Genomic DNA, 57,671 nt, shown 5'->3' with positions numbered 1-57,671 from the left:
CCGCTGAGGATTTCGCCTTATGTTTGTACGTAAAACCCTGCTAGCCGCCCTGTGCGCCACCGCGTTGCTGCCGTTGAGCGCGGCGTATGCCGTCGATAGCCAACAGTTCCCCACTGAGCAAGGCAGCATCACCGCCACGCCGGTCGCCAAGGGCCTGGACCATCCATGGGCGCTGGCGTTTTTGCCGGACCAGCAAGGTTTCCTGGTGACCGAGTTACCTGGGCACCTGCGGTTTGTCAGCCCGGACGGCAAGCTGTCTGCGCCCTTGAAGGGCGTGCCGCAGGTATGGGCCAAAGGGCAGGGCGGGTTGCTGGATGTGGTGCTGTCGCCAGACTTCAAGCAGGACCGCCTGGTGTACCTGTCGTACGCCGAAGGCGGTGGCGAGGGTGGCAAGGCCGGCACAGCCGTAGGGCGTGGGCGCTTGGCCGCTGACTTGAGCGGCTTGGAGGACTTCAAGGTGATCCTGCGCCAGGAGCCCAAGCTGTCTACCGGCAACCACTTCGGCTCGCGCCTGGCCTTCGACCGTGATGGCTACCTGTTCGTGACTCTTGGGGAGAACAACGACCGCCCCACGGCCCAGGATTTGGACAAGTTGCAAGGCAAAGTGGTGCGCATCTACCCGGATGGGCGCGTGCCGGATGACAACCCTTTCGTCGGTCAACCCGGCGTGCGTCCCGAGATCTGGTCCTATGGGCAGCGTAACCCGCAAGGGCTGGCCTTGAATCCCTGGAGCGGCACGATCTGGGAAAATGAACACGGGCCCCGTGGCGGTGATGAAGTCAATATCATCGAGCGCGGCAAGAACTACGGCTGGCCGTTGGCAACCCATGGCATCAACTATTCCCTGCTGCCGATTCCCGAAGCCAAGGGCAAAACGGCAGAGGGCACAGTGGCGCCCCACCATGTGTGGGAGAAGTCGCCGGGTGTCAGTGGCATGGCGTTCTATGACGGCGACCGGTTCAAGGCATGGCAGCACAACCTGTTTGTCGGTGCGCTGGTGAGTCAGGAGCTGATTCGGTTGCAGTTCGAGGGTGACAAAGTGGTCCACGAGGAACGCTTGTTGGGCGAATTGAAAGCGCGGATCCGCGATGTGCGACAGGGGCCGGATGGCTTTCTGTATGTGCTGACCGATGAGGATGATGGTGTGTTGTATCGCGTTGGGCTGAATCAGGACTAAACGTGTGGGAGGGGGCTGGCAGCAGACGCAGATCCAATTGATGCCCCGCGATCCAAGTGTGGGAGCTGGCTTGCCTGCGAAGGCGGTGTGTCAGGCGCTGAATCTGTTACTGCACGACCGCTTTCGCAGGCAAGCCAGCTCCCACATTGGATCTCATTCGGTCTGCAGAGTCGGGGTTATAGCCCCAGCTCTGACAGGCCGGGATGCGCATCCGGGCGCCGCCCCAGCGGCCAATGGAACTTGCGCTCGCTCTCCTTGATTGGCATATCGTTGATGCAGGCAAAGCGGTTGGCCATCAAGCCGTTCTCGTCGAACTCCCAGTTTTCGTTGCCGTACGAGCGAAACCAGTTACCCGAATCATCGTGCCATTCATAGGCATAGCGCACGGCGATGCGGTTATCAGTAAAGGCCCACAATTCCTTGATCAGACGATAATCCAGCTCCTTGGCCCATTTGCGGGTCAGGAACTGCTTGGCTTCTTCGCGGTTATGGGCAAATTCGGCGCGGTTACGCCAGTTCGTGTCCAGGGTGTAGGCCAGGGATACACGTTGCGGGTCGCGGGAGTTCCAGCCATCTTCGGCCAGGCGGACTTTTTCGATGGCAGAGGTGCGGGTAAACGGCGGCAGGGGCGGGCGGACTTCTTCTTGGGCTGACATGGGCGACTCCTCAATGTAAAGGTTGGGTCGAAAGTTGCCTGGGCTGTGGGTTCAAAGTTGCAGTAAGGTCCGCGCCATGCATTGCGCATTATCGGCAGCTGTTGAATCACCCATGACCAGGGCAACGGTAATGGCGCCATCGATCAGGATCAGCAGTTGCGCGGCCTGCTGCTCCGGGTCGGGGGTGCCATGTGCTTGGCACAGTTCAAGTGCGTACTCGAACAGTTTGCGTTTATGGGCCTTGGCCAGCAGGCGCACCGGGTTTTGGGCATCGCCGGTTTCACCACTGGTGTTGATAAAGGCGCAACCGCGAAAGTCTGCCGAGCCGAACCAGCGCTTGAGCGCGCTGAACAGCCCCAGCAGGCGTTCGCCGCTGTCGTCGCTGCGTTCCACTTCGCTGCGCAGCCATTGCATCCAGCGCTCGTCGCGGCGTTGCAAGGCGGCCACCACCAACTCATCTTTGTTGGCGAAGTAGCGATAGATACTTTTTCTCGACACGCCGGCGGTTTTTACCAGTAAGTCCATACCGGTGGCAGCGATGCCGTGGCGATAGATCAACTTCTCGGTGACGTCGAGAATAATGTCGCGGGTTTCATTCTGGGTTATATCGTTCATGTCGAGTACAGTAGAACGATCGTTCTTCATGGTCAACAGTCTTTTTCGATTGCCCGTTGCGAGACCTGAGCAGCCTCATGGTGTAAGCTTTGGACCTCTTCGGATTCGACCCATTGCGAGCCCTATGCCGTCGTTCTTCAAACGCTCCCTGTTGCCCAAGCTGCGCGGTTTTGCGCTGTCCAACGAGGCCCTTGAGGTGCTGCCCAGCGCCGATGCCTATCGTCGCTGCCTGCTGGAGAAAATCGCCCAGGCCACGCGGCGTATCTACATCGTTGCCTTGTACTTGCAGCAGGACGAGGCGGGGCAGGAAATCTACGACGCGCTACACGCCGCCAAGGCCGCACGGCCCGAACTGGACATCGTGGTGATGGTGGATTGGCTGCGCGCCCAGCGCGGGCTGATCGGCGCAGGCAAGCAACCGGGCAACAGCGCCTGGTACCAGGCCATGACCCAGTGCCACGCCACCGAAGTGCCGGTGTACGGCGTGCCGGTGCAAACCCGCGAGCTGTTCGGCGTGTTGCACCTCAAGGGTTTCGTGATCGATGACAGCGTGCTTTACAGCGGCGCCAGCCTGAACAATGTGTACCTGCACAAGTTCGACAAATACCGCTTCGACCGTTATCACCTGATCCATAGCCAACCCTTGGCCGATTCGATGCAGCACCTGGTGGAACACGGCCTGGTGGCGTCCAAGGCCGTGCATCGCCTGGACCTGCCAAACCCGCCCACCACTCGCAGCCTGCGCAACGACATCGGCGACCTGCGCAGCCGTCTCAAGCATGCGACCTACGACACCACAGCCGGGCAGTTGCCCAATGGCCATCTGTCGGTCAGCCCCTTGCTGGGCGTCGGCAAGAACAACCCGTTGAGCCGGGTGATCCTCGAACTCATCGCCAGCGCCCAGCAGCAACTGACCATCTGCACGCCGTATTTCAACCTGCCATTGCCGGTAACCCGCGAGATCAACCGTGCCCTGGCACGCGGTGTGAAGATCGACATCGTGGTGGGCGACAAGACCGCCAACGACTTCTATATTCCGCCCACTGAACCCTTCAAGGTGATTGCGGCGTTGCCGTACTTGTACGAGATCAGCCTGCGGCGCTTTGCCAAACGGCACCAGCCGATGATCAACAGCGGCCAGTTGAACCTGCACCTATGGCGCGACGGCGATAACACCTATCACCTCAAGGGCATGTGGGTGGATGAGCGCTACACCTTGCTCACCGGCAACAACCTCAACCCGCGGGCGTTTCGCCTCGACCTGGAAAACGGCTTGCTGATCGACGACCCTCAAGGCCAATGGCTGGGGCCGCGAAGCGCCGAGCTTGCGAATATTTTCCAACACACCACGCGTATCCAGGGTTACCAGCAATTGCAGACGCTGGTGGATTACCCGCCCGCTGTCGGCAAGTTCCTGCGGCGTGTCAGCCGGGTGCGGATCGAGCGCTTGCTGTACCGCATTCTCTAACTGAGCAACGTGCCGGCAAAAAAACACCCAGGCCCCTCGACAGGGACTGGGTGTTTTTTTGTGCGCGGCAGTTAGTTCAAACCCAGCTTGCCGCGCAGGGTCGAGAGGTCTTCGGCCAGGGTGTTGACCGGGCCGACCAGGGCCTTGCGGTCGTTGTCCTTGACCTTGTCATAGGTCTCGAAGCCGCCATCCTTGGTTTTGTACTTGGCCAGGATCTTGTCGACGCTGGCAAAGTTCTTGTCGACTTTTGCCAGGAAGGCCTGGTCCTGCTGCCCGATCTGGCCACGGAACAGGTCAACGATTTTCTTCGCGCCGTCGATGTTGCCCTGGAAGTCGTACAGGTCGGTGTGGCTGTAGCGGTCTTCTTCACCGGAGATCTTGGTGGCCGCGACTTCTTCAAGCAACGCAGCGGCACCACCGACGACTTTTTCCGGCGGGAAGGTCAGGCCGTCGACGCGGGTCTTGAGGTCATTCACGTCCGCGTTGAGCTTGGCCGTCAGTGCTTGCAGGCCCTGGGTCGAGTTCTGCGAGAACAGCGCGTATTCGATCCGGTGAAAGCCCGTGAAGTCTTCGGCCGTCACGCCTTTTTCATGGTCGTCGACACGCGAATCGATGGACGCGTCGAGGTCGCTGAACAGCTCGGCGATCGGCTCAATGGACTCATAGTGCACGCGGGTTGGCGCATAGAGTTTCTTGGCCGTGGCCAGGTCGCCTTTATTGATAGCGTCGGTGAACGCCTGGGTCTGGGTGACCAGTTCGCCGATTTCTTCGGTGACGTAGATCTTGTAATCCGACACCGGGCCCACCAAGTCCAACGGCGCAGTAGCGGCGAAGCTTGCCAGTGGCGAAAGGCTGAGTAACAACAACGCGATAGACGACTTCTTCATGGGAGACATTCCGCTCTGGTGTGTTTTAGGTCTTGGCAGGATTTTGAGAGTGCGTTGCCGCGAGCAGCGTGCGCCCGATGAAATCCTTGGGGCCGGTGACCCCTGGCAAGGTGAAGAAATACCCGCCACCCACGGGCTTGAGGTACTCCTCCAGCGGCTCGCCGTTGAGCCGGGTTTGCACGCTGATAAAGCCTTTCTCCAGGTCAGCCTGGTAGCAGATGAACAACAAGCCCATGTCCAGTTGACCGTTTTTGTTGACGCCGTTGGAGTAGTTGAACGGCCGCCGCAGGATCAGGTTGGCCTGGGTCTGCGGGGTGCGTGGGTTGGCCAGGCGGATGTGGGCATCGAGCTTGGTCAACTTGCCTTCAGGGTCCTTGCTGTAGTCCGGGACCTGGGTTTCATGCTGGCCGTCCATGGGCGCGCCGGTGGGTTTGACGCGGCCGATGATGCTTTCCTGTTCTTGCAGCGGGGTGCGATCCCAGCGCTCGACAAAGTTACGGATGATGCGCACGGCCTGGTAACTGCCATGGGCGGCCCAGGCCGGTTCTTCGCTGGTGGGCTGTACCCAGACGATCTGGTCCATGGCCTTGTCATCGTTGGAATTGGGGTTGGCCGAGCCATCACGAAAGCCCAGGAAATTGCGCGCACTCTGCGCCGGCTCACCGGGTTTGGTCGGTGCCTGGGGCGGCACGCTGCCTTCTTGCTTCCAGCGCACCAGCAGCAGGTCGGGCAGGTTTTTGACGATGTCGCGCAGCGCGTGGATATTGGTGTCTGGCGTATTGGAGCTGAACTGCAGGCTCAGGTCGCCGTGGCACTGCGTCGGTTCCAGCGCATCGTTGGGAAAACCGACCATGCGGCTCAGGCGCTTGGGTTTGGCCGCCGCGAGGCCGAAGCGTTCGTCGAACAACGACTCGCCGACCGATACGGTAATGGTCAGGTTATCCGGCGTGACCACCGGGCCAAGGATGCCGGAATCGGTAGGCGGCAATTTCGGGTCGACCTGGGGCACGGTGCCGCCGGTCATCAGGAACGCGATGCGTTCGTTGAGGGTGCGGAACAGGCGTTCCAGGTCTTCGCGGTCGCTGGCCAGTACATCGAACGCCACGACCATGCCGCAGGCCGGGCGCGGGGTGACGATGCCGCTTTGGTGCTTGCCGAAAAACGCTTGGTGGTCCTGGGTCTTGTCGCTACGCGGGGCCGTGGTGACTTGCTCGGCCGCTGCCGCCATCGCCGGGCAGCTCAGGCTGCTGCCGGCAATCGCAGCGCCGGTGGCCGCCATGCCCAACAGGACGCGGCGACGTTGGAGGTCAAACTGTTCTGTATCACTCATGTGTGCGGTCGTCTTCACTGCAGGCCGGAAAGGCCAAGGGCGGGGTCGATTCCATCGAGTGCAACGGCCAGTGCCTTGGCCTTATCGGCGATCTGCTTGCGCTGATCGGCTGTAACCTTGTCGTAGGTTGGGTAGCGGTCATTCACCTTGAGCCCCTCGAGTTCGGTGTCGAAGGCGTTGAGCGCGCTGTCGATAGCGGGCAACAGGTCGGCGGCGGACTTGCCCAGTAACGGGCGCATCAGGTCGACCACTTTGCGGGCCACCTCAAGATTGGCGGCAAAGCCGTTCAAGTCGATGTGGCTGTAGCGTTCCTCTTCACCGCTCGCCGCGCGAACGTCTGCCAGGCTGTCGAGGTTGCGTACCACAATGCTCACCAGTTGCTCTGGTGGCAGGGACTGGGCCAGTAACTGTTGCTTGAGCGTGGTGACGTCGGTAACCAGGCGTTGGGCGACCGGCGCCAGGCCATCAAGGCTGTGTTGCTGGAACAGGCTGTATTCCAGGCGATGGAAGCCGCTGAAGGCGGGGTCTTGCTCGCGCTTTTCAAAGTAGTCGGCGCGGGCGTTGATCGCGTTATCCAATTCGGCCAGGCGCTGGGACGCCGGCGCCAGGCGCTGATACGCCTCACGGGCCGGCACATACAGTGCCTGTGCCTGGGCCAGATCACCGGCGGCGATGGCCTGTTGCAGGGCCGTCACGGCCTTGACCAGCGCACCGCTCTGGCCGCTCAGGTACACGCGAAACTCCGACAACGGGCCAATAAAGGCCACCATCGACGGCTTGGCCTTGGCCTGGGCGTCAGACTCTGCCGTGGGCGTGACATGCAAGGTGCCACGCGGGTTGCTCAACAGGCCACAGGTAATGGCGTAGTCACCGGGCAACAGGTTGGCATTGATCACCTGGCTCAGGCCCGGGGCAATATTCTCCCGTTCTTCGACCACCAGCACGCCGTCGAGGATTTCCCACTCCACCGCACGGTCGGAGCGGTTGATGATACGAAAGCTTGCGCGCCCGGCCGGCACGGTGAGAGCGTTGGGCTCGCAGGCGTGACTGTGAATCGTGACCGCGATTTCATTGTGGTTGGTCTGGCGCTTGGTCGCGGCCAATTGCGACGCGTAGTAGAACAGGCCACCGGCGGCGATCATCACCACCACCGAGCCGGCCACGCCCCAGCGCAAGGCGCGGGATGGCGGGGCCGATTGAGGGGTTGGGTTGGACAAGAGACGGTCCTTACTGGCTGGAAACGGAAGAGGTATTGGCAACGGGCTGGGTAGGGGCCGAGGGCAGGAAGAACATCACCAGGGCCACCACCAGGTAAATCAGATAGGCGCCCAGGGTGCTGACGGTCGGCGCCTCCTGGTAACCGAACATGCCGGCCAGTACCGAGCCGAGCGGGCTGTCCATGGGTAATGCAGCGCTGAAATCGAACAGCACGGTCTGCCAGTGGTTCCACACGCCGGCCTCGTGCAGGGCCTGCACCGAGTTGGCGAGAATGCCGGCCGCAACCACCAGGATGAACAGGCCAGTCCAGCGGAAAAATGCACCGAGGTTCAGGCGCATGCTGCCGGAATAAATCAGCAAGCCGACGACAATGGCCAGGACCAGGCCGAGCAGGGCGCCTATCGGAGCGCCTGGGCCTTCACTCTGCTGAAACACCGCCAACAGGAAGAACACCGTCTCCAGTCCTTCGCGGGCCACGGCAAAAAACACCATGGCGATCAGGGCAAACACCTGGTGCCTGGAGCCGGCCAACGCATGGTCGAGAGATTCATGCAGCGAGTGTTTAATCGAGCGCGCCACTTTGCGCATCCAGAACACCATGGAACTGAGAATACCCACGGCGACCAGGCCGACGACACCTTCAAACAATTCCTGCTGCTTTTGCGGGAACTCCGCACTGACCAATTCCAGGCCGCCGCCCACCAGCAGCGCCAGCGCGGCCGCCAGGAACACGCCGATCCACACTGCAGGCATCCACTGGCCACGCCCGGTCTGTTGCAGGTAACTGGCGATAATGCCAACGATCAATGCCGCTTCAATGCCTTCGCGCAGCATGATTAAAAAAGGAACGAGCATCGGGCACCCGGGCGCAACTAGTTAGGGAGCTAAGTTGTAACATAATGATACTCATTGCTAAACAAGAAATATTGACCTTTGCTGAACGTGGGCTGAACAGTGGTGGCGAAGCGCAACCGCCTTTATGATGCGGAGCAATCAGACCGCAGCCGGATAGCTCAACGCCCCATGTCGGAAAAAGACACCATCTCCATCCACCTCGTGCGCGAAGCGCTGTCGCAGAGTTGCGCGCCGGGAGCGGCCACCGTTGAGGCATTGAGCAAAGTCGGGATTGATCCGGCGTTGCTTGAGCAGCCTGACGCTCGCGTGGCGGCCACGGCCTATGCACGCCTGTGGCGCTTGCTGGCGCGGCGCAGGGACGATGAGTTTTTTGGCATGGACCCGCGCAAGCTCAAGTCCGGCAGCTTGGCGTTCCTGTGTCGCGCCGCCGTGGCGCAACCCAGCCTGGCAGCGGGCCTGGAAACCGGCCTGGGGTTTCTGTCGTTGATGCTGGAGCACATGCCAGCCCAGCTGGTGCGTCAACAGAGCCTGGCGGAAATCGTCCTGCTCGAACCTGAGCATGATCCCAAGCGTGCGTTTACCTACTTCACCTATTGGATGATCGTCCACGGCGTCGCCTGCTGGCTGGCAGGGCGGCGCATTCCGATCCTCGCCATCGAGTTGCGTTGCGCGCAGCCGGACTTCTGTGACGATTATCAGGTGATGTTTTCTGACAACCTGCGCTTTGATCGGCCACGCACCCGCATGATTTTTTCTGCCGACTGCCTGGACCTGCCGATCAAGCGCAGCCCGCAGGAGCTCCAACGTTTCCTGGCTCATGCACCGGCTAACATCCTGGTGAAATACCGCGACCCGGAAAGCCTCGCCACGCGCATCAAGCACGACTTGCGGCAGATGCCCCCCGACACCTGGCCGGAAACCGAGGGGCTTGCCGCCAGGTTGTGTATTTCTGCGTCCACACTACGCCGTCGCTTGGCGGAAGAGGGGCAGACCTATCAGGGCCTCAAGGACAGCGTGCGCAAGGAACTGGCGATTGTGTGGTTGGCCGAGCCGCAGATCAGTTTTGCCGAGATCGCCACGCGGCTGGGGTTTGCCGATGCGAGTTCGTTCTACAAGGCCTTTCGTAAGTGGGTGGGATCGAATCCGGGGCATTACCGTAGCCTGATTCTGGGTGAGGCCAGCTAAATCCCACACGAAAAAAAGCCCCGCGACCGAATGGACCGCAGGGCTAAAAATTGGCTGGATGCGACCAACCAAAGGAGCTCTTTACCTCACCGGTTGCTGGCGACCACCGTATCCGGCTGCCAGCCACCACCCAAGGCCTTGTAGATCGCCACGATGCCGCGATACAGATCCACTTCGGCCTGGGCCTGGGCGTCTTCGGCGGCCAGGCGTTCGCGCTGGGCGTCGAGCAGTACCAGGAAGTCCACGGTGCCTTCGCGATAGCGGATCGCCGCGAGGTCGGCGGCGGCGCGGCTGGATTCGCTTTGGCGGATCAGCGAGACCAGGCGTTGCTGGCGCTTGCCGTAATCGCTGAAGGCGTTCTCGGACTCTTCCAATGCCAGCAACACTTGCTGTTCATAGGTCGCCAACGCGCCATCGGCTTCGGCATTCGCGCCACGCAGACGCGCACGCACGCTGCCCAGGTCAAACGCGGCCCACGTGATGCTCGGGCCCAGGGACCAAGCATTCGCCGCGGCGGAGCCGATCTGCGAACCGCGCCCGGCGGTGAAGCCGAGGAAACCGCTGAGGCTCACCCGTGGGAACAGGTCGGCCTTGGCCACGCCGATACGTGCGGTGGCGGCGGCCAGTTTGCGTTCGGCGCTGAGGATGTCCGGGCGTCGTTGCAGCAGTTGCCCCGGGTCGCCAATCGGCAACGCCTTGGCAATCGCTGGCAGGTCTTTCGGGCTCAGGTCCACGCTCAGTTTGTCGGGGCGCTGGCCGAGGAGGGTGGCGATGCGGTTGCGCTCGCGCACTTGTTCGGCCTGCAGTTGCGGCACGCTGGCTTCAACTGCTGCCAGGCGCGCGTCGGCACGTTCCACGTCGAGCTGATCACCGACGCCGGCATCACGCAGGCTGACGGTGATGGTGCGCGATTCCTGCTGGTTCTTCAGGTTGTCCAGGGCAATGCGTTCACGCAGTTGCGCTCCACGCAGTTGACCGTAGGCATCCACCAGTTCGGCAATCATGGTGACTTGCAGTTGGTACAGGTCGGCTTCGGCCACCTGTTGGTCGGCGTCGCTGGCTTCCAGGTTGCGGCGGATGCGCCCGAACAAATCCACTTCCCAGGCCATGTCCAGGCCCAGGTCGTAGCGCTCGCTGTTGACACGCTTGGTGGTCTGCCCGGGAATCTGGCCCTTGCCCACATCGCTGCTGGCGCGAGAGGTGACCACCGGCATGATGTCGTTGGCCGCGTCATCACGGATAGCCCGTGCCGCCCGCAGGCGGGCAAAGGCTACGCGCAAATCACGGTTGCCGCTCAGCGACTGGGTTACCAGCTGGTTGAGCGTGGGGTCTTCGAACTGCTGCCACCAGATGCCTTCGTACTTGGCATGGTCGTAGCTTTTGCTGTCGGCGGCGGCCGTGATATTGGCCGCCTCCAGTGGCTGGGTCTTGTAGTCCGGGCCTACGGCACAGGCGGCGAGCGCCAGCACCAACAGGCTCGGCAGGAATACTTTCACACTCATTGCTGTGTCTCCAGCTTCAAGGCCTTGGCCGCTTTGCGCGCTTCACTGCGCTCGACATAGCGACGGATCAGTACGTAGAACACTGGTGTCAGCAACAGACCGAAGAAGGTCACACCGATCATCCCGGAGAACACCGCCACGCCCATGGCATGGCGCATCTCGGCGCCGGCACCGCTGGAGAGCACCAACGGCACCACACCCATGATGAACGCGAACGAGGTCATCAGGATCGGCCGCAGACGCAGGCGGCAGGCTTCCAGTACTGCGGCGAGCGGGTCGAGGCCTTCCTGCTGTTTATCCTTGGCGAACTCGACGATCAGAATCGCGTTCTTGCACGCCAGGCCCACCAGTACGATCAGGCCGATCTGGGTGAAGATGTTGTTGTCGCCGCCCGAGATGATCACCCCGGTAATGGCCGACAGCAGTGTCATCGGTACGATCAGGATCACCGCCAGCGGCAGGCTCCAGCTTTCGTATTGGGCGGCGAGCACCAGGAACGCCAGCAGTACGCAGAGCGGGAATACGAACAGCGCGGTATTGCCCGAGAGGATTTGCTGATAGGTCAGGTCGGTCCACTCGTAGGTCATGCCGTTGGGCAGTTCATCTTTGAGCAGCTTTTCAATCGCGGCCTGGGCCTGGCCAGAGCTGTAGCCCGGCGCGGCGTTGCCGTTGATTTCTGCGGTGATGAAGCCGTTGTAGTGCATCACACGGTCCGGGCCCGAGGTGTCGCTGACCTTGATAAAGGTCGCCAGCGGGATCATCTCGCCTCTGTTATTGCGCACTTTCAATTGGCCGATCTGGTCGGAGTCCTGGCGGAACTGCTGCTCGGCCTGCACGTTGACCTGATAGGTACGCCCGAAACGGTTGAAGTCGTTGGCATACAACGAACCCAGGTAGACCTGCAGGGTGTCGAAGATGTCGCTGATCGCCACGCCGTGAGTCTTGGCCTTTTCGCGGTCGATGGCCGCGTCCACTTGCGGCACGTTCACCGTGTAGCTGGTGAACAGGCCGAACAGTTCAGGCACGCTGTGACTCTTGGCAATTACGTTCTGCACTTCTTTGTACAGCTCGTCATAGCCGAGGTTGCCACGGTCTTCGATCTGCAGGCGGAAGCCCCCGATGGTGCCCAGGCCTTGTACCGGCGGCGGCGGGAAGATCGCCATGTAGGCCTCTTCGATATTGGCGTATTGGCCGTTCAGTGCACCAGCAATCGCACCGGCGGACATGCTCGGGTCTTTACGCTCATCGAACGGCTTCAAGGTCACGAACACGATGCCGCTGTTCGGGCTGTTGGTGAACCCGTTGATCGACAGGCCCGGGAAGGCAATCGCAGCTTCCACGCCGGGTTGTTTCAGGGCGATCTCCGACATGCGCTTCATCACGTTTTCGGTGCGGTCCAGGCTTGCGGCGTCGGGCAGTTGGGCGAAGGCCACCAGGTATTGCTTGTCCTGGGCCGGTACGAAACCGGTCGGCGTGTGGGCAAACCCGAAGAACGTCAGCACCATCAAACCTGCGTAGACGAACAAGGCGATACCGCTGCCGCGAATCACTCGGCGCACGGTGCCTACATAGCCATGGCTGGCCTTTTCGAAAAAGCGGTTGAAGGGACGGAACAGCCAGCCCCCGAAGACCTTGTCGAGGAACTTGGAGAAACGGTCCTTCGGCGCGTCGTGGCCGCGCAGCAGCACAGCGGCCAGGGCAGGGGACAAGGTCAGGGAGTTGAACGCCGAGATCACGGTTGAGATCGCGATGGTCAAGGCGAACTGCTTGTAGAACTGCCCGGTCAAGCCACTGATAAAGGCGGCCGGAATGAACACCGCACACAGCACCAGCGCCGTGGCGATGATGGGGCCGGTCACTTCACTCATGGCTTTTTCGGTCGCCGGGAACGGCTCAAGCCCCAACTCGATATTACGCTCGACGTTTTCCACCACCACGATGGCGTCGTCCACCACAATACCGATCGCCAGCACCAGGCCAAACAATGACAGGGCATTGAGTGAGAACCCGAACAGGTGCATCACCGCAAAGGTACCGATCAATGAAACCGGCACCGCCACCAACGGGATGATCGAGGCGCGCCAGGTCTGCAGGAACAGGATCACCACCAGCACCACAAGGATCAGTGCTTCAAACAGGGTATGCACCACCGCTTCGATGGAGCCGCGTACAAAGATGGTCGGGTCATAGGCGATGCGATAATCCATGCCCGCCGGAAAGCTCTTTTTCAGCTCGGCCATCTTGCTGCGCACATCGTTGGAGATGTCGATGGCATTGGAGCCGGGACGCTGGAAAATCGGAATCGCAACGGCCGGCTGGTTATCGATCAGCGAGCGCAGCGCGTATTGGCTGGAGCCCAGTTCGACCCTGGCGATGTCCTTGAGGCGCGTGATTTCACCGTTGGCGCCGGCGCGAATCACGATGTTCTCGAACTCTTCTTCAGTGACCAGGCGGCCCTGGGTATTGACCGACAACTGGAAGCTGGTGTCACTCGGCGCAGGCTGGGCGCCCAGGGCACCGGCTGCCACCTGGCGGTTCTGCTCGCGGATCGCCGTGACCACATCGGTGGCGGTCAGGTTGCGCGAAGCGGTTTTGTTCGGGTCCAGCCACACGCGCAGGGAGTAGTCGCCCATGCCGAACAACTGCACGTCACCGACGCCGCCCAGGCGGGCCAGTTCATCCTTGATATTGAGGATCGCGTAGTTGGACAGGTACAGCATGTCATAACGCTGATCCGGGGAGGTCAAGTGCACCACCATGGTCAGGTCGGGGGAGGCCTTGTCCACGGTAATACCGATGCGTGTCACTTCCTCCGGCAGCTTGGGCTGGGTACGCGTCACACGGTTTTGCACCTGCACCTGCGCGTTGTCCAGGTCGGTGCCCAGGGCGAAGGTGATGGTCAGGGTCAGCTTGCCGTCGGCGGTAGATTGCGAGGACATGTACAGCATGTTCTCAACGCCAGTGATGGCTTGCTCCAACGGCGCGGCCACGGTTTCACCGATGACTTTGGGGTTGGCGCCCGGGAAGTTGGCGCGCACCACCACGGTCGGCGGTACCACTTCCGGGTATTCGCTGATCGGCAGTTGGAACAGCGAGATTGCACCGGCAATCAGGATCAACAGCGACAGCACCGCTGCGAAGATCGGCCGTGAAATGAAGAACTTGGAAAAATTCATCTTGAGTCGTATCCCTTAACCGCGTGGAGTCGCGACGCTTGCGAGCTTGGGCGCGGGTTTTTCCGGCGCCACTTGCTCCAGGTTGCTGGCTTCAAGCGCTTGTCGTTGTTGGGCCAAGGCGGCGAGGGTTTCCTTGCTGGCCATCGGAATGGTTTCCGGTGCGACCGGCGAGCCAGGGCGCACGCGTTGCAGGCCCTTGACGATCACGGTGTCATCCTTGGTCAGGCCGCTGCGCACGATGCGCAAGCCTTCGATTTTCGGCCCCAGTTCCACCGCGCGATAAGCCGGCTTGTCGCCGTCCATCACCAGCACGAATTTCTTGCCCAGGTCGGTGCCGACGGCTTCGTCATTGATCAACACCGCCGAATAGGTGCCGCTGCCGACCAGCTTCAAACGCGCATACAGGCCAGGGGTGTATTCGCCCTTGCTGTTGTCGAACACCGCGCGGCCACGGATGGTGCCGGTGGCCGGGTTGACCTGGTTGTCGACGAAGTTCATCTGGCCCAGGTGCGGGTTGCCGGTTTCGTTGGACAGGCCCAGGTACACCGGTGTGGTGGCGCCACGCCGGCCTTCACGGGCCAGTTCGGTGTACTTGAGGAATACACGCTCATCGGCGTCGAAGTAGGCGTAAACCTTGTCGGTGGAGACCACGCTGGTCAGCGCGGTGGTATCGGCGGTCACCAGGTTGCCGGCGGTGATTTCGGCACGGCTGACGCGGCCACTGATAGGCGAAGTGACACGGGTAAAGCTCAAGTTCAGGCGTGCCAGGTCCAACTGCGCCTGGATCCCGGCCATGGCGGCGCGGGCTTCCTGGGCGGCGGTGGTGCGCGAGTCGGCCAGTTCAGCGGAGATCGCGTTGCTCTGACGCAGGCGTTCGCCACGTTGCGCTTCGTTTTCGCTGCGGGTGGCGGCGGCTTTGGTCTGAGCCAGTTGAGCCTCCAGGCGGCGCACTTCGGCCTGGAACGGGCGCGGGTCGATCTGGAACAGCAGGTCGCCTTTCTTGACCAAAGCGCCTTCAGTAAAAGCGACTTGGTCAATCTGGCCGGACACCCGCGGACGAATCTGCACGGTTTCCGGCGCTTCAAGGCGCCCGGTGAACTCGTCCCACTCGTTGACCGGCTGTTCCAGCACCTTGGCCACGCTGACCTTGGCTGGGGGCATGGCGGCCGCTTGTTCGGGAGACTTGCCGCACGCGCTCATCACCACCACGGCCAAGATCGCCAAGGGGAAGCGCAAAAGTTTGAGTGACTGTTCCATGAGGTGCATCCGCCAATGTATTTGAGATGGGCGGATCATGCGCGGGGAGGTGCTAGGTCACGAATCGAATGAAGCAAAGGTAACTATCATTCGGAATGATATAAGCGCGGAGGCAGCCCTCTAGCATGGGGGTTTTGTTAGGGAGCTATCAATGTGATTGATGACAAAAGACTGTTGCCCAGGGTGCAAGGAACTTTCGCAGCAACGCGTGGGCGCATCACGGCGCCTCGAACGCATCGCCCAGAAAGTCGATCAAGGACCGCACCGACGGCATCAGCCCGCGCCTAGAGGGGAACACGGCGGTGATCACGCCTTCAGCGGGTTGCCATTCAGGCAATACGGCAATCAGGCGGCCATCGGCCAACTCGTCTTTCACGACGACTTGGGGCAGGTTGGCGATGCCCACGCCCGCCAGTGCTGCATTTTTCAGGGTCGACATGTCATCACTGACCAGGCGCGGCGTGTGCGCGACCTGGGCCGTCGCGCCGTCCGGCCCGGTCAGGTCCCACAGGTATTGAAGCAACGGGTTGCCCCAATGGATAGTCGCCAGCCCGGCAAGGTCAGCCGGTAGCGAGGGCAGGGGAGCGTCCTGCAAAAAAGTCGCGCTCGCCACCAGTACCTGAGGACTTTTAGCCAGTACCTTCATGACCAGCTCACTGCTTTCCAGCGGTGGGAAACACAGGTTCAAGGCCATGTCATAGCCTTCGCTGATGATGTCGACCTTGCGGTTGAAGCTCTTCACGTTCAGTTCGACGCTGGCGCATTGCGCCATGAATTGGGCGAGCATCGGCGCCACCCAGTAGTTGAGCAATGCGGTGGTGCAGCTCAGGCGGATCACGCCCCGCGGCTCTGATTTGTTGAAGGCAATCACATCTTCCGCTGACTCGGCTTCGGCAATCATCGCCACGCAATGGCGGTAATAGGCATGGCCGATATCGGTCACCTGGAATTGGCGCGTCGAACGCTGTATCAGCCGTGCCCCCAGCCTGGCTTCAAGCTGGCTGACCCTGCGGCTCAAGGTCGATTTGGGCAGGTTCAACGCTCGACCCGCCGCCGCAAACCCGCCGTGCTCGACCACCTTGGCGTAGAGGAAGAGTTCGTTGAGGTCGAACATGGGCAGTGTTCCATTTTTGAGATGCCCAAGCTTAATCCAAATCAGCCCTCACGTTGAGCGAATGTCAGCGCACTACTGATCAGTGCGTCAGTTCAGCGTATGACTGATATCCCGCAGGCGCGCGTCGCTCAGGTTGCCGGTGGATGCCAACAGGTGCAACTGGGCCATCAGGATCGCATAACGTTGTTGGGCCAGGCGTTGCTGGGTATCGGTGACTTTTTGTTGGGCATCCAGCACGTCGGTGTTGATGCGGGAACCGGCTTCGAAGCCGTGGGTCACGGCGGCAAGGTTGATCTGGCTGGAGTTCAAGGCCTGCTTGAGTGCCTGGTATTGGCTCATGCCGTTGGTGACTTGCAGGTAAGCCTGGCGCGCCTTCAGCCCGGCGTTGCGACGTGCATCTTCGACTTCGTCCGCCGCCTTGCTTTGCAGTGCATGGGCTTCGCGCACGCGACTGCTGGTGCGGCCACCGCTGTAGAGAGGAACGCTCAGTTTGACCCCGACCACGGTCTGGTTATAGCGGTTTTCCGGCAACGTCACATCGTAGACATCACCGCCGACAGAGGCGAAGCGGCCATGGGCGGCGATCAGATCCAGGGTCGGCAAATGGCCGGCCCGTTCCTTGTCGATGTCCATTTCGGCCAGGCGCTGGGCAATCTGCGCCGCCTGTACGGCAAGGTTGCCTTGTTGCGCGGTCGTGGCCCAATCATCGATGGCAGCGGGCACCGGGGCACTGAACTGCGGCTCTTTGCCTGACCACGGGCCTGCCTGTGCGGCAGTTAATTGGGTGAGCGTTTCGTTGGCAATGTCCAGTGCGCCACGGGCGGCCACCTGTTCGGCGAATGCCTGGTCGTACTTGGCCTGCACCTGGGCGAGCGCATTAGCAGTGGTAGCGCCGTCGGCCAGCAGTCGCTGGCTGCGCGTCTGGCTCTCGCGCAAGGTTTGTAGCTGTTGCGTGCGGGTGTTCAACAGTTCCTGATTGAGCAGTACGTCGAAATAAGCGCGGGCGACGCGCAGCATCAGCGCTTGGCGCGCTTGTTCGGTGTGCAGTTCACTGGCGCTGATCAACAGTTTGCTTTGGTCGTGTGCGATCACATTCTGCCAACGCAGCAGCGGCTGTGTGAGGACCACGGCGTAGGCGTTGGTGTTATTGCGATTGCGGCGATAGTCGGAGGAATCCTCGGCATCGACCCAGGCCGCGCCGCCGGTGACAGACAGGTCCGGTAGCAGGTTGGCACGGCTTTGCGGTTCCTTTTCTGCCGTGGCCAATTGCTGGGCCTGGGCGGCGGCGAACTGCATGTCGTGGGTCAACGCCTTCTGGTACAGCTGGTACAAGTCATCTGCCAACACCTGAGTGGGCGCGCAGGCGAGTGCCAGCCAATACAGCGGCATGAGCAGCGGGGTGGTGTTCAGATGCAGGCCTGGAATACGCAAGGGGTGTGCTCCACTGAAAGATTTATCGACTGATGTGGCTTCTGCGCATCATCAGCACCATGGGAATCCCGATGGCCATCACCGCTCCCAAGGTGCCGAACAGCATGCTGAACGCCAGCATTTGCCCTTGTTCGCGCGCTTGCAGGTAAGGCATCAGGGCCAGGGCTTGTTGATGGCTCGCCAAGCCCAGGGAAAGAAACAACGGGTCGCTTTCCACACCTCCCCAGCCACTGGCCACCAGGCTCGATTCGGTGACATGCTCGGAGAGCAGGCGGTAGCGTTCCCAGGAGAACCGTGTGAGCAAGGTGGCTGCGATGGCGATGCCCACGCTGCCCCCCAACTGGCGCATCAGGTTGAGTACGCCTGAGGCGCCGGAGATCAATGTCAGCGGCAGGCGACGCATCGCCAGGTTGGTCAGCGGCACGAAGATCATGCCCAGCCCCAGGCCGCGGATCACCAAGGGCCAGTACAGCGAGTCGGGGTTACTGTCGAGAGTGAACTGGGTGTGCAGGAACATCGCATAGCAGTACATGACAATGCCCAGGGTGACGAACACACGCTCGTCGATCTTGTTTTCCTGGGACAGCTTGCCGATCACCAAGGTGCTGATGGCGCTGGCCACCGCCCCGGGGAAAATCACCAACCCGCTCTGGTAAGCGCTCTGCGCCAGCAGGGTCTGCAAGAACAGCGGCACCATGAACAACGTGCTGTACAGCCCGAAGCCCACGCAGAAGGCGCAGATGCACCCCATCAGGAACTCGCGGTTCTGGAACAGCGCGACGTTGACGATCGGGTTGGCCACACGCCGCTCCCACCAGAAGAAACCCACCAGGCTGAAGCTGCTGAGCAACAGGCAGGCCACGGTCCAGTCGGACGCCATCCAGTCCCAGTGCTCGCCGCGCTCCAGCAGGATCTGCAGGCTGCCCACGCCCAGCGCCAGCAAACAAAAGCCGCTGTAGTCGACACTGGAAGGTTTTTGTTCGTTGGGCGAGTCGTTGATGCACAGCCAGCACAACAACAAGGCCACGGCACCGATCGGCAAGTTGATCAGGAAGATCCAATGCCACGACAACGTGTCGATCAGGTAGCCGCCGACGGTCGGACCCAAGGTGGGCCCCATCATCACGCCCACGCCGTAAAGCGCCATGCCGCTGCTGACCTTTTCCTTGGGGAACACGTCGTAGATGATTGCCTGGGAAATCCCCAGCAACCCGCCGCCCGCCAGGCCTTGCAGCACCCGGAACGCGACCAGTTGCCAAAGTTCGGCAGACATCGCGCAACCCAACGATGCCAGCACGAACAGCGCGGTAGAGACCAGGTAATAAGTCCGCCGGCCGAACCACGCCGACAGCCAGCCACTGACCGGCAGAATCACCACGTTGGCCACCACATAACCGGTGGAGACCCAGGAGATTTCATCCACCGACGCCCCGTAGGTGCCCATCAGGCTGGGAATCGCTACGTTGACGATGGTGACATCGAGCAGCTCCATCATCGACACCAGCGTGACGGTCAGCGCAATCAGATAAGGCGACTTCATAGCGTGTGGCCGGCGTCGTCAGGTGCGGCCACTTCGACAAACGCGCTCATGCCCGGGCTCAACAGCGGCTTGTAGTCATCCGGCACATCGTGGAGCGCGATGCGCACCTGCACGCGCTGCACCACCTTGGTGAAGTTGCCCGTGGCATTCTCCTGGGGCAGCAATGAGAACTTGGCTCCGGTAGCCGGTGCCAGGCTTTCGACGACGCCGTCGAAGGCGTGCCCGGGGAAGGCGTCCACGGTGACGCGGGCAGTCTGGCCCACGCGCACGCGGCCCACCTGGGTCTCCTTGAAGTTGGCGGTAATCCACAGTGCGTCGGTGGCGATCAGGCTCATGAGCTTTTGGCCAGCGACCACAAACTGGCCGGGTTCCACCTCTTTTTTCGAGACAATGCTGCGCATCGGCGCGGTCTGGCGGGTGTCGTTGAGCTGGATCCTGGATTGTTCCAGCTCCGCTTGCGCGGCCGCGATCCGATAGTCCTGCACCTTGAGTTCGGCTTTGTTGGCCAAGGTACTTTGAGCGGCGGCCTGGGCGTTGCTGCGCGCCACTCCCTGGGCGTGGCTGAGGGCGTCGAAACGCGCCTTGGCCACTTCCAGGTCCTGGGTGCTCAGCACGCCTTGGGCGCCGAGGCGACGGGCACGCTGGTAGTCGTTGCGCGCTTGCTCAAGGTTGGCGCTTGCTTGAGCCAGGGCCGCCTGCGCGGCCTCGCGCATGGCCACCGCGCCGAGCACCTGACTGTCCAGCGCGCCCGGCACGCCTGCGCGCCCGGCGGCGGCGAGCAATGCTTGCCACTGTGCTTCGCGCTGCTGCAACTGATAGCGGTACTCGCTGTCGCGGATCTGAAACAGCAGGTCGCCGCTTTGTACCCTGACGTTGTCCACCACCGGCACACTGATCACCACGCCCGAAAGCTTGGCTCGTACCGGGATGATCACCCCGTCGAGCTCGGCGTTGTCGGTACTCACGTAGGTGCTGGAATACTGCCAGCGCTGCCAGCCCAGTATCAGCAACCCGCCGACCACGACGCCGCACAGCGTCAGTTTTATCAACTTGCCTTTGGTCATGTGGTACTCCCTGTCGATGCGCGTTGAGGTCAAGCAGGCTCAGAAACGGTGTGGACCTCCCGCGCAGGACGGCTCACCGTCGGCTGAGCCTTGTCCAGCAGGAACTGATGCGCGCCATTCCACAGGTCAATCCGTGAGTTGATTGCGGTTTTCGCACTCTCGACCATGTGCAGGTGTTGCGCGGGGCTGGTGACGATTTCGGCGATGATGCGTTTGGCCGCCGGGCCGTGATCGTCACCATCCATCTCGATGTGGCGCTTCAAGTAATACGTGAGCATCGGTACATCGCTTTCACTGACCGACCATTGCGACAGCAGGCGACCAAACATGTCGGGGATAATGTCTTCACGCCCGAAGAAGAAGTACGCCAGGACCGCTTCGGTGCTGCCGTGTTGTGCAACATCGAGGGTCTGGCACATGAACACTTTGGCGGCCGTCGGAATCTGCGCGTCGTTGAGCGCCTTAGCCAGAGGCACCTTGGCCTGGATGGCGGCCAGGAAGCGGCGGAATACGCTGCTGTCGGCGCCGATTTCATCCATGGCGGCGAGGTACAGGTCCAGGTGGCTGATAAAACCGCCCTCGGGGTGCTCGTCGGTCTCTTCACCCACCACGATTTCGTTGATCAGGCGCGCGGCGGTGATGTGGACCGGCGGTACCCAGGGCAACTCCACGCACGTGAGGTCGCGCTGGATACGCTTGAGCAAGGTCATGAAGTCCCAGACGGCGAACACGTGAAACTCCATCAGGGTGCGTACATCTTCTACGCTGCGGATACTGCCGAACAGTGGGTGACTGAACAGCTGTTCGCGCTCGGTTTCAATGTGGTTGTCGATATCAAAAGGCATGCGTGCTCCTGCGGCCTGAAGGGTCAGGCCCAAAATCCATCGGAAATTAAGGGTGTGTGTCGTTTACCGTGTTTGTACGATAAGGATGGCGACCGGTGGCGTACCGGAAGGAGCGCACAAAGTGCTTTTCCAGCAGGTATTGCCGGCTTTCGTACCATCCCGCTTCCAGCAGTTGACGGTGTACCTTGGGCAGTCGCCAGCAAGGCACCGCGGGGTAAAAATGATGTTCCAGGTGAAAGTTCGAGCCCGCGTGCAGCCAGGTGTTGAGACGCGAAGTGCGTGAACGCGCTGGCGGCAACAGATGGCCTGTGTCGAAAGCATGTTCCTGATAAGCGTTGACCGCCGACAGCAGGAACGCCACCGCCAGGCTCAAGGAAAACCCCAACAACAGGCCGTCGACTAGCCAGATAGCCAGCCCATACAGGCTGAGCCATACAACCTGGCAGGCGATATTGCAGCGGGCCAGCCATTGCACTTGCGCCGAACTCAACGGCAGCGCCGAAGGATTGACCAATGGCCCGAACGCCAGGCGCCAGGTGGTCTGCAGATAACGCAGGGTGGCAATCAAGCGCGACAGGGTGATGCGGCTCGCCAGTGTGTGATAACGCGAAAAGAGCTGGTAGTCCGGGTCTTTCGCGCTGTTGCTGTACCGGTGGTGTTGCCAATGGTCGACGAAGTAACCGGTCACACAGAACCCCGGCAGCAGCGAACTGGTAGCAATGCCCAGGTAGCAACTGCGCATGGGGTTCCCGCTCAGGTTGAAGTGGAAGCCTTCATGCCCAAGGATCGCTTGCAGAAATAACCCATATCCCGCCAATACCACCAATGGCAAACACACCAGCGTCCACAGGGTGGAGGCTGTGTTGGCCACCCACACAAACAGCGCGAGTGGCAGCAGGTACAGGCTCAAGGTGTAGGCGATGATCAGCAAGGATTCCCTCGATCGGGCCTTGAACAAGGCACGGTCGAGACGGACCTGGGGCTTGGGGTGTAGATGGCTGGCCATTGGCGAGGGCTTACTCGATCAGTTCAGGGTTGAGCACCAGATGACCGCCACGCGTGAGCGTACGCAGGCGCATGGCGATAAAGGCATCGACCACGCTCGGCACGCTGCGCGCGGTGTACATGGCCAGCGTGCCCATGAACGTCAGCCCCCGGTTGCGCAGGCCATTTTTCTGGCAGGCGCGCACCAGGCCGTTCGCGGCGGCATCCAGTTTTTCTTCCAGGGACAGCAGGGTCTTGTCACCCCACTTGAAGGTCACCAGGCGTTTGACCGACAGGCCCACACGCTGCGCGGGCAAGTGGATCGCCGTGTCGATGAACCCCGGGTACACCGTGACCACGTCAAGCTTCCCGCGATACTGCATGCGCAGCACATCCGAATAAGCGCTCAGCGCGCGTTTGCTCGCAGCATAGGCGGCCACGTAGGGCGCATTCACCAGCGCGAACAATGAGGACACGTTGACCACTTTGCCGTGCTTTCGCAGTAGCCCCGGCAGGAACCCCGAAGTCAGTTGCCAAGGCGCGAACAGGTTGACGTCCACTGCGCGGGTCACCTCATCGGTGACCCCGGTTTCGCCGCGTTCCAGTGTCAGGGTGCCGGCGTTATTGACCAGAATGTCGATGTCGCCGAAATCGGTGCTGATAGCGCTGATCACGTTGGCCACGGCGTGGCGGTCACACAGGTCGACTTGATAAAACGCGTCCAGCAGGCCGCTGTCTTGCGGTGCGAGGATATCGAGGCCAATCACGGTGGCGCCCAGTCGCTTGAGCTTGCTGGCCGCGGCGAAACCCAGGCCGCGCGCGGTACCGGTGATAACAATGGTTTTTCCGAGCAGGTTCATGAGTGCGCTCCGGTCATGCTGAAGGTTGATGCGGACAGGTAGGTGTCAAGGTTGGTCGCCATCGAGATCCTGGCCGGTGGATGAAATTGCAAGCCGCGGCAGGCCATCAGTCCGTTGGAACTCAGGTTGCTGGTGATGAACGCCATCCCGCCCAACATGGCGTGGGCCTGGTCGGAGAGCTGGGCAAGCCGTTGCTCGATGCCATAACGCACCAGCAGCAGACGGGCCAACACGTTAGGCAAGTCCTGTGGGTTACGCTCGATATCCAGGGCCGCGCCTTCCAGGGCACTGATCGCCAATTGCAGGTCGGCTGCCAGGTCCACGCGGTGATGCGCGGTCCAGCGAGCGGCGTCTGTGACCGACTCGATCAGGCTGGCGCAGGCACCCACATAAGATGCGCAGATCAACAGTTCGAACCAGATGAAACCCACGGTTTGCACGTCGCCCAGTTGGTGCGTGTAACCGGCGGAAAACACCATGCGCTCGGGCACCAGCACTTCGTTGAGGCGTACTTCGATGCTTTCTGCGCCGGCCAGGGCGCTGTTCTGCCAGAAAGGATTACGGCTGATGCCCGCTGCAGTGGCCGGAATCAATGCGACCATCAGCTCTTCGCCACCAGGGGTTTGGCGGATATAGCTGGCGGTGAGCAAGTCCATCGACTGCCCAAGGCAGCAGGGCTTCTTGCTGCCGCTGAGTAACACCCCGTCTGGGGTGTGCACTGCCTGCATGGCCGAGTCGAGAATGCCCGCTCCGGAGGTGCCCTCGGCAAACCCCGAAGACAGCAGCAAGCGGTTTTGCGCGACGGCGGCCAGCAACAGGCCTTCGGCGCCGCCGCCGTTTTGCGTGAGTGCCAATAGGCTCGCCACGGAAAACTGGTGCATGGTGCTGGCCACCGCCAGCGAGGGCGAGCGGGCGCCCAGGGCGATCTGCACATGCACCGCGTCAAGGATGTTCGCGCCCAGCCCGCCGGCTTCACGGTTGACCAGCAGACCTACCGGGCCATGTTGCTTAAACAGGGCGATGACCTCGCTCTGTGGCGCTTCGCGCTGGGCACTCGGAATGGCCGCCAAACGCTCGTCAAAACCCGGGGCGTAGCGTTCAAGCAAATCGCGTGAGCGATTGAGTAACGACAGTGACATGGTTCAGGCCTTCAAGTAGCTCGCCGGAAACAGGCCGGTGATGATCGAGTGGATGTTGTCCCGGATAGCTTGTTTAGCCACAGGGTCGAGCATGTCCGCGAGCATCGGCAGGCCCAGGTCGAAGCGTGATTTAAAGGTGATGATCGCGTCTTTGCCATCCGGCAAGACGTGCCAGGTGCCGGAGAAGTGATCGACGTCGCCGGCCATCTGCTCGAAATGAATCTCTCGGGTGTCGGCATTGAAGGTGTCACGCTCCTGCCACTTGAGAATGCCGCTGTGGAAGTTGACCTCCCAGGACGTGAACGACACCTGGTCGCTGACCTTGTTGATGCTGATATTGCGCACCGATTCGCAGAGCTCGACGTAGTTGCTGAAATCGCTGATCACCGCAAATACTTCATCTGCGCAGGCATGGGGGATATGGGCCTGCACGTTGACTTCTTGCATGGGGGAAAACTCCATTTAAAGGGATGGCATCGAAGTGGTCAGCGCCTGGGCGAAGCCTTCGATCAGCCAGTTGCAATCCTGGGCCGTCAGCAGTGGCGACGGCGTGAGCCTTAGCACCCGATGATCATTGAGCGAGTGGCACACAATGATGCGTTGCTCGATCAGGGCCATGACCATGTTGGCGGCGATTGAGGCCTCGGCGAATTCAAAGCCCAGCAGCAAGCCCGCGCTGCGCAGTTGCACGCGTTCGGCCAAGCCCTGTTGCTGCAACAGCGCGCTGAAGCGGGCGTGCAGGTCCTGGCCGAGCAGGCGGGCACGCGTGACCAGGTCTTCTTGCACCATCACTTGCAACGTGGCCTGCACAGCCGCCATGGCCAGCGGGTTGGCGCCGAAGGTCGAGGTATGGACCGTAGGGTTGCGATTGAACGGCGCATAGATCTCGGCGCGGGCCACCATGGCGCTCACCGGTACGCAGCCGCCGGACAGGCTTTTACCCACCAGCATGATGTCGGGCACCACCTGTTCCTGATCGCAGCCCCACCAATAGCCGGTGCGGCCCAGGCCAGACTGGATTTCGTCGATAATCAGCACGGCGCCATATTGATCGCACAGTTCGCGCACGCGCCTGAGGTATCCGGATGGCGGCAGGATCACTCCCGCTTCGGCCTGGATCGGTTCGAGGATCACACAGGCCTTGTCCGGCGATGCGCGCAGTTGCTGCTCCAGCGCGACGCTGTCGCCAAACGGCACGAACTCGCTGTTGCTGAGCAACCCGCTGAAAGGCTCTCGGTAGCTCTCGCGGCCAGTGACCGCGAGGGCGCCGAGGGTCTTGCCGTGGAAGCCTCCGAGCGTCGACAGCGTGCGGCGGCAACCGTTGAGGCGGGCGAGTTTCAAGCCGGCTTCGGTGGCCTCGGCGCCCGAGTTGCAAAAGAACACATAGTCCAGGTCACCCGGGCACAGTGCGGCCAGAGCGTGGGCAGCAAAGGCCTGTTGCGGGTTGAGCAACAACTTGCTGGCCAAAGCGTTTTGCTGCAGTTGCCGAGTAACCGCTTCCACGACGACCGGGTGGCCGTGCCCGAGGAAAAACACGCCATAGCCGCCTGCATCCAGGTATTGGCGGCCTTGCTCGTCGTAGATGTAGACGCCACGGCTGGACTGCTCGATTGGCAGGTTCATCAGCGACGCGAGGCGTGCGTAGCCTGAGTTGACGTGCTGGCGCAGGTATTGGTCGACCTGTGCGGCGTCGAGAGTAGGTTCGATAACAGTGTGGTTCATGCCACGCTCGCTTCTGTGGGCGTTGTCACCGGCTGCTTGAGCATGCGCGTCAGAGCCCCCAGCTTGGGCGCCAGGTGGTTGAGCGAGAGCAGCAACTCACGGCTGACATCGCGTTGGCTGAATGCCGGCTCGCCGAGTAACTGCGGCAATGAAGTGGGCAGTGGCGTGCGCAGGCAGGCATAGCGGCACAACTGGGTGGCACGGGTCAGGGCGGCCTGGATATTGCCGCTCAGCGCCGGTAGAAATACCGGGCGGATCAACCGTTCATAAATGTCCGGCGCCATGCAGCGTGGCCGTGTGAAGGGTTGTTTCTGGGTGTCCATGGACTGGCACATCAGGTCCAGCAGACCCGTCAGATCCAGGGCCTGCGGGCCGCTGGTGAGAAAATAATCGTCGCCGATCAAACGCTGGTGCAGCGCGTTGGCGATCGCTCGCGCCGCGACGTCACGGGCGATCAGGTCGACATAGCCAGCAGGCGGGCAGGGCACGATGGGCAGCACGCCAGACATCATCAGCCCCATGGTCATATGGAAACCCTGGAAGTTGGGCATATGCCCGGTGCTGGCGTCGCCAATAATGATGGACGGACGAAAGATCGACACGTCGATGCCGGCCGAGCGCACCAGGGTTTCGGCCTGGCGCTTGGCGACTTCGTAAGGCGTTTCTGCTTGTACGCCTTCGTAATAGTCGCAGGGGTGAGTAAAGGCGGTGCTGATGTGATACAGCGGCACCTTGGCGTGCTGCACAAAGGCCACGACGTTTTCGGTGCCGAGGTAGTTCACCGAAAAAATCTGGTCGATATCACCGTCCAGGCGCGTCACCGCCGCGGCGTGGATCACCCAGTCGACACGCTCAACCAGCGCCGCATAAACGTCGCTGGCCAAGCCCAGGTCAGCGCTGCAAATATCACCCTTGAGCACTTCCACTCGGGGATCGCGGATACGGCTTTTGCGCGCCAGGCAGACCAAGTGAAAGTCCTCTGCCAGGCAGTCGATCAGTGACTCACCGAGCACCCCTGAGCCTCCAGTGAGAAGGACGGTTAATTTTTGCTGTGCTGACATGTAGGGCGCATCCTGCGGATTCATCGAAAGAATTCATGGTGCGTTTCGCCGAATCGCAGGCACAGGTGCCCCGGGCGAACACTCTTCTATTCACTTTCGGTGGCGCTGAGGTGCTCTGGGAGCCGGTGCTCAGCGCTTAACGTGGTCGCGAATAAGATGCGATTGATATTGGCGTTTTGATATCAGCGCGTCTTGAACGAAACGCTTGTCTTACGCAAAACCTCGGCGGCGGTGCGCGGCGTCATGCCAATCATGCGGCGCATCATGCGAGCCAGATGCGCCTGGTCGGAGAAGCCGCCGTCGGCAGCGGCGTCCGACAACGTCGACCCACCGGCGAGGGATTTGGAGGCGCGCTCCAATTTGTTCCAGATGATCCATTGGGAGAGGGAAACACCCATCTGGTGGGTGGCGACGCAGCGCAAGCGCGGGCTGGACAACCCCACCGCTTGGGCTGCGCGACTGACGCAACCAGGGCCGTCGCGGTCAAGGCGCAAAATATTCAGCGCTTTGTAGAGCCTGTGGTCGATCGGCGGGGTAATTGCCAGCAGCCGCGAGAGGGCGTCGACAAAGTGCGACAGGGACGTGCTACGGCGAAAACACTCCAGCAGTTCGTCACTGGCCAGGGCGATGCCATCGTCTTGCAGCAACGCATTGAGCGCACGGCCCAACGCCGTGTCCGGGCTGACATACAAAAATGCCACCGGATGACTTTCGGCCACGGCACGGTGTTCGACGTTGGGACCGATGATCACGCCTGCCGCACGGATCACTTTTCCCGGCAGCTCCAGGGTGGCGGGTTGGCCTACGCCGATGCACAGTTGGATGGCGACATGGGAGTGAGCAGTGTTTTGATCCGCACGGCCAATGTAACCGGCCCATGAGTCGCCAAAAGTAACGCTGCCATCCCACATTTGAAGTCTTCCTTGACGTGTTGGGTGATTGTTCGACGCGTGCAGGGTAGGCCTGCGCGGGTTTGGATTCAAGCGTGGAGCGGGTCGGACGCAAGACGTCGTCACTCAGAATACGGTTGTGGGCCTCGTCTGCCTTTTTGACTTGATGTCAGATAAATCCACTATATTGGGGCTAAGTCGGACTTTTTACTGATTAAGAACCGAATTCGGGGAGTTATCCGACTTAATAGGCGCTGAGGCTAATTCTATAATTTTGGGCGCTAACTGGCGCAAAAAGTGATAAGTACAGGTTATGTTGGATTTAAGCTTCAGCAAGCCGAGTGAAGTCGTCAAGCGCCTCTAGAGCGCTTGGTGCTGGACATGAACACAACTTCGGGATGACGCCGAACCTGTGACGAGGGAGCTTGCTCCCGCGACGGCCTGCCAGCCGACGCCTACCTACCTGACACCCTAACGATCCAACTGTGCGGGCTTGCCCGCGAAGGCGGCCTGGCAGTCAACACAGTTGGATTGTGTACATATCCATTGCTGCGGTAACGGCTATCAAAAGCAGATCAAGAGCAGATCAAGAGCGGCTCGCTTCGCATCGTGGTTACCGTTGAGTGCTACAGAGCTGTGTAGATACCTATGTCTTTATATGCCCACACTGAAGGCGAACAAAACGTCTTGAGTCGGTTTGTAGTTCAGAGCCGGGTGTAGTCACTCATGGTAGGGAATTTATGGCTTTTATGACCGCATCGGCGATGGTCTTTGTAATAAGCCGACGCTGACGGTGATCAATCGTCGGGCTCAGCCATGTGGGCAGGCTGTTCAGCACGGGCAGAATCGCCGTGAGCGCGCCCTCGCGCAACGGCCCGCCGGGCTGATGGCCCAACTGGCCGACCACCTTCATGAGTTCCGACTCGTAGGCTAGCCTCAATCGCTCAACGCTCGCCCGCATCGGCGCGCCCAGGCAAGTGGCGTCCATGACCGCTAACTTGAAGTGCCCGGTCATCTGTTCGTGTATTTGAAAATGGCCTTCGATGAGTTTTGCCAGGCGTTGCGCGGGCGTCAGCCTTCGGGTGTTGATCCGGTCGACGTGCGACAACAGCGCCTGATACAGCTCTGTCAGCCACTCAAACAGCATGGCTTCCTTGCTCTCTACATGGTGATAAATCGCGCCCGGGCTGATGCCAACATGCGCCGCCAATTCGCGCATGCTGACCTGGCTGAAACTACGCTCCTTGAACAGCTCCAGGGCTCTGCGCTGGAACTCCGAGCGGCTGAGCGCGGGAGCCGTCCTCATGTGTCGAGTGCCTGCTGCTTGGCAATTTCCTGGTTGCGCAGGATGAACCGTTGCAACTTGCCACTGGGGGTCTTGGGCAGGTGTTCGACGAACTCGATTTCCCGTGGATATGCATGCGCAGCCAGGCGCTGTCGGACATGCAGGCGCAAGACTTCCGCCAACTCGACACTGGGCAGGTACTCACGGTTGAGCACGACAAACGCTTTGATCAGCTCGGTACGTTGCGGGTCGGGCTTGCCGATCACCGCGGTTTCGACCACCGCCGGGTGTTCGATAAGCGCGCTCTCCACATCGAAAGGCCCCACGCGGTAGCCGGACGTGGTGATCACGTCGTCGTTACGGCCGACAAAGCTGATACTGCCGTCCTCATTGAGCTCCACGATATCGCCGCTCAAGTAGTAACGGCCCACAAACGCCTTGGTGGGCATGTGAAGGTAGCCATTGAACCAGCACAGGGGCGAGCGCTCACGATCCACCGCCAGGACGCCCGGCTGGCCTGTCGGTAATTCCCGTTGCGCATCGTCCAGCACGACAATCCGGTACCCCGGCACCGCATAACCGGCAGAACCCTCACGTACCTGATGGCGTAACCCATGGTGATTGCAGAGCACCATGCCGATTTCGGTTTGGCCGTAATGGTCGTGAATGACCACGCCGAGCTGTTCGGCGAACCAACGGATGACTTGCGGGTTGAGCGGTTCGCCGGCGCTGCTGACGATACGCAGTTGGCCACGCACGGCGTCGGCGAACTCGGCCCCGGCATCAATTAGCAGGCGAAAGGCCGTAGGCGAGCCGGCCAGGTTGCTGATCCCATACTTGGCGATAATCCGGCTGGTGCTTTGCACGGTGAAAGGGCCGTCATGGAACAGCGTGGCCCGGCCGCATGCCAGTGGCCCGGTCACGGCGTAATACAAGCCATAGGCCCAGCCGGGGTCGGCGAGGTTCCAGAAACGGTCGTCTTCGCGCAGGTCGATTGAATCGCGCATATAACTTTTGAAGGCCAGGATGGCGCTCAAAGGCACCTCCAGCGGCTTGGCCGGCCCTGTGGTGCCCGAGGTGCACATCAGCAGGAACGGCGCACCGGCGTCCAGCAGTTCAGGTGTGCAGTCGGGTTGTTGATGCTCCAGCACCTCCCAAAACGCGTAGTCGCTGGGACGCTGTGGGGTGGCGTCGGTCACGATGACGTTGGGGCAGTCGAGGAGCTCGTCCAGCTTGGGATGGTTGTGGGTGTCGGTCACGATCCAGCGCGCCTTGGAGCAGTCCAGTCGCTGTTCGATGGCCTTGGGACCGAATGCGGTAAAGAGCGGTTGGTAGACCGCCCCGATGCGCCAGGTTCCCAGGATGGCGATCACCAGTTCAACCGTGCGTGGCATCAGGCCGGCGACCCGATCTCCCGGCTGCACGCCATGGGCTCGTAGAAAGTTGCCGAAGCGCGCCGCGTGCGCCTGCAGTTCGCTGAAGGTGTACTGCGTGGCGCGGCCATCGCGCGTTTCGCAATACAACGCCACTCCATTGCCATGGGCGTGCCGGTCGCAGCATTCAATGCAGGCATTCAAGGCGCCGGGTTCGCCGTGCAAGTCCTGGGCAGCCAGCTGTAGATAATCGAAGGATGAGACTGCTGAGTCGTAATCGCGCATAACGTACCTGATTATTATTGTTGGAGTATGTGCTGTGCCCACGCAGGCTGCGCGGGCGCCTGGGTGTCGTTAGTGATCCATCATCTGGGCCGCTTGCTGGGTCGCGTGGCTGGTCCGCGTGGCCAGTTTGCGCACTTCATCGGCGACCACGGCAAACCCGCGACCGGCTTCGCCAGCTCGCGCCGCTTCAATGGCGGCATTCAATGCCAGCAGGTTGGTCTGGCTGGCAATGCCCTGGATCGTGGCGACAATCTGCGTCAGCTTGGTGAGGGTTTCCTGCATCACCCGGTGTTGTTGCGCCTGCGCCTCGCGCATCGCACTTTCTTCATGGTGGGCATGGATATCGGTGATGGCACCCACCACCCGTTGCGGCGCGCCGTCCGGTGCGCGACGGGTTTGCCCCCGGCCGCGAAACCAGCGGTAAGTGCCATGGGTGTGTTTGAGTCGATACTCCACATCGAATGGGGTCTTGCCGCTGCGGTCGTCTACATGGGCGACGAACGCGCCGATGGCCCGTGCGCTATCGTCGGGATGCAAGCGCGAGGTCCAGCTTTCCAGGGTGTTGGGGAACTCCTCCACCGTGTTGCACCCCAGCAGCCGGCGCATCTGCGAAGACCACCAAATGGTATTGTTCGGGTTCGCCGGGTCGCCGGCCACCACCTCGATATCCCAGAGCCCGTCGTGCAGCATTTCTCGGGAAATGTCGAAACGTGTGGCTGCCAGTTCGAGCGCCTCGTGGTGCAGGTACTGTTCATGAATGTCACGCACGGTTCCCCCCATGGCAAGCGCTGTGCCCTGCGTATCGCGTCGGGCGGCGCCGCTGATCCGGCACCAGCGATAGTCATTGCCGAGTGCCGACTTCATCCGCACGTCGAGCGCAAAGGCCGTACGCCCGCTGCGATCGGCAAGGTGCCGGGCGAGCGCCGTCCGATGCGCTGGCTGGTCATCCGGGTGCAGTTGTTCGCTCCAGCCGCCAAACTGGTCAATCGCCTGGGCCAGGTTCGACGCAGACCCCGTCCACGTCATCGCAGCACCCGGTGCGGGGGCGGCGGCGCCCTCCAGTTCCAGCTCCCAGAACCGTTCACCTGCACCCAGTGTGATCAGGGCCCAGCGCGCCTCCCACTGCCGTACCAGCTGGTCACGGCGGGCCAGGCGCTCTTCGAGTTGGCGGGTGTTCAGCGTCTGTGCGCGGGCCTGCTCCTTGAGGGTTCGCCGTTCTTGCAGCAGTTGCTCGACGCTTGCCAGGATGCGGCGCAACAACGGGTGGTTTGACGACAGTGGTGTGCCTGGTTGGTCAGGCTGCTCCAGTCGGTCGGCGAGCGGCGCCAATACGCGGCGGGTGGTTCGGCTGAAAAAGAGCATGGGGCACCTCTACCTCGGTCAAATGGGGTCAGCCTGCAAGGACGGCGTCGGCGCCGATAAGGCCTGCGAGTCAAAGGTTGTCGCCCCCGGCAGGGCCTGCCAGGCCGAGGGGCCGGCGGCGATTTCCTGTGTACTCAGCAGGCAATTGTCGAGTGCGCGCTGCAGCGCTTGGGTGTCCAGGCCCTGGCCGATAAAGACCAGCTCCTGCCGGCAATCGCCGACAATGCTGTCCCACTTGGCCATGATGCTCTGCAACCGATATTCATCCTGCGGCCATTGCGACTGCTCGTTGAAGTTCCACCAGTGCCCGACGTAGTCCCACTGGAACTGCCTGCCGCTTTGCACCAACAGGCCGGTTTCCAAGTGCCTGCTGGCGAGCCAGAAGTAACCTTTGCTGCGCAACAGGCGCCCGTTGTGCCAGGGCTGCTGGAGAAAATCGAGTAATCGCTGTGGGTGAAACGGGGCTCGCTCGCGGTACACCCAGGAGGTCACGCCATAGGTGTCCGATTCAGAGGCCGGCGCGTCGTCGGCCTGCATTTTTTTCATCCAGCCGGGCGAGGCCGCAAGGCTGGGCAAATCAAACAGGTGGGTACCGAGGATGGCGGATAACTCCACGTTACCCTGAGCCATCGGGATGATCCGCGCGCTTGGGTTAAGGCCGGCGAGGATCGCGTGCACGGCCTGGTAGCCGGGCTCGTCGATCAGGTCCAGTTTGTTGACGAGAATGACGTTGGCGTATTCCACTTGCTCGATCAGCAGGTCGGTCAGATGGCGCATGGGTGCGTCGTCGCGGGCCACAATGCCCGGCGATTCGAGCAATGCTTCAAAGCGACTGCCATCGACCACCGTCACCAAGGTGTCGAGCCGCGCCAGTTCGCTGAGGCTGAAACCCTGCGCGTCGAGGAAGGCGAACGTCTCGGCTACCGGCATCGGCTCGGAAATGCCCGTGGACTCAATCAGCAAGTAGTCGAAACGTTGCTGGCGCGCCAGTGCGCTGATCTGCTCGAGCAAATCGGCGCGCAGCGTGCAGCAGATGCAGCCATTGCTCATCTCGATCAACTCATCGCGACCCCGGTGCAGCGCCACGTCGCGCTGCACCTGCTCGGCATCGATGTTGACCTCACTCATATCATTGACGATGACCGCCACGCGCAGGCCGTCGCGATTGCGCAGGATATGGTTGAGCAGGGTGGTTTTGCCGGCGCCGAGGAAGCCGGAAAGCACCGTCACCGGCAGTCGGCCTGTCAGGGCGCCGCCCATCATGCGTTCACCGTGCTATCGGCGTGGTCCAGGTAGCTTTCGAACAGGTCGACCACCACGAAACCCTCATCTGCTGCGTCGCCCCAGAGATCTTTCACGCGAAACTCGACGTGGTAGGTCGGCTGATGCGCCGCGCTCAGATCACCGTGGCCGATCGCGTCAGGGAAGGGCCACTTTTGCGCGGTGCGATGCACAACCACGCCTTCTTTGCCGCGCACGTAGGCCGGCATGCGGGTATGCCCGGCCACATACTCGTTGCGCACCACCACCCGGTCGCCCACCTCAAAGGGCGCGCGGCCGCTGATCGCTGGGCGCCCGCTGGCATGCGCGGGGTTCGCCAGCTTGAAGTGCGACCCCAGGGCCTGATCGAGTTCCGCCTGGGTGATCACACCGGTTTCGACCAGCAGGGTGGCGGTTGCGATGACATAGCGTTCGTAGTATTGGGTGCCGACATGTTGGCGCACATCCAGGCGCTCCACGGCGTGGCGCACTTCGTCCACGCTGAACTTTTTCAAGTGTTCGGCGCCGACAAACATCAGGCTGTAGGCCAGGTGCTCCCAGTCCTGCTTGAACACGGGTTGGTAGCTCAGGCTGTTGATGGTGTGAGGGACTTTGCCAAAGCCTTGAAACCCACCGAGATCGTGAAAGCCATCCATTGTGAATACCTCTGAAAAATGCAAAAAACAAAGGGCACCGGTTACGCCACGTAAGGCAGCGCCACGCCGATAAGGACATCCTTGGTGATCAGTTTTCGCAGAGCCTCTTCATCCATCGATTCGCTGCCCTTGGGCCGTACAGGCAGCACCAGATAGCGGGTTTCGGCGCTGGTGTCCCAGACCTTGACGATGACGTCGGCCGGTAGCTCGGTGCCCAGCTCCCGCAGTACGGTGCGCCCTTCGCGCACCAGTCGGGCGCGGAACTCGAAGCCCTTGTACCACTCCGGCGGCAAGCCCAGCACAGGCCAATTGGTGCAGGAGCACAGGCTGCACACAATCACGTTTTTCACGCTGGGCGTGTCTGGCAGCGCAACAATGTATTCACCCTGGGGGCCGGTATAGCCAAATTGGGCACACGCCGCGGTGCCGTCTTTGAGCAGCAGTTCGCGAAACTGTGGGTCTACCCAGGCCTTGGCCACCACTCGAGCCCCGTTCTCCGGGCTCCATTGGTGCGCCATCAGCTGTGTCATGTGTTCGATGTAACCGTCGGGGATCAGATCCTTCTGTTTGAGCACCTGCAGTAGTGCTTGCGCGCGTTCGCCCGGTGTTGATGTGCTTGCTTCGTGTGCGCTCATTAGTTGACTCCTCATCGTTGAGCTTCTGGGCAGCGCCTGGCGGCTTGTTCTTTTTGCGCTGCGCGGGATTACCGGCTAACAGTTTTTCCAGTCAACCGACGCCTCGAACGCTGCGGCGGCCTGGTAAATCGTGCCTTCGGCATAGTGCTTGCCGACTAGCATCAGCCCGACAGGTAAACCGTCTACCAGGCCGCAGGGAATCGACATGGCCGGATGGCCGGTGATGTCCTGGGCGGAGGCATTGCCGATCATTTCCAGTGCACGGGCCACGTACTCGGTAACCGAGCAACCCGGCTGCGGGTGGGGCTGGGCGATGATCGGGACGGTGGGCATCACCAGCAGGTCATAGCGCGCCAACGCGGCGTCATACCCGGCGCGCGCCACGCGCCTGAGGTTTTGTGCCTTGGCGTAGAACCGCCCGTTGTAGCGCTCCAGACCGTATTGCCCGACGAACATGCACAGCTTGAGAGAGGCGGACAGCTCATTGGCCTGATCGCGCCATCCGGCTTGCTGATCCAGCAAGCCGACGTCATACAGCCCTTGCCAGTTAAAGCCGGCCCCATTGCCGTGCATCATCTGCATCATCAAGCCTTCGCAGCCAATGGGGTGCCACAGCGAACCGGCAATGCTGTGTTCAGGCACCGACACCTCCTCGACCTGCGCGCCCAGCCGCGCAAACGCTGCAATGGCTTGGCGTACGCACGAGGCCACACGTGGGTCCTGGTTGGCCAGTTCAAATCCTTCGCGCAGGATGCCGATCCTCAGCCCGCTGACACCGCGCTCCAGGTAATCGCTGTAAGCGTCGACCTGCGGCGCGGCTTGTCGCGGATCGAGCCCATCGGCGCCGGCCATGACCTCCAGCATCAAGGCGTTGTCGCGCACGTTTGCGGTAATGGGGCCGGCGTGATCGATAGTCGCCTCGATGGCCATGATGCCGGTGTAGGGCACCAGGCCGTGGGTCGGCTTCATGCCGTAAGTGCCGCAGAAGGCGGAAGGGATGCGGATTGAGCCGCCCTGGTCACCGCCGACGGCCAGGTCGACCTCGCCGGCGGCAACCAGCGCTGCGCTGCCGGAAGACGAGCCACCCGAGGCAAACCCCTGGCGATAGGGGTTGTGCACCGGTGCAGGATCGGAGGTGTGGCTGCCGCCGGACAGGCAGTAGTGTTCGCACGTTGCCTTGCCCAGAATGGTCGCGCCGGCATCCAGCAAGCGAGTGACCACGGTGGCATCGAAGGCGGGAACGAAGCCTTCAAGCGGCTTGGCACCATTCATCATGGGCACGCCAGCCAGTGAAATATTGTCCTTGAGGGCGACCGTTTTACCTGCCAGCTTGCCTTCGCGTGCACCGTTGACTTCGGTGCGGAAGTACCAGGCGTTGAGCGGGTTGTGTGCGGCTGAGGGGCGGTAGCCCGAGCTGCGTTCATAACGCACCGGCGGGATGAAGTCCGGCAGCTCGTCAACCAGGTCATAGGCATCGAAGCTTGCCTGCATAAGTGCCAGGTATTCATCGGCTTGCTGCGCACTGAGTTGCATGTGCAGGCTGCTCGAAATAGCCAATAGCTGTTCAAGGGTGGGGCGAGCGATTGCCATGGTTGGCTGTCCTTATCGTAAATGGCCGAAGAGCACTGCATGCTCACTGTCAGCGGGCCTGGGGCTCAAGATAGTCCGCGCAGCCAGCCGGTGGCTTGGTTGAGAAAGACATCGACTTGGCTGAGCCGGACACCCTGGCGCCAGGGGCGCGCGGTCGCAGTTTCCGGCGTTAAAAAATGTGCGCGTAACGCAGGTTCATGCGGAAGTCTTCGCGGGTGCCGTTGTCCACCGAGAGGTCTTTGCCCAATTGCAGTTGCACCTGGTCGGTGGGGGTGACGAATTTGGTGGCGGTGAGGCGCAAGTTGGTGGTGCCCAACTCGTTGTCTTGATTGACATGCTCGATGTTCGTCTCGCCTCCCCAGGTACGCCCCAAGCCAATAGCAAAGGTGGTGGTGGCGTCCGGCATGTAACGCCCCATGATCTGCGCGGCGTAGGACACGTCCTGCTTCAGGCGGTCGGCATTGGCACCGTAATCGGTGTTGTCGCCATACCAGGTCGCGCCGCCGACCAGGTCCATCGCCCATTTTTCTGTGAAGTGCTTGACGTAGGCACTCTGCAGTTCGAATTTCCAGCGATTCTCCCCGAGGTTGAGCGCATCGTCCTTGTCATACGTGCCCGAAGGCACATACACATAGGGGGCGATACTGAGGGTGTCGCGGGCTTCGTTGAACCGCCATTTCACCGGCGCGGTGAGGATCAAGTCGCCCACGCCGCGAGTACTGCCCAGTGCTGAGGCGTCACCTACGCCGGAGACGTGCCCGAAAGGCAAAAGAAATTGCGGGTCGATGGTGACCGTGTCGCTGAGTGCATACACATGGAGCAGACGCAGGATGCCCACGTCGGAGGTCACCCTGAAGTCAGAGCTGGCCTTGTGGCCGTTGGCGTAAGCCGAGTCCGTAGTGGCGTGCTGGTAATAAATCGCCCCGATAGTGGCACCGACCGGATATTGCTCGTAGTCGCCAGGCGCGACTTCACCCGCGTTCGCGTGGAGGGCGGGCAACAGGGTGGAGAGGGTCAGCAGGCGGATCTTATTCATCGTTTATTCCTCGCACAGGGGACCGGGCCACCCGTGAAGGGTGGCAAGGCGGTAGAAACTGGGGGTTAAACGCCGAGGGCGCTCAGGCTGTGGGCGGCAGGGCGTCGCGCAACATCCCGGTTTGCGCGTGACAGTTGATGTACTCGAAGACCTGGCTCTTGGCGTCGGACACGGACACCTCGTGGTACAGCCTCAACTTCTTCAAGCCCGCGGCCACGCGAAAGAACGTCACGAAAATACGCAGGTGGGTCGGGTGGGATTCGGCCCAGCGTTCGAGTTTCTCCACTGAGCGCCAGTGACCGATGTTGTAGCTCAGGTCGAGAACGTTGCCGTCCAGGTCGATATTGCGCACGAACCTGTTGCTGTAGCAGCCCAACGGCTGGCCGTTGTCACGCAGGAAGTCCATGCCGTCCTGCAACGTCGGTAAAATTTCGTCGAGGTAGAGCGAGCGTTCCTCTGCCTCGGCATCCGCCCAGTCCTGGCCGGAACGAATCAGTGTGAGGTTGTCGTGCCCCAGCACCACCACGCGTCCGCCCTTGGCGGGGTCGCCCGCGACCACTTGCAGCTCGCTCGTGGGCTTCATCCAGTCGGTCTGGGAGATAGGGAAGCGGTCGCGCATCGAGCCCCAGTAGCCGTGCTCTTCGATCTCGCCACTGGTGGCATCCATAACTGCGCCGACCCCGGGCAGGTTCTCCTGAAAGGCGTACAACGTCTCGAACTGCTCGGCACGCGGCGCGGTGATTTCGCGGAAGTAACCCAGGCCTTCGACCAGGCGATCCGGCGAGCTCCACCAGTCATTCACCTGGGGTGAACGCAACCAGCGGCAATGGGCGACAGGGTCTTTCCAGTAGCCGACCACAATCAGATTATCAAAGCCGCTGCTGTCGGTGTGCTGAGTCAAATCGTAGTTCTGCGGGCCGTCGGGGTGGCTGAAACTGCCGACGATGTGACGCATCGCCTGCAATGCAGCCTCGCGCTGGGCATCGCCTTGAAATTGCACGCCCAGATAAGCCATCACCACTTGTTGCAGCTGCTCGTCAGCGCGCGCCACCCACATCGGGAACGGCGGTTGATACTCCTCGGGCACGCGGCGGGACAGGGTGCGTGGGCATTTGAGATGTGTGTCGATTGCAGATTCCATCTTGAGCTCCTCGTTATTTTGGTTCAGGCCTACGGGTGGGCGTCAGCGCGTCGGCGGCAGGGGGCGCTTGGCGACCTGCCGTCGATGCAGCAGCTGCATGGTTCCCCATTCAATCAACCAATAAGCCGACTCCTCAGGCGCGAGGTCGCGCCGTTGCAGAAGCCAGGAGGAATCAGCCAATCGGGGTGAAGAGTGTCGATGCATGGCGTGCCTCATCAGCGGGGTATGAGCTGCTGTGAGGTGGAAATTAGGCCGGCAGAGGAGGGAGTGCTTTGTTCGGTGAGACAACCGCTTGGTTGGCAAGGACAGGCCGGCTACGGAGGTTTACCTGTGGTCTGCGTTGGTGCACATGGGCTGATGATGTGATGTGCTGTGCCCTTAAACGGGCCACGACTGCGGTGCGACGCGGGCCAACTGTGGGAGCTGGCTTGCCTGCGATGGCGGCCGGACAGGCGGCGAGGGGGGACAAGACCGAATACATATCCATTTCTGCGGTAACGGCCACCTAGGGTTCCGTTTTGAGCGGCTCGCTTCGCATCGTAGTTACCGGGGGTAACCTAAGCCGGCCTGCCGACTGCATTTGGCGTGTTAATTGCTTTGATGGCTGACAATCGGCCGCTCGTTACAACTTCTCGCGCGCCTATTGCATCGTTGTCGAGGTCAGCGTCATGAACCCGAACACTCAGTATTCGACCCTTGCCGTCCCTGCAACACGTCGGTTTGATTATTGGAAAGAAGTGGTCTGTCGCCATTGCCTGGCGGCCGATAGCAAACCCTTGTCCCAGAGCCGCTTTGATGGCTCGCTCACCCTCAATACAGTCGGCGCGCTGGACATTTGTACGCTGTCTTCGCCGCTGCATTACTGGGAGCGTTCCGAACAGCACCTGCGCAGCGGCCCGGCAGAAGATTTATGGTTGGGTTTCGCTCGAAAGGGCCATGGGCAAATCGAACAAGGCTCAAGAAAAGCTAACCTGGCAACGGGCAATTTGTTTCTTTATGACGCAACACAGGCGTTTCGCTTCAGCCTGGGTGGTACCGAAAACCACTTGATCCGTATTCCCAGAGCGTTGCTCACCGAGCGCCTGCCGCGTATTGCCGAGTACACCGCGATGGTCCTCGACGACCGGCGCCCAGGTGTCGTGCCCTTGCGCGAAATGCTGCACCAGGCCGCGAGCACGCCTGCGTCGCTGCAGGATGAGCGCATCTCCAATCGTTACTCAAGTGCTGTGCTTGATCTGCTTGTCATCAGCCTGGAACTGCAGGACCTGAAAACCAGCCATCAGGAAATGGACCTCTACGGCCGCATCATGCAGTACATCCAACGCCACTTGACCGAGCCGGACCTGTCGATTGAAGCCATCGCCAAAGCCCACAACGTGTCCACCCGCACCGTTACACGGGCCTTCGCCCGCTACCAGAAAACCCCCGTTGCAGAGATCTGGAAAGAGCGCCTGAACGCCAGCCGAGAAGCAATCGAGCGTGGCCAGGTACGCAGTGTGTCTGAGGCGGCACTGGACTTTGGGTTTTCTGATTTCTCGCATTTCAGCCATGCGTTTCGCAAGGCGTTTGGCGTGGCGCCGAATACGCTTTTGCGCCGGGATTGAGATTGGCGGGGGTATTAAATGGCTTTTGCCGGGTAGCGAGCCTCTGAAAAGCCAGGAATGATCAGCCTTCCCGGCGACGCCTAGAGGATATCCGGATCCCCGTAGAACATTTTGACTTGGCCCTAGCTCAGTATTTTCAGGTCGGAAAAAACTAAAATATGCCCCCAGTTTTGCTCCTAGGAGCGCGGGTTATGCGGGCGATCGAGATTGGCGATCTGTGAGGCGGAGCAGGGTGGTCGTCGATGGCTTTTTGTATACGTCAGCTCGGCTTGCTGGATGATTGGTCGCATAGGGCAAGGCACTAAGAGCCTGGTAGGACACCAAATCACATTCGGTGTCCGGTGTGTCATAGCTCAACGACAGATATTACGGCTAGCTGCTTACGCTGCTAGCCGTAATATCAGTGTTGGGAGAAGTCTATTGATAAAAGAGCGTGCCTGCACTCGCCCCTATAGTTGAAGACTAGGCGTGCGCCGCAACGAATGCTAGCGTCCGCCTCGTAGATCTAGGCAGTCTAGCTCCTCAAGAGTTTGGACAACGACCTCGACAAGTTCCCCGTCAAAGTCATCGCGGTCTGCCTCCTCAGGAGTGTCTTTGTTCAGGTAGGTCCAGATAAGATTACTGACTGGAATACTGGAATACCGCAAAATGCGGCCATACGCAGCAAGAAGTGGCTCTCTGTTCGCATGGTCGAAGGTGTGGGCTCTCCCAATTTCTTGACCAACGCTTCGCATAGATTTCTTAATACAGGCTTGGCACCGACGCCAGCCAACATGAAATTCAACACGCCTTGGTCATGACTTCCAAGCCACCGCCAAGCTTTATCGCTCAGCATCTCCAAGGCTTGGCGAGAGGCAGCGAGCGTATCCCGGTCGTTGAGCGCTTCTCTTGCTGCCCTGGCCTTGGCGATGTAGTTCACACTCGGTACGTTGCCGGTAACTCGAGGTTGATAGTTGCCATCGTGATGTCGGAGCAGGTAGACCTGCCATGCATTTCTGCAATGGGCAGGAAGGTGTTGTTGGATGTCTTTGATGAACTCGTTGCTATGACAGGTGACGATTAGTTGGATTTGAGCGAAGTGGTCGCCCTCAAAGATCGCTTCTCGGATTCCGTCTCGATGGTCATGGCCGATGGTATTGATTGCGTCGTCGAAACGATAACTGGGCAGCCGATGCTCTTCGCTTTGGTCATCAAAATGGCAAGGCCGGGACAGCGTATATGCCCCTCGCTCAGAGCGTGAAGCGCATCGACGGGGATCTCAGGGTTTCCTCGAAAGCTGATTTCGATTTTTTCTTCGCTAGTCAAAGGCAGATGCAGCGCTGATAGCTTGCCCTCGTCGCGATCACTGCGATTGAACGCGTAATTCGGTATGAGGTGGTGTCATGCTATTCCGCCGGAACATCTGCTTCGTCGGATTTGCGGAATATCCTCTTTTTCAAGTCATATAGCAAAATAAAAATTGCGTTGATCTGAGGGCGTATGCCCGCTGCAGCTTTTGCGAGTTTTAACGACAGTGCGAATATTATAATGTAAGGCCAGTAATAGAGCTGAAATCTGTAGAAGGCAATATCGACTTTTGATTTGGCCGCCCTAAGCTCTATATTTTGCCTATCGATTATCTTCAGAGTACTTTCACTTTTTTCCTTCCATTCGTTTACGGCTTTCAGTTGATCCATATCTGCCGCCATGCATGGTAATAAGCCTTGCAGCATTGAGCTTGCGTTTCTGATTTGCGCTTCACGGGTTTCCTTAATAAATTGGCCTACGTTCGAGCGGGAATATACAGCCTTGTCTAGCATCTGAAGATCTTCGAGGCTGGCTTGCTCAAGCTCCTGTTGAGCTTTTGGTATAGCACCGTATGCGCCGATTCCCAATTTCTTCTGCGAGATCTCCCTAAAGCCCTTGATCAAATAGTTAGTGGTGCTACTCAGCAACTCGCCTTCTTTTTCAAATTCAAGTAGCAGATTTTGCGCTGCGTTGCAGGTGCTGATAATTCTTTTTTCAATAGCCTCTTTTCTGTGAGGGGCTATTTCATTGATAAATTTCTCAATCGGTGGATTAATTGTTCTGGCTGCCTCGCACTCAGGTGAGTAAAAACTACCGCAACTTTTATTCATTATTGAAGAGAATGTCAAAAGCTCCAAGGATGTCCTGTATAGATCTTCGCTAACATTATAGCTCATGGCGGGCTGATTTTTAGCGAGCTCACTATACCGCAATTCTACTTCTGTCTTCTGTTCATTGATTTCTATGACTTGACGCTCGCCAGCATTGTTCTGAAATAAGACCCAGACGCTGACTGCAACCAATGGATAGTATAAGCAGTCCACCCAAAGCCAAGAGCTAGGTTTGTGGAACCGGAGGCCAATACATGCTGCTAGCAACATTACAGAACATGCAAATACTGATAGTGGAAACAATTTTTTACTCGGCTTACAGAGGCTTATGGTGCAGGCATTATGCCATGATTTGCAGGGTTTGGAATATGTCGCGAACGGTTTATATCCCGATTTTAGAGGGTGCGAGATGAAATGAGACGTCGGAGTATACCGGGTGAACATTAGTTTTCAGATCTTGTTTTCAGTGTGACAAGAGTAGGTGTCGATTAATTAACCAAAAGGACATATAGTTAACTGTTGCTATGCGCCGGCAGGATAAATAATTACCAAAAAGTTTAAGCTGGAAACGTTGGCGGTACTATTGGGTGTTGGAGTGACATCAAAAGTCTAGACTTTGTCAGTTAAAGGCTATAAGGGTCCCCGCAACATTTGACTAGGCTCTAGTTCGATAGTTTTAGCCTGAAATAAACGAATTGCGCACCGGTTTTTCCCCCATCAATATAGGGGGCGCGAGCGTTCGTGAATAGCGATTTCCTACGGGCTCCAATGTGACAGTGGCTCGAATAGGTGCGGCTCGGTAGGCTGGATGAGCTATTAGTATTTGGTAAGTCCTAGGTTGTTCGGAAGAGGACATGAGTAATGAGTCGATATCCTTAAACGGAGTCGTCGATTCTGTTTCTTCAACAGATATCCTTACATTGATACGCGAGATACTCGTGCTCTGCGTGATTTTGCCAGTGGGCATCGATCCTTGTCTCCATCGACAGCTGGAGCGTAATGCCGGGTGCTTGGTCACGGAAAACGCCTAACAAGCGATTGTCCAGTATTGAAGTGGTACTCAAACTTTCTGGTCTTGGGTCTCGATAGGCTGGTTGGACCCAGAGCCTCCCTCTTCAATTGGCCGACAAGTGGGTTGCCAACGAGGGCACTCTGGTTGAGATGCAGAGGGAGAGCCTTACCTGAATTTACAATTGTTCGTGACAAAGACGAATTTTAGCATTTAAATGTCGTGTCGAGATTGTTGGGTATAAGCGCAACGAATCATGCTTTGCCGTGCTTGGCTAATTGCTTGATTCCTAGTGCTAGTCAAATATTTATCTTGTGGTTTCCATAGAGCTTGCAGTCGTGATCTCGTCTAGCTCAATTAGTCTGTTATTCGGGACGGTTAGCTCGGTAACTGACGTCCATTTTTCATTTTCTACCAGTTTGGCGAGTGCGAATAATTTATCCTTGAACCCGACGAAAATTCTTCGTGCTTCTTCGTAAACCTCTATGAACAGATTTCGCTGGGTTTGGTCTGCTTCTATTTTTATTGCAGTTGGTTCGGTTCGAATGCCGGTGAGTATTATCATTAGCTCGTCAATCCTTCCTTTGTCAGTAAGGCCGGAAGTGTCAATGACACCGTTCTCATAAACGTCATTGATGTTCTCTGTTTTAAAATTGGGGGTATTTTTCACATACCATTCAATCTCAGCGATCACTCCAGCGCATAGCACCATAATTCTATTCGTCAGATATTCTTCAACTGCTTGTGCTGAAACTAGCTTATTAGAAGGTTTTGGAAATACAGTTGCAGCACCTGCGGCCTTTCCGCGGTAGGTGTCAACGCAAACGCCTCCGATCTTGAATCCTACCTCTCGGGCCATCAGCCAGTGTCCTAGCTCATGATGAATGACTCGCCTCACGTCTTGTTGCTCGCTCAGCTTTGGCAGTGCCATAAACAGTCCTTAATTCATCGAATGTCGTATTACAGTCAGGATTCTTCGACTGTGAGGGCTTTGAGATCGTGTACCTTTGGGGGCATATAATTGCTCCGCCGGATCAAATCTCCTTTGACTCGGCGAAAGCATTTGCCAGGCGCTACCAGCGCTGGGCGAGGGCAGGGCGAAGGTTCGACAAGGCAGATGGCAGCTCCTGATGACAGACCATACCGAGGTATGTCGCTGCCCGGGTGGCACCTACATACAGGAATCGCTCGAACAGAGTAGGTTTTGCTTCGACGAGCTCATCCAGCCCTATGAAGAACACGGCTTCGAATTCTAGCCCCTTGATGTGCTGGACATCAAACACCCGGATATCGGACTGGCTACCCAAAGACTGGCCATCGACACAAGGAACCGCGAGCAGACTCCTGCTCCCTAGTTTTTTGGTGAGCGCTTCGGCAACGGGTTTCACGTGCGCCTCGGATGCGACCAGGACGGCAATCGTAGGAACCGGCTCATTTTTGGAGCGGATCTGATCTTCGATCTCAAAGATCCTCTCGGCGATCCAGGTGACGACATCTTCACCCTGGAGGTTTTCCCCTAGCACCGGCGGTACGCCTTCGTGAGAGGAATGCTCCGGCAGGCTGCCTACTGCTTCAGTGTCTCCATCCATGTGTTCGAGCAGTTTGATGGCAAAGCTGTTCAATAGGCGACTCTGCCGATATACCGTGTTGATTCGCTGAGGCTTGAGGCGAGGGGAAATCCACCCAAGCTGATCGAGGTGTTTGAGGCCAACCCCTGTGATCCGTTGGTTGAAATCTCCGCAGGCGAAGAACGATTCAATAGCAGGGTCAGTCAGGCTCTCCATGCAAGCAAGCTGGAGGAGCGAGAAGTCCGTGGCTTCGTCTACTAGGACTTGCTGCAGGAATTGGCTCGAGATCCTGGCAAGCTCGGTGAAGCGAGGTTCGTCTATATGCCGCTTCACGAAATCTTGGCGGATGAGGTCGCGAGCGGATCGAAGCATGAGAAGGAGAATTGCGTCGAGTTCAGTCTCATCAATGTGAGAAGCGTGCTCTGGTCGCTGATAGCTATACCTATCAAGCGTCACGCTGTCGCGACGGAATGCTCTGTAGCTTGCAGGGACGTCAAGTACGTAGCGTCTCCATGCATTCCTGAAGCGCCTTAGTGCGTTTTGGAAGCACATCTCTCGCCCAAGCGTTTTAAGCCATTCATCGGAGGGGACTCGATCCCCAAGCCAGTCTCGTATTTGAGCTGCACGGCTTGCCTTACCTAGATTGCCATTGCGATAGCGAGTACGCGCATAGGTCTGGAGAAACGTTTGGTAAGCCGCGAATGCTTTGAGCTCTGCTGTGTGCGTGGGCGTGCCTGTTCCTTCCTCTCCGTTATCATCATCAAACTCGGTACCATCTTCGTCTTCATCATCGTTTTGACCGAGGACTTCGAGAAAGGTGGCCATCTCCCCGAAGACAGCATTGTTCCGGTTATGGAGGAGGTTACCTTGCTGTTGTATCAGCTTATCTGAGGTTGCACGACTGGCTTTGAGCATAGGGTCAATCCGCGCCTCGAGATTGTTCCACTCGGCATAGGCGCTCTGCAGTCCTTCCGGCTGAAGTCCATCGACCGTGGCAAACAGCTTGTGCACAACTGCGTCTACTAGGTTAGGAGCCGAATCCCTCAGCAGAATTGCTCCTTCCTTCAGGGAGGAGAGGAGGCGGCTTTGGTGTAGTGACTTGAAATCGGCGAACCACTGGCGCGGATCATCGTTGATGTCCATCGGGGCGAATTGGTGATCCTCCTTGAGAATGCATGTGCCACCGTTGCCCGTCTTGAGGATGCCAAATGTCGACCTTGCCAGCTCATGTCGGCGCTTGCTCCAGGTCTTGATGTGCTCGTCAGAAGCCGGGACATTCTCACGGTTGAAGGCCTCTTTGACGTAATGCTTTAAGAGGTCTGAAGGCGTGAACATCATCCAGCGCGAGCGCTTAGACTGAGGGCCCAGCAGGAGGCGTTCGTCCTGGCTAAGGGCTTCCCAATCCAGCTTCTGGCCGAGGCGTTTGATCAAGGTGGTTGTCTTGCCTGTCCCGGGAGGGCCCAGGATGATCAGTTGGTGGTCTACTGAGAGGCGAAAGATTTCGTCCTGGAATTTGTCGAGAATCGCTTGGTCTCGAAGGGCCATAGCATTTCGGATTTCGTGACGCACACCTTCCCGGATCTTCTCGGTTTCAGACTTGCCGCCAAGCATGGCGAAGAAGGCATTGCTGTCATCCGGCTGGATAACTTTACGAAGAGAAGGAATCGTCTGAGGTGCTAAACGTTCTTGTCGCCAAATGCTGTCGATTGAGTCCCAGAGCTCAGCACTCTTCTGAGGCTTCAGATCGAGTTTGTCCAAGACCCGATAGCTGACTTTTTTACCCGCGATTTCTAGATCAACGTCCTCACCAGCGCCATGAGCAGCCAAGCGACCGAACGGTGAGCGGTAGCCTGCTAGCTTGCCGTGATTAAGAACAAATCCTCCAGTCGTACGACAGATGTAGTAGGTCTCCACTTGGCCTTTGTCATTCTCAACTACTATACGTGAGACAGCTGGCTCTCGAACGAGGCTAGCAAGCGATTTGGTCACGTCGTCAGAGATGGATGCAATCTGCTCGACGGCCGCCGCGCCAGTGAAGGTATTAACGACTGCCAAGGCATCAAAGGCCTCGCGACTTCCAGTGGCGAGCTGCTTTGAAGCAATTTGTTCGATTTGGTGGAACGAATCTAATGCGTCGTTGGCAATTTCCAAGGCATCACTGGAACTCATTGAAGCTCTCCCTGTTTCGAATGGGCGTGACCTGAGCGGCAAGGCATGCGAGTGAGCAGCTTCCTATGCTCAAGATAACGATGTCTGTCGGTTAACTCATATCCTAAATCGTCGCGGCATTGGTTGCTAGCATATTGCCATGAATGGATGCATCCATGCAGTGAGAGTCATCCAATGAAGTGGTGGCAACTCTGCTGAGGTTGACTGCTTGGTATCATCGGTCGATGTGCTGTTGGAATGCGTGATGGTTGTGAAGCGGGGTAGCGGGACTCTGAGCTCCCGAGCAGCATCTTTTTGCCTTTACAGTATGCGGCGCTAGTGGCTCGACCAGGTCTCTAAGTTGGTATTGTTATGCGTCATCGTCATTGACGAGCACGCCGGCGAGAGATCGGTTCATTTTCGATCAGGCGGACAGAGCTCAACATAATCACAACGAGCCTTTCGAGGCCCGGAGTGCCGCAGAAAGCTGAATAACCAGCTTCTTGGCGTCCGTTGTCACGGGGCAGGCCATGGCTACTCCTACTGTTTCTTTCCAACGACCACTGTGGTTGTCGTTCCTGGACGGATTTTCAGGATTTCAGAGGCGCCAGAAGAACGCTTCAAATCTATAAACTGAAGTGATTTGATAGCGCTGGACAGCGGTTTGGGAGCAGCAGCGTTTAACTTTTTCGAGAAGGGGCGGATGGACCTCAGACGGGGGGGCCTTTTCGAACCATCCAAAACATGCCCTCAGATATGCCCCCAATGTAGCGATCCTCTGGAATTGGATGGATCTCCATGCCTATGAAAAGCCAGGAATGATCAAATGATCAGCCTTCCTGACGACGCCTAGAGACTATCCGGATCCCCAAAAAACATTTTGACAAGGCTCTAGGACGGTATTTTCAGGCGGAAAAAATTCAAATGTGCCCCCAATTTTGCCCCCAGTGCATCAGGTTCGCGAGTGGTGATTTCCGGCAGAGCCAGATGGATTCAGATGGCTTTCAGTAGTTCATAAGTGCAGGGGAGGGGCTCACACTGCCTACCTCTTAGTCGGGAATGACCAGCGGCGTTGGATGGGGATGTCTACAGTGCTGCGTATCTTTTCAATCGGACGCTGATCGACCTACGAACGATTGGATATTTATACAGCTGTCACGCAGACTCCGACGATTTGTACCAAAAATTGTCTCCGATCTTGTTTACCGGTACCGTCATTCGCGCTAACTTGCGGTAACGCTGGCACAGTGCCGCTATCGGTCATCCCTGACTAGATCTCACTCGCGCGCACAGCTGCTCAGCTGGTGCCTACCCTTAATCAGGGCGGGATCATTGATCGCGCGCAGCAACCGCAAGAGGATTCTGCGGTTTAGTGTTTGTAGGAAGTGTTATGGATGGCGTGAGCTTCAAGCAGGTAGACCAGTATGCCCTGTGTTGTGTCGAGAATTTTTCTGATGAGCTTAAGCTCGCGCTGAGGGAAAACCTTACTCGTATCTGCCATGGTGCTGATCAGGCCAGCAAGGACAGGGCGATCTACAAATACCCTGCGACGATTAAGCACTTCTGGAACGAGCGCTATTCCAAGAAAACTTGGGAAACCCGAATTGGTATGCTGGGTGAACTCCTGTCTCACGTCATCATTCTGAAGCTCTTCCCCAACTTCGATGTGGTCTCCCCGTTCTTCAATATGGAAGAGAAGAGTATCCGGAAGGGCTTCGATCTCCTCCTATACGAGACCTCAACCAACAACGTCTGGATCACCGAGGTCAAGTCGGGGGGCAGAGGGGCGGACAAAACTTCTTGCTCGGCCACAAGTGCGCAATTGCGTTTGGCTCGGGATGACCTCAAGAGGCGTTTGGCTGAGCCGGAGCTCAATCACTGGCTCAACGCGATAAATGCCGCGAAAAATGCGATCCACAACAAAGCTAATTACCGGGACTCGGTTATTGAGATCTTGGAGATGGAAGGTGATTTGGCTGAAGAAGACGGGGCGAGTGCTTCGGACAACAATGTGTTTCTGGTCTCTGCCCTATTCAGCGAAGTGTCCCAGGCTATCGCCGAAGATACCGTGTCAAATTTCACCACCAAGCTGGTAGCTGAAGCTGTGTTCAAAACGGTGTGGGTGCTGTCCCTCCACAAAGGCACCATGAAAAAGCTGGAAGAGTTTTTGAGGCAGGAGGCGGAGCAGTAGCATGGAAGAGCTGACTATCAGGAAACTGGGCAACACCAAGTTCAAGGATTTGTATTTCCAACTCCTCAAGGGAGACGAACTGGGTAACACACAGATTGTGAAACTTTTGGCTATCGCCGTGCTGCTCCTTAACCACAAGACCCTCGAAATTCGGCGTCTCGGCTACCGCATTATCCTGTTTTACGGTAACGCTTCGGGTCAGTACCAGGCGCTGTACGATGTAGCACTCAACAGTGGTCTGCACCCTGTCTCAGCAGTAATCAGCAGCTACTTTTCCGAGGATGATCACCGCAGCGAGTCGTTCATCCGAAACATCGTGGGCAGCTACATCGATACCTTCCGTGATCAAGGCATCGTGCTGACTGAGCAACAGGATGCCCTGCGGACATTTGTTCAGTCGGAGTACCGTAAGTCGTCAGTCGTGGTTGCTCCGACCAGTTACGGTAAATCTGAGCTCATCATCCAATCGGTGAGGGAAAATCCAGGGCAGCGGATCCTGATCCTCGTGCCCTCTAAGGCTCTGCTGGCCCAGACGAAAAAGCGGTTGATCTACGCGGACATTGAGGGGTTGGGCAAGGTGGTGACCCACCCCGAGATGTATTCGGTTGAGCGAAAGAACAGGGCATTTGTCCTGACCCAGGAGCGGCTCAACAGGCTCTTGAACGAGAACGCCGGGCTGAGCTTCGATATGGTCTTCGTCGACGAGGCCCACAACCTGCTGCAGAGCGACCGCAGAAGTGAGTTACTGGCTGCCATGCTGTGCATCCTGGGGGCTCGTAATCCGGAAACATCATTCAAGTTCCTGACTCCCTTCCTGTGCGATGAACTCAACGTCCGTGTGCGCTTCCTGGACATGATCCCGAGCGGATTCAAGATCGACGAGTACATCAAGTCTGAGCGCTTCTACATCAGGGATTTTAGGGCTGGGAGGGGCCAGGCGAAGCTCAAGCTCTATGACCATTTCCTGAATGACTGGATGGAGTTCGATCGGAGGTATGCCAACTGCTTCGAGCTCATCAAGGGCGAAGCACTGTCCAAAAACATCGTTTACGGCAACAGGAAGAAAAGCATTGAGTCATTTGCGGTTGAACTGGCAGCCGTGCTGCCGCCCGTAGATTGTCCGCTGATCCAGACGGCCTGTGCCGAGCTAGGAGAGCTTTTTGACCGACGCTACAAACTGATCGGCTGCTTGCGCAAAGGGGTTATGTACCACCATGGTTCGATCCCTGACACCATCCGTCTTTACTTGGAAAGCCTGTTCAGCAGCTCCAAGCAGATGAGGTTTCTTGTCTGCAACTCCACGCTTCTGGAAGGGGTGAACCTACCGATCGAACGACTCTTCGTCTTTGATTTTTTCAAAGGGAAGCAAAAGCTGACGCCATCTCAATTCAAGAACCTGGTCGGACGCGTCAACCGGTTCAGTGAGGTCTTCGCGCCTGGAGCTAAGGCTGCGTTGAGAAAGCTGGAGTCCAGCGTCTACCTGTTGGGCGTAAATGGCTACACACGCGACAATGCAGCGCTTGAGACTTTCTACGATAAATCCGTCAACGTCTCAAAGGTGGTCAAGGACACTGTCAGCAACGTTCTGCTTGAAGCCACCAAGATCATCGATGGGAAGGTGTCGGTTCTCTACGACGACGCCGTGGCTCGTCTTGAGAATCTGCATCCTGGCGTGGTTAAAGATCGGGAGTGTCGGTACGTTACCACTCAGGTGGGCAAGCTCCTCATCGCGAACAGTGTCAGTGAAATTGACGTGTTCTCAGAGGAGGAGGCTATTGAGCGGAAGATTAGGCGAGGTATCGAGGCGAACGGCGTCATCAACACCGTTGACAGGCTGATGCTTGCAATCTCCAAATCGTTCGTCGATCACTTCGACAATAGCCGAGAGTACAGCGACCTGGTGCGTCTCAAGCAAGAGCCTGCCCGGAATTTCTACGCCATGATCTTGGATTGGAAGCTTAAGAAACTCAGCGTCAAGCAGACGATCCGACAGACGCTCGCGTACTGGAAAAAGCTGGTCGAGACTAGCCATAGCGATCACGTGTTCGTGGGTAAATGGGGTGATACCAAATATCGCGACAGCAAGTACGAGAACTGGGTAAGGATCTCCCAAAAGGATGACGGCGAGCGTATTAACCTGGCAATCGTCCGTCTCAAGGACGAGGACGATTTCTTCGACAACAAGATCTTCAAGTTCGTCGAGGTGCTGAATGGGGTAGGTGCCCTGGATCCAGGGTTCTACAAACTCATCAAATACGGTACTGCGGATGATACCAAGATCAAGCTCATCCGCGATGGCTACAGCCATGGCCTGGCGGATCTGATGCTCGAACGGTACCCCGAAACTGTGCGTCCGACGCTCGGCGGCGAGATCGAAGTGAGCCCTCGCCTAGTCAACATGATGATCAACAACGAGGAAAGCGATCTGCTGATCTTTGAAGCCAAGATGAACCTCAAACCCATCTGATCGGGAAGACTAAGATGTGATGAGCGGACGCAGAAATTGAGTAATTTGCATCGACCCATTGGCTTTGCGAATCGCCGCTGATCTTTATATGAATCGATACAGTTTGTTGCTTTTGGCTTGATGAGGCTGCGTGCGCATTGCTCGTGATTGGAATTATACTGTTGGCAAAAATTCTTTGGTTTTCACTGGTGGAAAATAGTGCAGCTGATATTAATATTTTTTAAGCCGTATTTTTTCTTCGCATACATAGCGGCATACGGCATATCTCAAAATCTTGAGGGTATTGGTCTATTTGGCTTATTGAATAATATCCATGATCCAGATTTCCCGCTACCCATACTTAATTTAAGTCCGGTCGCGGGAGTGAAAATAATCGCAGGGCTGTTGTTTGTATTGCTTGCTCCTCTCGCGCTCATGCTTGTTAGAGGCGGATTTATTCTCGGGAAAAAGGCGGGAATAGCCATGCTCGCAATCGTACTCCTACCAGGCGTTTTGTCGTTGCTGGGTATACCTATGTCGCTGGTTTTTTTCATTCCGAATGAGTTTCATTTGGGGGCGGGTTATATTGGAGGGTTTTGGAGTAATGGTACAAGCTTTCTAATTGCATTTATGTGGGGATGGGCCGCTATTATGATGGTGGCAAATGTTTTTAAAAGCCAAAAATTCAAACACGCTTACGATCATTTATGGTGTCTCCTAACACTTGTAGGGTGTATGTATCTGGTTGTGGATTCACAGGCGAAATCTCATGAGGAAAGCAAAGTTAGAACCAATGCAATCACTGGTAAGTATCTAGATTTCTATAATGACAGATATACGGTTTTGAATTCGCTTTGTGAGGCTAACTTGGCGCTTGCTATGCAAGAAAAAAATATTTGCGAAAGGGCGCGGAGTATTTTTAATACATTGCCTCCTGAGATAACGCAATCGAAACCTGAATTTAGACGATACGGTGACTCTTGGTTGGCGAATATTCCTAGCAAGGATGATATTGAACGTTTGAATTCAAGCGTCTGTTCGCATCGCGATGGCTCGAAAATTTGTCAGGAAACGCCTGTGGAGCTTCTGATAAATAGCCAGGAGCTTGGCGATAAGGTACTCATTCCGACGTCTGGACAAACTGAAAGGCTGAGGAGGTTATACGGCAAACTTAACTCTGAAGTGGAGAATGTTACGCGCTCAAAAGAACATACGCATTTAAAATATTTTCTATTCTGTGTGATCTGTTTTATTGCTGGAGGTAAGGCTGCAACCTCCTCGATTTCGTTTGTTGGTGAGAATAATATGAAGTCGCGGTCTTGGAGTCGAAAGATTGCATTCTCAATATTTTTTAATATTTGGTTTTTTGTCTGGCTCATAAGGGGGAACTTTGGCCAACCTTCAGCTAGTAAGTTATAGTCTATTTCTGAAACGACATAGCCAAGAGCGGTTAGGCAGAGATTCTGGCGTTGGCAGTATTTCAAAGCCTTGGATGAATACTGGGGGGCTAAAATCTATATCCTTCCTGTGCAGGAAGAAGCATACTCAGTTCGAACAATAAAACCTCAGGGGGCAGATGCTCCTTGAGGTTTTATTTATTACTGGATGTTCTGCTTGCGCCAGTTTTCGACAGCAGTCGAGAGGCGGTTATCTTTGGCATTTTTTTGCCATTCATCCCAGAAATTTACCGTACCGCTATTAGGTTTGTTTGCGGGCTCGTCGATCCTGATCCTGCTCGGTAACAAGCTAGCATCACCTACGACCAGGGCTTCACCCGTATCAAGAGTCGGAAGAATGTCGCTGAAGCCGCCCAGGCTGTCAGGAAGCAGACGCTTGATAACACTTTGGTCTTCTGCGTTCGTCAGCCTCATTGAGACGAAGTTACTGCACTGACTGAGCATCGTCTTGTTAACTTCAGACGGGCGCTGGCTGATCACCACCAGACTAACACCGTATTTTCGACCTTCCTTGGCGATACGTTCAAAGATATCCAGGGAGATATCATCGGCAGAATCGGCCATGTTGCGTTGCGGCATGTAGAGATGCGCTTCGTCACAAAGGAGCGCAATAGGATGACGCATCTCAGAAGGAGTCCACTGCTGAACGGAGAACGTGACCCGCGCAACAAGGGATACGATCAGCGGCAGAACGTCCGACGGCACCTCCGAGAAGTCGATAATTTTAATGCCAGCCTTACCGTTCTCACCAGTGCTGCCGAGCACGGCGCTGGCGAATTTTTCAAGCCAGGTGAAATCCAGAACGTCTCCACCGCCGTTGAACATAAAGCCCAAGCGTCTATCGGAGATCTTGTTTTCAAGCCGAGAGATCATTCGAGCAAGCTTGCCAAAGAAATCGCCCTGCTTTTCACTGCCAGCCTTAGCGCCAGGGACCATCTCGATGTTGATCTCATTCAGTCTGCCCATCAGGAAATCGAGATCGAATGGAACCGGGCTGTCCACTGTGAAGTGTTTCAGCACATCTGTTTGGTCGTTGTCCTCAAGGTACTTTCTTTTCGCCTGGTTAATTTCACGCGCCATGATCATGGCCTGGTTAGGCGCGTTTTGGTCGCTCCGGTCGACAAACATGGAAACGAGCGCTTCGTACGACAGTAGCCAATACGGTAGGTAAAGCACACCTTTATCAAGGGTGCGTCCAGCCTCAACGTCTGCGGGGCCCGCCACTTTGAAGTGCAGAATACCGGCACCCACCAAAGGCAAATATTCGCCATGCAGATCGAAGACAATCGCGTTAGCAGAAGCCAGCCCCGACATCTGCTCAATGATTTTGGCGGTCGTCCAAGACTTTCCGGAGCCGGTGCTTCCGCCAATGAATGCATGGCGCTGGAAGAATTTGTTGCCGTTAAGATAGGCAACAGCATGCTCATCCAAAGTGTATTTGCCGAGTGTCAGGGCATTACCACCTGCGGCTACGTTAGAGAGTGTGCGCATGAATCCGGTAAGATTGTCACCCTCCAGCGAAAAGCAATTGGCATCAATTTCTGGAACGCTTTCCAGCGTACGGCGAAAAACATTCTCACGTTCTCCATCGCGGTCAAGCATGGTGCCAATCAGAGAGATACGGCACAGGTTCAACTCAGAAGGTTGATCATTGATCCCATCAATTACGAGATCGCCGATGGCCCGCTTCCGTGTCACCTGTGTAATGAGTCCGATAAGGTGTTGGCCGATCCTGCTGCTTTGAAGAACGGCCAGATGGTTCACCTGCAGGCGCTTGAGTTGGTGGACATTCTCCACTTCCACCATGACAGTTGCGGTATCGACGGAGGCCACTTTTCCAAGCGCTTCTTCATCCTTAAAATTAAAGATCGGCATATTGTTTTCCTACGTTATGAGTGACAGATAACCTTCAAGACTCCAGATATTCCTTTCTACCGTCACTGGGGTATCACTCAGAGAGGAGTAGACAATTGATTGGTCGTTTGTTGCGCCGCGCTCGATTGCCAGATAGTTTTGGGCTTTGCCTTCAAGAATTAGTCTTTTGGCAGACTCGGAAAGCGCAAAGGTTATAATTGTGACTGGTGCTTTCTGGCGAAGGCATTTCGCCATGAGCTTCGGCTGGATGTGTTCGTCATTGAAACCGTAGCCAATGCACAGATATGAGCCTGCCTCATTAATGGCCGTATCGGCGTTGTTGATGATGGAACGGAATGGCTCAAGGTGGGTTTTCTGATATTTCTGGCTGCCAGGGGTTACGATCTGAGGCTCATATTTATCAGGTACATCCTGAGTGACTGAGAAGGCAACGGTATCGTTAAGAGGGGACTGGAACCAATCAAGGGATCCATGCACCTTCCAGATATTTACGCGGCGCGCAGCGGTTATTTCCGTCGCAGCTGCAAGCTGGCGGAAATAACCATGCGTGAACCCGGTGTAGTGGTGAATCCGACCCTGATCGCAGGCGTACTCTGCCAACCGATCATAATTCGTAGTCACGATGTTAATAATTTTCAGACTGCTCATGAACATATGTTCAAGCAGCCGACTCAGGGGGAACATCGAATTGTTCTGGAGGCTATCCTGAAAGATTTTGCTGTCTTCAGAGTTTATCAGCGCCCAAGTGGACTTGATGATTCTTGCCGTGAGCGTGTTAGAAGCATCGACCTGGTGCAGGGCTGCCTCCAAGTCGACATTATCCTTCAGCAACTGACAGAATTTAGCCCACGCGTCGATCTCGGCAGTGTTCAATCCTGAAATGTCCGTATTTTCGACCAAGTGGTTCGCCAATGCCCACATTCCAGACACGCCATGTGCAGCGGACGCGCCGCTGCCCAGAATGATGACGGGGGCCTTACCATAGTAGTCCTGCGCCTGTTTTTGATAATTTAGGTCTGACAAGGCTCTGTCCCTTGCTGTCTGCAACAGCCCAAATGAAAATTTCTACTTTTGCTTCAATAATGAAGACTGCCCGGTTTATTTTCGGCTCTGTAACGAGCCGCTTGGCAAAAGTGGGCCGGCTTTTTCGTACGTATGGTTGGAGCTGATTTCCACAGCTTGTGCTTGTCCTAAATGATTGTCACCAGCGAGGTAGTCCAACTTTTGCTGGAAAGCTGCTCGAGTCAGCGCCAACTGCGAGTCTTCCGATCCGGTCTCAATCACAACGCGATTTGCATCAACGGTCGTGATACGGAAACGGGCGCTACGCGACGGTATTTGCAGTTCCTTGCCTTGCAGGCGGCTGGTCAATGCCCAGAGAGTGTTGTCGACCTGAATGATATGCTGCATGGGATAATTCCTCCGTTGCTGAACGGACGCTAGCTTTAACCTGAAGCGACTTATGGAATCTTGATCCCCAACGCATTCAGCGATGGTGTATCCATCCGGCCATTCACGGTCAGCCCACTGTCCATCTGAAAGGCCATCAACGCACCACGTGTTGCTTTGCCCATCACCCCATCAATGGTGCCTTGGTAATACTGGCGCACCATCAGCGCGGTCTGCACACGGGTGACCAGGTTGCTTTTCTGCTCATTGGTCGCGCGGCTCTTAGAAGTGCTCGAACTTGTCCCGCTGGTAGTGCCAGACGACTGATAAAGGCTGTTGCTGCTTGGAGGGCTGCTCGAAGCACTCGGCGCGCTGTAGCCTCGGGTACTAGTAGCGGGTGGGCTGTAGTAGCGAGGTGCGCTATAGCCACCCGAGCCGCTGTAGTGAGAACTGTGCGAGCTGTGGGACCGGTGAGAACTGTGCGAGCGATGCGCCGCATAGATGTTGACGGTGTTTGGCGCATTGAGCGTATCGGCAAATACCGGGGGCTGTAGCTTGTCGTTGGGTTGCCAGTTCGCATCGGCGAGTGGCAGATGGCCCGCCTGTGCCAGGGTGGTACCTGCTATTGGCAGCAGGCTGATCCCACTGATCAGGACTTTCCAGCGGTCGAGCAATTTCACTGTGCACTCCTTGCATAGGCGCTAAAGGCCTCGGTCGATAGTCGTTGTACGCCGCGGCTCTGCCAGCGGTCGGTGTGGGATTTGAAGAAGCCAGAGCAATGTTTGACGGCAGCGCATTGTTGGCAGGTATCGATGAACAGGTTCTTCCAGTCCGAGATGCTCTGGCGGGCGAAACGCGAGAGGTGGGCCGGGATCAGGCACAGGGGCAAGTTGTAGATCGAAACCGGCACTCCGCGGTTGAACAGGAAATACACGGCCTGGCTCAACGACCCTTGATAGTCCAGCGGGTCAATCCACAGTTCTTCGTAGTTTTTCCTGGCCAGGCCGGTGCTTTCGATACCCATCAGCGCAACATGCCGCACGAAGGGCAGGTTCCTGAACACGTAGTGGGCGAGCTCGGGCAAGCGTGGCGTGGTCAGGCGATTGAGTACCACGCGTATCTCGATGATCTGGTTGGCGCGCGCCAGGTTGTAAAGACCTCGCAGGGTTTCGCTGAACGCGCCTGGAGCCTGCACCACATGGTCATGGTCTTCGGCATTGTCGGCATACAGGGGGATGCCCCAGCTCAACTGAGGGTGGCTGATGGCA

Annotated in this window: 46 protein-coding genes and 2 pseudogenes (2 of these 48 only partly in view); 8 read left to right on the top strand and 40 right to left on the bottom strand. The window is 58.1% G+C overall.

The genetic code is table 11. From position 1 onward, the window contains the following. Window positions 1-7: the final stretch of a hypothetical protein gene (locus BMH52_RS19875; RefSeq protein ID WP_014718365.1), read on the top strand. The gene continues 302 nt to the left of window position 1, outside the view; 7 of the gene's 309 nt are visible here — the last part of the coding sequence; the start codon falls outside the window, past its left edge; it ends in the stop codon at window positions 5-7. 12 nt (window positions 8-19) lie between these two features. Beyond that, a complete protein-coding gene (locus BMH52_RS19870) occupies window positions 20-1,177 on the top strand; it encodes a PQQ-dependent sugar dehydrogenase (protein WP_014718366.1) in 1,158 nt (385 codons plus the stop codon). 176 nt (window positions 1,178-1,353) lie between these two features. Here BMH52_RS19870 and BMH52_RS19865 read toward each other — a convergent pair whose 3' ends face one another. Then, window positions 1,354-1,833: a nuclear transport factor 2 family protein gene (locus BMH52_RS19865; RefSeq protein WP_019820128.1), complete on the bottom strand. Its 480-nt coding sequence runs from the start codon at window positions 1,831-1,833 to the stop codon at window positions 1,354-1,356. A gap of 51 nt (window positions 1,834-1,884) precedes the next feature. Then, window positions 1,885-2,448, bottom strand: coding sequence for a TetR/AcrR family transcriptional regulator (locus tag BMH52_RS19860; protein WP_014718368.1), 564 nt, complete (start codon window positions 2,446-2,448; stop codon window positions 1,885-1,887). Between the two features lie 124 nt (window positions 2,449-2,572). Here BMH52_RS19860 and pssA point away from each other — a divergent pair, with 124 nt between their 5' ends. Beyond that, entirely contained in the window at window positions 2,573-3,916 is a 1,344-nt protein-coding gene (gene pssA, locus BMH52_RS19855) for a CDP-diacylglycerol--serine O-phosphatidyltransferase (protein ID WP_073844804.1), read from the top strand. A 71-nt stretch (window positions 3,917-3,987) separates the two neighbouring features. On the opposite strand, the gene efeO (BMH52_RS19850) is transcribed toward pssA, so the two are convergent. From efeO (BMH52_RS19850) to efeU, 4 genes are read right to left on the bottom strand one after another with little or no spacing between them, the layout of a single operon-like run. After that, the gene (gene efeO / locus BMH52_RS19850) at window positions 3,988-4,803 is read right to left on the bottom strand and encodes an iron uptake system protein EfeO (protein ID WP_014718370.1); all 816 of its coding nucleotides are present in this window, start codon (window positions 4,801-4,803) and stop codon (window positions 3,988-3,990) included. A 25-nt stretch (window positions 4,804-4,828) separates the two neighbouring features. Then, window positions 4,829-6,133, bottom strand: a complete 1,305-nt coding sequence (gene efeB, locus BMH52_RS19845) for an iron uptake transporter deferrochelatase/peroxidase subunit (protein WP_072434673.1) — start codon at window positions 6,131-6,133, stop codon at window positions 4,829-4,831. Between the two features lie 14 nt (window positions 6,134-6,147). Further along, complete coding sequence (efeO, locus tag BMH52_RS19840; RefSeq protein ID WP_073844802.1) at window positions 6,148-7,350, bottom strand: iron uptake system protein EfeO; 1,203 nt, start codon at window positions 7,348-7,350, stop codon at window positions 6,148-6,150. Between the two features lie 10 nt (window positions 7,351-7,360). Then, a complete protein-coding gene (efeU, locus tag BMH52_RS19835) occupies window positions 7,361-8,206 on the bottom strand; it encodes an iron uptake transporter permease EfeU (RefSeq protein WP_014718373.1) in 846 nt (281 codons plus the stop codon). Between the two features lie 168 nt (window positions 8,207-8,374). On the opposite strand from efeU, the gene BMH52_RS19830 reads away from it, so the two are divergent. Further along, a complete protein-coding gene (locus tag BMH52_RS19830; RefSeq protein ID WP_073844799.1) occupies window positions 8,375-9,391 on the top strand; it encodes an AraC family transcriptional regulator in 1,017 nt (338 codons plus the stop codon). Window positions 9,392-9,477: 86 nt separating this feature from the next. Here BMH52_RS19830 and BMH52_RS19825 read toward each other — a convergent pair whose 3' ends face one another. The 25 genes and pseudogenes from BMH52_RS19825 to BMH52_RS19710 all read right to left on the bottom strand — a co-directional run bounded on the left by BMH52_RS19825 (window position 9,478) and on the right by BMH52_RS19710 (window position 38,599). Then, window positions 9,478-10,893, bottom strand: coding sequence for an efflux transporter outer membrane subunit (locus BMH52_RS19825; RefSeq protein WP_014718375.1), 1,416 nt, complete (start codon window positions 10,891-10,893; stop codon window positions 9,478-9,480). Beyond that, window positions 10,890-14,069, bottom strand: coding sequence for an efflux RND transporter permease subunit (locus BMH52_RS19820; protein WP_003191086.1), 3,180 nt, complete (start codon window positions 14,067-14,069; stop codon window positions 10,890-10,892). The genes BMH52_RS19825 and BMH52_RS19820 overlap by 4 nt, the downstream gene beginning before the upstream one ends. Window positions 14,070-14,084: 15 nt before the next feature. Then, window positions 14,085-15,326 (bottom strand): multidrug efflux RND transporter periplasmic adaptor subunit MexE, encoded by a 1,242-nt coding sequence (gene mexE, locus BMH52_RS19815; protein ID WP_019820113.1) that lies wholly within the window; start codon window positions 15,324-15,326, stop codon window positions 14,085-14,087. Window positions 15,327-15,543: 217 nt separating this feature from the next. Further along, window positions 15,544-16,440 (bottom strand): LysR substrate-binding domain-containing protein, encoded by an 897-nt coding sequence (locus BMH52_RS19810; protein WP_019820111.1) that lies wholly within the window; start codon window positions 16,438-16,440, stop codon window positions 15,544-15,546. Window positions 16,441-16,527: 87 nt separating this feature from the next. Beyond that, a complete protein-coding gene (locus tag BMH52_RS19805; RefSeq protein ID WP_083610650.1) occupies window positions 16,528-17,871 on the bottom strand; it encodes a TolC family outer membrane protein in 1,344 nt (447 codons plus the stop codon). A 22-nt stretch (window positions 17,872-17,893) separates the two neighbouring features. After that, a complete protein-coding gene (locus BMH52_RS19800) occupies window positions 17,894-19,411 on the bottom strand; it encodes a DHA2 family efflux MFS transporter permease subunit (protein ID WP_072434538.1) in 1,518 nt (505 codons plus the stop codon). Then, window positions 19,408-20,475, bottom strand: a complete 1,068-nt coding sequence (locus tag BMH52_RS19795) for an HlyD family secretion protein (protein ID WP_014718380.1) — start codon at window positions 20,473-20,475, stop codon at window positions 19,408-19,410. Before BMH52_RS19795 ends, BMH52_RS19800 begins: the two co-directional genes overlap by 4 nt. 29 nt (window positions 20,476-20,504) lie before the next feature. Beyond that, window positions 20,505-21,320 carry a DUF3050 domain-containing protein gene (locus tag BMH52_RS19790; protein WP_073844797.1) on the bottom strand — a complete coding sequence of 272 codons (816 nt, stop codon included), beginning with the start codon at window positions 21,318-21,320 and terminating at the stop codon, window positions 20,505-20,507. Window positions 21,321-21,366: 46 nt separating this feature from the next. Continuing rightward, a complete protein-coding gene (locus tag BMH52_RS19785; protein ID WP_073844795.1) occupies window positions 21,367-22,326 on the bottom strand; it encodes a fatty acid desaturase in 960 nt (319 codons plus the stop codon). 10 nt (window positions 22,327-22,336) lie between these two features. Then, window positions 22,337-23,164 carry an SDR family oxidoreductase gene (locus tag BMH52_RS19780; protein WP_073844793.1) on the bottom strand — a complete coding sequence of 276 codons (828 nt, stop codon included), beginning with the start codon at window positions 23,162-23,164 and terminating at the stop codon, window positions 22,337-22,339. Next, on the bottom strand, window positions 23,161-24,303 hold the full coding sequence (locus tag BMH52_RS19775) for an acyl-CoA/acyl-ACP dehydrogenase (RefSeq protein WP_014718384.1): 1,143 nt from the start codon (window positions 24,301-24,303) through the stop codon (window positions 23,161-23,163). Before BMH52_RS19775 ends, BMH52_RS19780 begins: the two co-directional genes overlap by 4 nt. A 3-nt stretch (window positions 24,304-24,306) precedes the next feature. Continuing rightward, window positions 24,307-24,750 carry a type II toxin-antitoxin system RatA family toxin gene (locus BMH52_RS19770; protein ID WP_019820107.1) on the bottom strand — a complete coding sequence of 148 codons (444 nt, stop codon included), beginning with the start codon at window positions 24,748-24,750 and terminating at the stop codon, window positions 24,307-24,309. Window positions 24,751-24,765: 15 nt separating this feature from the next. Beyond that, a complete protein-coding gene (locus tag BMH52_RS19765; protein ID WP_073844791.1) occupies window positions 24,766-26,025 on the bottom strand; it encodes an aspartate aminotransferase family protein in 1,260 nt (419 codons plus the stop codon). After that, window positions 26,022-27,086, bottom strand: a complete 1,065-nt coding sequence (locus tag BMH52_RS19760; protein ID WP_073844838.1) for an SDR family oxidoreductase — start codon at window positions 27,084-27,086, stop codon at window positions 26,022-26,024. The genes BMH52_RS19765 and BMH52_RS19760 overlap by 4 nt, the downstream gene beginning before the upstream one ends. Window positions 27,087-27,268: 182 nt before the next feature. Continuing rightward, window positions 27,269-27,997 carry an AraC family transcriptional regulator gene (locus BMH52_RS19755; protein WP_019820103.1) on the bottom strand — a complete coding sequence of 243 codons (729 nt, stop codon included), beginning with the start codon at window positions 27,995-27,997 and terminating at the stop codon, window positions 27,269-27,271. Window positions 27,998-28,700: 703 nt separating this feature from the next. Continuing rightward, entirely contained in the window at window positions 28,701-29,282 is a 582-nt protein-coding gene (locus tag BMH52_RS19750) for a TetR/AcrR family transcriptional regulator (protein WP_073844789.1), read from the bottom strand. Further along, window positions 29,279-30,919, bottom strand: coding sequence for an AMP-binding protein (locus BMH52_RS19745; protein ID WP_073844787.1), 1,641 nt, complete (start codon window positions 30,917-30,919; stop codon window positions 29,279-29,281). Before BMH52_RS19745 ends, BMH52_RS19750 begins: the two co-directional genes overlap by 4 nt. Before the next feature lie 78 nt (window positions 30,920-30,997). Then, window positions 30,998-31,252 (bottom strand): annotated as a pseudogene (locus BMH52_RS30015) (methyl-accepting chemotaxis protein); the annotation flags it as partial. A 30-nt stretch (window positions 31,253-31,282) separates the two neighbouring features. Next, window positions 31,283-31,945: pseudogene (locus BMH52_RS30010) on the bottom strand (PAS domain-containing protein); the annotation flags it as partial. 354 nt (window positions 31,946-32,299) lie between these two features. Further along, window positions 32,300-33,544, bottom strand: coding sequence for a GTP-binding protein (locus BMH52_RS19735; RefSeq protein ID WP_073844783.1), 1,245 nt, complete (start codon window positions 33,542-33,544; stop codon window positions 32,300-32,302). Beyond that, window positions 33,541-34,197, bottom strand: coding sequence for a nitrile hydratase subunit beta (gene nthB / locus BMH52_RS19730; RefSeq protein WP_073844781.1), 657 nt, complete (start codon window positions 34,195-34,197; stop codon window positions 33,541-33,543). The genes BMH52_RS19735 and nthB overlap by 4 nt, the downstream gene beginning before the upstream one ends. 41 nt (window positions 34,198-34,238) lie before the next feature. After that, window positions 34,239-34,832 carry a nitrile hydratase subunit alpha gene (nthA, locus tag BMH52_RS19725; RefSeq protein WP_020301476.1) on the bottom strand — a complete coding sequence of 198 codons (594 nt, stop codon included), beginning with the start codon at window positions 34,830-34,832 and terminating at the stop codon, window positions 34,239-34,241. A 75-nt stretch (window positions 34,833-34,907) separates the two neighbouring features. Then, window positions 34,908-36,422 carry an amidase gene (locus BMH52_RS19720; protein WP_073844779.1) on the bottom strand — a complete coding sequence of 505 codons (1,515 nt, stop codon included), beginning with the start codon at window positions 36,420-36,422 and terminating at the stop codon, window positions 34,908-34,910. Window positions 36,423-36,591: 169 nt separating this feature from the next. Then, on the bottom strand, window positions 36,592-37,458 hold the full coding sequence (locus BMH52_RS19715) for a transporter (RefSeq protein WP_073844777.1): 867 nt from the start codon (window positions 37,456-37,458) through the stop codon (window positions 36,592-36,594). An 82-nt stretch (window positions 37,459-37,540) separates the two neighbouring features. Further along, a complete protein-coding gene (locus tag BMH52_RS19710; RefSeq protein WP_073844775.1) occupies window positions 37,541-38,599 on the bottom strand; it encodes a phenylacetaldoxime dehydratase family protein in 1,059 nt (352 codons plus the stop codon). Between the two features lie 668 nt (window positions 38,600-39,267). Between BMH52_RS19710 and BMH52_RS19705 the strand changes: the two genes are divergently transcribed. Continuing rightward, complete coding sequence (locus BMH52_RS19705; RefSeq protein ID WP_003191111.1) at window positions 39,268-40,203, top strand: helix-turn-helix domain-containing protein; 936 nt, start codon at window positions 39,268-39,270, stop codon at window positions 40,201-40,203. 598 nt (window positions 40,204-40,801) lie between these two features. Here the strand turns inward: BMH52_RS19705 and BMH52_RS29420 are convergent. The 4 genes from BMH52_RS29420 to BMH52_RS19685 form a co-directional block, all read right to left on the bottom strand. Then, window positions 40,802-41,122 (bottom strand): hypothetical protein, encoded by a 321-nt coding sequence (locus BMH52_RS29420; RefSeq protein ID WP_218190425.1) that lies wholly within the window; start codon window positions 41,120-41,122, stop codon window positions 40,802-40,804. Between the two features lie 466 nt (window positions 41,123-41,588). Continuing rightward, entirely contained in the window at window positions 41,589-42,590 is a 1,002-nt protein-coding gene (locus tag BMH52_RS19695) for a hypothetical protein (RefSeq protein ID WP_073844773.1), read from the bottom strand. Window positions 42,591-43,636: 1,046 nt separating this feature from the next. Continuing rightward, window positions 43,637-44,260 carry a hypothetical protein gene (locus BMH52_RS19690; protein WP_073844771.1) on the bottom strand — a complete coding sequence of 208 codons (624 nt, stop codon included), beginning with the start codon at window positions 44,258-44,260 and terminating at the stop codon, window positions 43,637-43,639. A gap of 142 nt (window positions 44,261-44,402) precedes the next feature. Then, on the bottom strand, window positions 44,403-47,066 hold the full coding sequence (locus tag BMH52_RS19685; RefSeq protein ID WP_073844769.1) for an ATP-binding domain-containing protein: 2,664 nt from the start codon (window positions 47,064-47,066) through the stop codon (window positions 44,403-44,405). Between the two features lie 1,369 nt (window positions 47,067-48,435). Between BMH52_RS19685 and BMH52_RS19680 the strand changes: the two genes are divergently transcribed. The 3 genes from BMH52_RS19680 (at window position 48,436) to BMH52_RS19670 (ending at window position 53,101) form a co-directional block, all read left to right on the top strand. Further along, window positions 48,436-49,236: a hypothetical protein gene (locus tag BMH52_RS19680; protein ID WP_073844767.1), complete on the top strand. Its 801-nt coding sequence runs from the start codon at window positions 48,436-48,438 to the stop codon at window positions 49,234-49,236. A gap of 1 nt (window position 49,237) precedes the next feature. After that, window positions 49,238-51,703 (top strand): DEAD/DEAH box helicase, encoded by a 2,466-nt coding sequence (locus tag BMH52_RS19675; RefSeq protein ID WP_073844765.1) that lies wholly within the window; start codon window positions 49,238-49,240, stop codon window positions 51,701-51,703. Between the two features lie 198 nt (window positions 51,704-51,901). Further along, complete coding sequence (locus BMH52_RS19670; protein ID WP_073844763.1) at window positions 51,902-53,101, top strand: hypothetical protein; 1,200 nt, start codon at window positions 51,902-51,904, stop codon at window positions 53,099-53,101. A 179-nt stretch (window positions 53,102-53,280) separates the two neighbouring features. On the opposite strand, the gene BMH52_RS19665 is transcribed toward BMH52_RS19670, so the two are convergent. The 5 genes from BMH52_RS19665 to hxsC form a co-directional block, all read right to left on the bottom strand. After that, a complete protein-coding gene (locus BMH52_RS19665) occupies window positions 53,281-55,014 on the bottom strand; it encodes an ATP-binding protein (protein WP_073844761.1) in 1,734 nt (577 codons plus the stop codon). 9 nt (window positions 55,015-55,023) lie between these two features. Next, a complete protein-coding gene (locus BMH52_RS19660) occupies window positions 55,024-56,037 on the bottom strand; it encodes an SIR2 family protein (RefSeq protein ID WP_073844836.1) in 1,014 nt (337 codons plus the stop codon). Window positions 56,038-56,112: 75 nt separating this feature from the next. Then, on the bottom strand, window positions 56,113-56,424 hold the full coding sequence (locus BMH52_RS19655) for a hypothetical protein (protein ID WP_073844758.1): 312 nt from the start codon (window positions 56,422-56,424) through the stop codon (window positions 56,113-56,115). A 50-nt stretch (window positions 56,425-56,474) separates the two neighbouring features. Next, window positions 56,475-57,083 (bottom strand): His-Xaa-Ser repeat protein HxsA, encoded by a 609-nt coding sequence (gene hxsA / locus BMH52_RS19650; protein ID WP_073844756.1) that lies wholly within the window; start codon window positions 57,081-57,083, stop codon window positions 56,475-56,477. Further along, on the bottom strand, window positions 57,080-57,671 hold the final stretch of the coding sequence (gene hxsC, locus BMH52_RS19645) for a His-Xaa-Ser system radical SAM maturase HxsC (protein ID WP_073844754.1). It continues 644 nt past the right edge of the window; only the last 592 of its 1,236 coding nucleotides appear in the window; the start codon falls outside the window, past its right edge — the gene reads right to left on this strand; its stop codon occupies window positions 57,080-57,082. Before hxsC ends, hxsA begins: the two co-directional genes overlap by 4 nt.

Source organism: Pseudomonas sp. BTN1 (assembly GCF_001907715.1).
GTDB classification, from domain to species: domain Bacteria; phylum Pseudomonadota; class Gammaproteobacteria; order Pseudomonadales; family Pseudomonadaceae; genus Aquipseudomonas; species Aquipseudomonas paracarnis.
Note: the sequence above shows the minus strand (reverse complement) of the source record. Positions and strands in the feature narration are given on the sequence as shown.

Bases quoted from the DNA above. Each gene is read 5' to 3' on its own strand.
- BMH52_RS19870 (WP_014718366.1), top strand. From the start codon at position 20: ATGTTTGTACGTAAAACCCTGCTAGCCGCCCTGTGCGCCACCGCGTTG.
- BMH52_RS19865 (WP_019820128.1), bottom strand. From the start codon at position 1,833: ATGTCAGCCCAAGAAGAAGTCCGCCCGCCCCTGCCGCCGTTTACCCGC.
- BMH52_RS19860 (WP_014718368.1), bottom strand. From the start codon at position 2,448: ATGAACGATATAACCCAGAATGAAACCCGCGACATTATTCTCGACGTC.
- pssA (WP_073844804.1), top strand. From the start codon at position 2,573: ATGCCGTCGTTCTTCAAACGCTCCCTGTTGCCCAAGCTGCGCGGTTTT.
- efeO (WP_014718370.1), bottom strand. From the start codon at position 4,803: ATGAAGAAGTCGTCTATCGCGTTGTTGTTACTCAGCCTTTCGCCACTG.
- efeB (WP_072434673.1), bottom strand. From the start codon at position 6,133: ATGAGTGATACAGAACAGTTTGACCTCCAACGTCGCCGCGTCCTGTTG.
- efeU (WP_014718373.1), bottom strand. From the start codon at position 8,206: ATGCTCGTTCCTTTTTTAATCATGCTGCGCGAAGGCATTGAAGCGGCA.
- BMH52_RS19830 (WP_073844799.1), top strand. From the start codon at position 8,375: ATGTCGGAAAAAGACACCATCTCCATCCACCTCGTGCGCGAAGCGCTG.
- BMH52_RS19825 (WP_014718375.1), bottom strand. From the start codon at position 10,893: ATGAGTGTGAAAGTATTCCTGCCGAGCCTGTTGGTGCTGGCGCTCGCC.
- BMH52_RS19820 (WP_003191086.1), bottom strand. From the start codon at position 14,069: ATGAATTTTTCCAAGTTCTTCATTTCACGGCCGATCTTCGCAGCGGTG.
- mexE (WP_019820113.1), bottom strand. From the start codon at position 15,326: ATGGAACAGTCACTCAAACTTTTGCGCTTCCCCTTGGCGATCTTGGCC.
- BMH52_RS19810 (WP_019820111.1), bottom strand. From the start codon at position 16,440: ATGTTCGACCTCAACGAACTCTTCCTCTACGCCAAGGTGGTCGAGCAC.
- BMH52_RS19800 (WP_072434538.1), bottom strand. From the start codon at position 19,411: ATGAAGTCGCCTTATCTGATTGCGCTGACCGTCACGCTGGTGTCGATG.
- BMH52_RS19795 (WP_014718380.1), bottom strand. From the start codon at position 20,475: ATGACCAAAGGCAAGTTGATAAAACTGACGCTGTGCGGCGTCGTGGTC.
- BMH52_RS19790 (WP_073844797.1), bottom strand. From the start codon at position 21,320: ATGCCTTTTGATATCGACAACCACATTGAAACCGAGCGCGAACAGCTG.
- BMH52_RS19785 (WP_073844795.1), bottom strand. From the start codon at position 22,326: ATGGCCAGCCATCTACACCCCAAGCCCCAGGTCCGTCTCGACCGTGCC.
- BMH52_RS19780 (WP_073844793.1), bottom strand. From the start codon at position 23,164: ATGAACCTGCTCGGAAAAACCATTGTTATCACCGGTACCGCGCGCGGC.
- BMH52_RS19775 (WP_014718384.1), bottom strand. From the start codon at position 24,303: ATGTCACTGTCGTTACTCAATCGCTCACGCGATTTGCTTGAACGCTAC.
- BMH52_RS19770 (WP_019820107.1), bottom strand. From the start codon at position 24,750: ATGCAAGAAGTCAACGTGCAGGCCCATATCCCCCATGCCTGCGCAGAT.
- BMH52_RS19765 (WP_073844791.1), bottom strand. From the start codon at position 26,025: ATGAACCACACTGTTATCGAACCTACTCTCGACGCCGCACAGGTCGAC.
- BMH52_RS19760 (WP_073844838.1), bottom strand. From the start codon at position 27,086: ATGTCAGCACAGCAAAAATTAACCGTCCTTCTCACTGGAGGCTCAGGG.
- BMH52_RS19755 (WP_019820103.1), bottom strand. From the start codon at position 27,997: ATGTGGGATGGCAGCGTTACTTTTGGCGACTCATGGGCCGGTTACATT.
- BMH52_RS19750 (WP_073844789.1), bottom strand. From the start codon at position 29,282: ATGAGGACGGCTCCCGCGCTCAGCCGCTCGGAGTTCCAGCGCAGAGCC.
- BMH52_RS19745 (WP_073844787.1), bottom strand. From the start codon at position 30,919: ATGCGCGATTACGACTCAGCAGTCTCATCCTTCGATTATCTACAGCTG.
- BMH52_RS19735 (WP_073844783.1), bottom strand. From the start codon at position 33,544: ATGATGGGCGGCGCCCTGACAGGCCGACTGCCGGTGACGGTGCTTTCC.
- nthB (WP_073844781.1), bottom strand. From the start codon at position 34,197: ATGGATGGCTTTCACGATCTCGGTGGGTTTCAAGGCTTTGGCAAAGTC.
- nthA (WP_020301476.1), bottom strand. From the start codon at position 34,832: ATGAGCGCACACGAAGCAAGCACATCAACACCGGGCGAACGCGCGCAA.
- BMH52_RS19720 (WP_073844779.1), bottom strand. From the start codon at position 36,422: ATGGCAATCGCTCGCCCCACCCTTGAACAGCTATTGGCTATTTCGAGC.
- BMH52_RS19715 (WP_073844777.1), bottom strand. From the start codon at position 37,458: ATGAATAAGATCCGCCTGCTGACCCTCTCCACCCTGTTGCCCGCCCTC.
- BMH52_RS19710 (WP_073844775.1), bottom strand. From the start codon at position 38,599: ATGGAATCTGCAATCGACACACATCTCAAATGCCCACGCACCCTGTCC.
- BMH52_RS19705 (WP_003191111.1), top strand. From the start codon at position 39,268: ATGAACCCGAACACTCAGTATTCGACCCTTGCCGTCCCTGCAACACGT.
- BMH52_RS19695 (WP_073844773.1), bottom strand. From the start codon at position 42,590: ATGTTGCTAGCAGCATGTATTGGCCTCCGGTTCCACAAACCTAGCTCT.
- BMH52_RS19690 (WP_073844771.1), bottom strand. From the start codon at position 44,260: ATGGCACTGCCAAAGCTGAGCGAGCAACAAGACGTGAGGCGAGTCATT.
- BMH52_RS19685 (WP_073844769.1), bottom strand. From the start codon at position 47,066: ATGAGTTCCAGTGATGCCTTGGAAATTGCCAACGACGCATTAGATTCG.
- BMH52_RS19680 (WP_073844767.1), top strand. From the start codon at position 48,436: ATGGATGGCGTGAGCTTCAAGCAGGTAGACCAGTATGCCCTGTGTTGT.
- BMH52_RS19675 (WP_073844765.1), top strand. From the start codon at position 49,238: ATGGAAGAGCTGACTATCAGGAAACTGGGCAACACCAAGTTCAAGGAT.
- BMH52_RS19665 (WP_073844761.1), bottom strand. From the start codon at position 55,014: ATGCCGATCTTTAATTTTAAGGATGAAGAAGCGCTTGGAAAAGTGGCC.
- BMH52_RS19655 (WP_073844758.1), bottom strand. From the start codon at position 56,424: ATGCAGCATATCATTCAGGTCGACAACACTCTCTGGGCATTGACCAGC.